Source organism: Candidatus Bathyarchaeota archaeon (assembly GCA_026014745.1).
GTDB lineage: Archaea > Thermoproteota > Bathyarchaeia > Bathyarchaeales > Bathycorpusculaceae > Bathycorpusculum.
This window is the reverse complement of the sequence record JAOZHS010000001.1, coordinates 690,694-748,364: the sequence shown is the minus strand read 5'-3', so window position 1 is coordinate 748,364 and position 57,671 is coordinate 690,694. Positions and strand designations below refer to the sequence as shown.

64 protein-coding genes are annotated in these 57,671 nt (G+C 47.7%); 27 read left to right on the top strand and 37 right to left on the bottom strand.

Going from position 1 to position 57,671, the window contains the following annotated elements; all coding sequences use genetic code 11:
- Positions 1-95 precede the first annotated feature (95 nt).
- Entirely contained in the window at positions 96-380 is a 285-nt protein-coding gene (locus tag NWE92_04070) for a hypothetical protein (protein ID MCW4028805.1), read from the top strand.
- Positions 381-491: 111 nt separating this feature from the next.
- Here the strand turns inward: NWE92_04070 and NWE92_04065 are convergent, their stop codons facing one another.
- The 4 genes from NWE92_04065 to NWE92_04050 all read right to left on the bottom strand — a co-directional run bounded on the left by NWE92_04065 (position 492) and on the right by NWE92_04050 (position 3,413).
- Positions 492-626: a hypothetical protein gene (locus NWE92_04065; protein MCW4028804.1), complete on the bottom strand. Its 135-nt coding sequence runs from the start codon at positions 624-626 to the stop codon at positions 492-494.
- Between the two features lie 144 nt (positions 627-770).
- Entirely contained in the window at positions 771-1,358 is a 588-nt protein-coding gene (locus NWE92_04060; protein ID MCW4028803.1) for a molybdopterin-dependent oxidoreductase, read from the bottom strand.
- Positions 1,359-1,408: 50 nt separating this feature from the next.
- The gene (dinB, locus tag NWE92_04055; GenBank protein MCW4028802.1) at positions 1,409-2,512 is read right to left on the bottom strand and encodes a DNA polymerase IV; all 1,104 of its coding nucleotides are present in this window, start codon (positions 2,510-2,512) and stop codon (positions 1,409-1,411) included.
- Position 2,513: 1 nt separating this feature from the next.
- Positions 2,514-3,413 (bottom strand): radical SAM protein, encoded by a 900-nt coding sequence (locus NWE92_04050; GenBank protein MCW4028801.1) that lies wholly within the window; start codon positions 3,411-3,413, stop codon positions 2,514-2,516.
- A gap of 147 nt (positions 3,414-3,560) precedes the next feature.
- Between NWE92_04050 and NWE92_04045 the strand changes: the two genes are divergently transcribed.
- Entirely contained in the window at positions 3,561-4,601 is a 1,041-nt protein-coding gene (locus NWE92_04045; protein ID MCW4028800.1) for a hypothetical protein, read from the top strand.
- Between the two features lie 76 nt (positions 4,602-4,677).
- Entirely contained in the window at positions 4,678-5,133 is a 456-nt protein-coding gene (locus NWE92_04040; GenBank protein MCW4028799.1) for a methylglyoxal synthase, read from the top strand.
- A 72-nt stretch (positions 5,134-5,205) separates the two neighbouring features.
- Here the strand turns inward: NWE92_04040 and NWE92_04035 are convergent, their stop codons facing one another.
- Positions 5,206-6,174, bottom strand: a complete 969-nt coding sequence (locus tag NWE92_04035) for an Lrp/AsnC family transcriptional regulator (protein MCW4028798.1) — start codon at positions 6,172-6,174, stop codon at positions 5,206-5,208.
- A 193-nt stretch (positions 6,175-6,367) separates the two neighbouring features.
- A complete protein-coding gene (locus NWE92_04030) occupies positions 6,368-9,202 on the bottom strand; it encodes a PQQ-binding-like beta-propeller repeat protein (GenBank protein MCW4028797.1) in 2,835 nt (944 codons plus the stop codon).
- A gap of 275 nt (positions 9,203-9,477) precedes the next feature.
- On the opposite strand from NWE92_04030, the gene NWE92_04025 reads away from it, so the two are divergent.
- A complete protein-coding gene (locus tag NWE92_04025) occupies positions 9,478-10,302 on the top strand; it encodes a hypothetical protein (protein ID MCW4028796.1) in 825 nt (274 codons plus the stop codon).
- 81 nt (positions 10,303-10,383) lie between these two features.
- The gene (locus NWE92_04020; GenBank protein MCW4028795.1) at positions 10,384-11,010 is read left to right on the top strand and encodes a class I SAM-dependent methyltransferase; all 627 of its coding nucleotides are present in this window, start codon (positions 10,384-10,386) and stop codon (positions 11,008-11,010) included.
- Between the two features lie 38 nt (positions 11,011-11,048).
- Here NWE92_04020 and NWE92_04015 read toward each other — a convergent pair whose 3' ends face one another.
- From NWE92_04015 to NWE92_03990, 6 genes are all read right to left on the bottom strand, one after another.
- On the bottom strand, positions 11,049-11,906 hold the full coding sequence (locus NWE92_04015) for a 50S ribosomal protein L10 (GenBank protein MCW4028794.1): 858 nt from the start codon (positions 11,904-11,906) through the stop codon (positions 11,049-11,051).
- Positions 11,907-11,920: 14 nt separating this feature from the next.
- On the bottom strand, positions 11,921-12,571 hold the full coding sequence (locus tag NWE92_04010; GenBank protein ID MCW4028793.1) for a 50S ribosomal protein L1: 651 nt from the start codon (positions 12,569-12,571) through the stop codon (positions 11,921-11,923).
- 58 nt (positions 12,572-12,629) lie between these two features.
- A complete protein-coding gene (locus tag NWE92_04005; GenBank protein MCW4028792.1) occupies positions 12,630-13,118 on the bottom strand; it encodes a 50S ribosomal protein L11 in 489 nt (162 codons plus the stop codon).
- 11 nt (positions 13,119-13,129) lie between these two features.
- A complete protein-coding gene (locus NWE92_04000; GenBank protein MCW4028791.1) occupies positions 13,130-13,603 on the bottom strand; it encodes a transcription elongation factor Spt5 in 474 nt (157 codons plus the stop codon).
- A 15-nt stretch (positions 13,604-13,618) separates the two neighbouring features.
- On the bottom strand, positions 13,619-13,804 hold the full coding sequence (locus NWE92_03995; protein MCW4028790.1) for a protein translocase SEC61 complex subunit gamma: 186 nt from the start codon (positions 13,802-13,804) through the stop codon (positions 13,619-13,621).
- Between the two features lie 111 nt (positions 13,805-13,915).
- Positions 13,916-14,740 (bottom strand): hypothetical protein, encoded by an 825-nt coding sequence (locus tag NWE92_03990; GenBank protein MCW4028789.1) that lies wholly within the window; start codon positions 14,738-14,740, stop codon positions 13,916-13,918.
- Between the two features lie 97 nt (positions 14,741-14,837).
- Between NWE92_03990 and NWE92_03985 the strand changes: the two genes are divergently transcribed.
- Entirely contained in the window at positions 14,838-15,746 is a 909-nt protein-coding gene (locus NWE92_03985; GenBank protein MCW4028788.1) for an ornithine carbamoyltransferase, read from the top strand.
- Positions 15,747-16,100: 354 nt separating this feature from the next.
- On the opposite strand, the gene NWE92_03980 is transcribed toward NWE92_03985, so the two are convergent.
- The 4 genes from NWE92_03980 to NWE92_03965 all read right to left on the bottom strand — a co-directional run bounded on the left by NWE92_03980 (position 16,101) and on the right by NWE92_03965 (position 19,763).
- Entirely contained in the window at positions 16,101-17,444 is a 1,344-nt protein-coding gene (locus NWE92_03980) for an SLC13 family permease (GenBank protein ID MCW4028787.1), read from the bottom strand.
- Positions 17,445-17,524: 80 nt separating this feature from the next.
- On the bottom strand, positions 17,525-17,869 hold the full coding sequence (locus NWE92_03975; protein ID MCW4028786.1) for a cupin domain-containing protein: 345 nt from the start codon (positions 17,867-17,869) through the stop codon (positions 17,525-17,527).
- A 71-nt stretch (positions 17,870-17,940) separates the two neighbouring features.
- Complete coding sequence (gene ilvC / locus NWE92_03970; GenBank protein ID MCW4028785.1) at positions 17,941-19,005, bottom strand: ketol-acid reductoisomerase; 1,065 nt, start codon at positions 19,003-19,005, stop codon at positions 17,941-17,943.
- 194 nt (positions 19,006-19,199) lie between these two features.
- Positions 19,200-19,763, bottom strand: a complete 564-nt coding sequence (locus tag NWE92_03965) for a hypothetical protein (protein ID MCW4028784.1) — start codon at positions 19,761-19,763, stop codon at positions 19,200-19,202.
- A 219-nt stretch (positions 19,764-19,982) separates the two neighbouring features.
- On the opposite strand from NWE92_03965, the gene NWE92_03960 reads away from it, so the two are divergent.
- Entirely contained in the window at positions 19,983-21,059 is a 1,077-nt protein-coding gene (locus NWE92_03960; protein ID MCW4028783.1) for a hypothetical protein, read from the top strand.
- 10 nt (positions 21,060-21,069) lie between these two features.
- On the opposite strand, the gene NWE92_03955 is transcribed toward NWE92_03960, so the two are convergent.
- Complete coding sequence (locus NWE92_03955; GenBank protein ID MCW4028782.1) at positions 21,070-21,960, bottom strand: hypothetical protein; 891 nt, start codon at positions 21,958-21,960, stop codon at positions 21,070-21,072.
- Positions 21,961-22,146: 186 nt separating this feature from the next.
- Between NWE92_03955 and NWE92_03950 the strand changes: the two genes are divergently transcribed.
- On the top strand, positions 22,147-22,998 hold the full coding sequence (locus tag NWE92_03950; protein MCW4028781.1) for a hypothetical protein: 852 nt from the start codon (positions 22,147-22,149) through the stop codon (positions 22,996-22,998).
- 85 nt (positions 22,999-23,083) lie between these two features.
- Positions 23,084-23,572, top strand: a complete 489-nt coding sequence (locus tag NWE92_03945) for a DUF3795 domain-containing protein (protein ID MCW4028780.1) — start codon at positions 23,084-23,086, stop codon at positions 23,570-23,572.
- Between the two features lie 181 nt (positions 23,573-23,753).
- Here the strand turns inward: NWE92_03945 and NWE92_03940 are convergent, their stop codons facing one another.
- A complete protein-coding gene (locus tag NWE92_03940; GenBank protein MCW4028779.1) occupies positions 23,754-24,794 on the bottom strand; it encodes a HesA/MoeB/ThiF family protein in 1,041 nt (346 codons plus the stop codon).
- Positions 24,787-26,496 carry an ATP-dependent DNA ligase gene (locus NWE92_03935; GenBank protein MCW4028778.1) on the bottom strand — a complete coding sequence of 570 codons (1,710 nt, stop codon included), beginning with the start codon at positions 26,494-26,496 and terminating at the stop codon, positions 24,787-24,789. Before NWE92_03935 ends, NWE92_03940 begins: the two co-directional genes overlap by 8 nt.
- Positions 26,497-26,671: 175 nt before the next feature.
- Here NWE92_03935 and NWE92_03930 point away from each other — a divergent pair, with 175 nt between their 5' ends.
- The gene (locus NWE92_03930) at positions 26,672-27,448 is read left to right on the top strand and encodes a hypothetical protein (protein ID MCW4028777.1); all 777 of its coding nucleotides are present in this window, start codon (positions 26,672-26,674) and stop codon (positions 27,446-27,448) included.
- A gap of 26 nt (positions 27,449-27,474) precedes the next feature.
- Here NWE92_03930 and NWE92_03925 read toward each other — a convergent pair whose 3' ends face one another.
- On the bottom strand, positions 27,475-27,876 hold the full coding sequence (locus tag NWE92_03925; GenBank protein ID MCW4028776.1) for a hypothetical protein: 402 nt from the start codon (positions 27,874-27,876) through the stop codon (positions 27,475-27,477).
- Positions 27,877-28,059: 183 nt separating this feature from the next.
- Between NWE92_03925 and NWE92_03920 the strand changes: the two genes are divergently transcribed.
- From NWE92_03920 to NWE92_03895, 6 genes are all read left to right on the top strand, one after another.
- Complete coding sequence (locus NWE92_03920) at positions 28,060-28,596, top strand: ECF transporter S component (GenBank protein MCW4028775.1); 537 nt, start codon at positions 28,060-28,062, stop codon at positions 28,594-28,596.
- Positions 28,597-28,631: 35 nt separating this feature from the next.
- Entirely contained in the window at positions 28,632-29,639 is a 1,008-nt protein-coding gene (locus NWE92_03915; GenBank protein ID MCW4028774.1) for an AIR synthase family protein, read from the top strand.
- 5 nt (positions 29,640-29,644) lie between these two features.
- The gene (locus NWE92_03910; protein MCW4028773.1) at positions 29,645-30,307 is read left to right on the top strand and encodes a class I SAM-dependent methyltransferase; all 663 of its coding nucleotides are present in this window, start codon (positions 29,645-29,647) and stop codon (positions 30,305-30,307) included.
- Between the two features lie 85 nt (positions 30,308-30,392).
- The gene (locus tag NWE92_03905; protein MCW4028772.1) at positions 30,393-31,127 is read left to right on the top strand and encodes a glycosyltransferase family 2 protein; all 735 of its coding nucleotides are present in this window, start codon (positions 30,393-30,395) and stop codon (positions 31,125-31,127) included.
- Positions 31,128-31,182: 55 nt separating this feature from the next.
- Positions 31,183-31,950 carry a glycosyltransferase family 2 protein gene (locus tag NWE92_03900; GenBank protein ID MCW4028771.1) on the top strand — a complete coding sequence of 256 codons (768 nt, stop codon included), beginning with the start codon at positions 31,183-31,185 and terminating at the stop codon, positions 31,948-31,950.
- Between the two features lie 172 nt (positions 31,951-32,122).
- Positions 32,123-33,172, top strand: coding sequence for a radical SAM protein (locus tag NWE92_03895; protein MCW4028770.1), 1,050 nt, complete (start codon positions 32,123-32,125; stop codon positions 33,170-33,172).
- Here the strand turns inward: NWE92_03895 and NWE92_03890 are convergent.
- The 13 genes from NWE92_03890 to NWE92_03830 all read right to left on the bottom strand — a co-directional run bounded on the left by NWE92_03890 (position 33,165) and on the right by NWE92_03830 (position 44,443).
- Positions 33,165-33,425: a hypothetical protein gene (locus NWE92_03890; GenBank protein MCW4028769.1), complete on the bottom strand. Its 261-nt coding sequence runs from the start codon at positions 33,423-33,425 to the stop codon at positions 33,165-33,167. The genes NWE92_03895 and NWE92_03890 overlap by 8 nt on opposite strands.
- A gap of 30 nt (positions 33,426-33,455) precedes the next feature.
- Complete coding sequence (locus tag NWE92_03885) at positions 33,456-34,730, bottom strand: glycosyltransferase family 2 protein (GenBank protein ID MCW4028768.1); 1,275 nt, start codon at positions 34,728-34,730, stop codon at positions 33,456-33,458.
- Between the two features lie 10 nt (positions 34,731-34,740).
- A complete protein-coding gene (locus NWE92_03880) occupies positions 34,741-35,115 on the bottom strand; it encodes a hypothetical protein (GenBank protein MCW4028767.1) in 375 nt (124 codons plus the stop codon).
- A 113-nt stretch (positions 35,116-35,228) separates the two neighbouring features.
- A complete protein-coding gene (locus NWE92_03875; protein MCW4028766.1) occupies positions 35,229-35,834 on the bottom strand; it encodes a cytidylate kinase family protein in 606 nt (201 codons plus the stop codon).
- A 15-nt stretch (positions 35,835-35,849) separates the two neighbouring features.
- Positions 35,850-36,776: an EMC3/TMCO1 family protein gene (locus NWE92_03870; protein ID MCW4028765.1), complete on the bottom strand. Its 927-nt coding sequence runs from the start codon at positions 36,774-36,776 to the stop codon at positions 35,850-35,852.
- 186 nt (positions 36,777-36,962) lie between these two features.
- On the bottom strand, positions 36,963-38,378 hold the full coding sequence (secY, locus tag NWE92_03865) for a preprotein translocase subunit SecY (GenBank protein MCW4028764.1): 1,416 nt from the start codon (positions 38,376-38,378) through the stop codon (positions 36,963-36,965).
- Between the two features lie 8 nt (positions 38,379-38,386).
- Entirely contained in the window at positions 38,387-38,797 is a 411-nt protein-coding gene (locus tag NWE92_03860; GenBank protein MCW4028763.1) for a 50S ribosomal protein L15, read from the bottom strand.
- Entirely contained in the window at positions 38,787-39,233 is a 447-nt protein-coding gene (locus NWE92_03855) for an Hsp20/alpha crystallin family protein (GenBank protein MCW4028762.1), read from the bottom strand. Before NWE92_03855 ends, NWE92_03860 begins: the two co-directional genes overlap by 11 nt.
- Positions 39,234-39,518: 285 nt before the next feature.
- On the bottom strand, positions 39,519-39,929 hold the full coding sequence (locus NWE92_03850; GenBank protein ID MCW4028761.1) for a toprim domain-containing protein: 411 nt from the start codon (positions 39,927-39,929) through the stop codon (positions 39,519-39,521).
- A 4-nt stretch (positions 39,930-39,933) separates the two neighbouring features.
- A complete protein-coding gene (locus NWE92_03845; protein ID MCW4028760.1) occupies positions 39,934-41,022 on the bottom strand; it encodes a tyrosine--tRNA ligase in 1,089 nt (362 codons plus the stop codon).
- A gap of 43 nt (positions 41,023-41,065) precedes the next feature.
- Positions 41,066-42,499 (bottom strand): hypothetical protein, encoded by a 1,434-nt coding sequence (locus NWE92_03840; protein ID MCW4028759.1) that lies wholly within the window; start codon positions 42,497-42,499, stop codon positions 41,066-41,068.
- A gap of 370 nt (positions 42,500-42,869) precedes the next feature.
- Complete coding sequence (locus NWE92_03835; protein ID MCW4028758.1) at positions 42,870-43,859, bottom strand: hypothetical protein; 990 nt, start codon at positions 43,857-43,859, stop codon at positions 42,870-42,872.
- A 299-nt stretch (positions 43,860-44,158) separates the two neighbouring features.
- Complete coding sequence (locus tag NWE92_03830; protein ID MCW4028757.1) at positions 44,159-44,443, bottom strand: 4Fe-4S dicluster domain-containing protein; 285 nt, start codon at positions 44,441-44,443, stop codon at positions 44,159-44,161.
- Positions 44,444-44,600: 157 nt separating this feature from the next.
- Here NWE92_03830 and NWE92_03825 point away from each other — a divergent pair, with 157 nt between their 5' ends.
- The 8 genes from NWE92_03825 to NWE92_03790 all read left to right on the top strand — a co-directional run bounded on the left by NWE92_03825 (position 44,601) and on the right by NWE92_03790 (position 51,447).
- Positions 44,601-44,957 carry a nitrous oxide-stimulated promoter family protein gene (locus NWE92_03825; GenBank protein ID MCW4028756.1) on the top strand — a complete coding sequence of 119 codons (357 nt, stop codon included), beginning with the start codon at positions 44,601-44,603 and terminating at the stop codon, positions 44,955-44,957.
- A gap of 86 nt (positions 44,958-45,043) precedes the next feature.
- Complete coding sequence (locus tag NWE92_03820) at positions 45,044-45,205, top strand: 30S ribosomal protein S30e (protein MCW4028755.1); 162 nt, start codon at positions 45,044-45,046, stop codon at positions 45,203-45,205.
- Positions 45,206-45,290: 85 nt separating this feature from the next.
- On the top strand, positions 45,291-46,883 hold the full coding sequence (locus NWE92_03815; protein ID MCW4028754.1) for a tRNA uridine(34) 5-carboxymethylaminomethyl modification radical SAM/GNAT enzyme Elp3: 1,593 nt from the start codon (positions 45,291-45,293) through the stop codon (positions 46,881-46,883).
- A 1-nt stretch (position 46,884) separates the two neighbouring features.
- A complete protein-coding gene (gene gatD, locus NWE92_03810) occupies positions 46,885-48,228 on the top strand; it encodes a Glu-tRNA(Gln) amidotransferase subunit GatD (GenBank protein MCW4028753.1) in 1,344 nt (447 codons plus the stop codon).
- Positions 48,225-50,123 (top strand): Glu-tRNA(Gln) amidotransferase subunit GatE, encoded by a 1,899-nt coding sequence (gene gatE / locus NWE92_03805; protein ID MCW4028752.1) that lies wholly within the window; start codon positions 48,225-48,227, stop codon positions 50,121-50,123. The genes gatD and gatE overlap by 4 nt, the downstream gene beginning before the upstream one ends.
- Before the next feature lie 14 nt (positions 50,124-50,137).
- Positions 50,138-50,665, top strand: coding sequence for a hypothetical protein (locus NWE92_03800; protein MCW4028751.1), 528 nt, complete (start codon positions 50,138-50,140; stop codon positions 50,663-50,665).
- Positions 50,666-50,744: 79 nt separating this feature from the next.
- Positions 50,745-50,990, top strand: a complete 246-nt coding sequence (locus NWE92_03795; GenBank protein ID MCW4028750.1) for a hypothetical protein — start codon at positions 50,745-50,747, stop codon at positions 50,988-50,990.
- A 211-nt stretch (positions 50,991-51,201) separates the two neighbouring features.
- Positions 51,202-51,447 (top strand): ribonucleoprotein, encoded by a 246-nt coding sequence (locus NWE92_03790; GenBank protein MCW4028749.1) that lies wholly within the window; start codon positions 51,202-51,204, stop codon positions 51,445-51,447.
- On the opposite strand, the gene NWE92_03785 is transcribed toward NWE92_03790, so the two are convergent.
- The gene (locus NWE92_03785) at positions 51,444-52,343 is read right to left on the bottom strand and encodes a serine/threonine protein kinase (GenBank protein MCW4028748.1); all 900 of its coding nucleotides are present in this window, start codon (positions 52,341-52,343) and stop codon (positions 51,444-51,446) included. The two genes, NWE92_03790 and NWE92_03785, sit on opposite strands and share 4 nt — an antisense overlap.
- Before the next feature lie 161 nt (positions 52,344-52,504).
- Between NWE92_03785 and NWE92_03780 the strand changes: the two genes are divergently transcribed.
- Both NWE92_03780 and pyrI read left to right on the top strand, forming a co-directional pair.
- On the top strand, positions 52,505-53,236 hold the full coding sequence (locus tag NWE92_03780) for an RDD family protein (GenBank protein MCW4028747.1): 732 nt from the start codon (positions 52,505-52,507) through the stop codon (positions 53,234-53,236).
- A gap of 58 nt (positions 53,237-53,294) precedes the next feature.
- Positions 53,295-53,759, top strand: a complete 465-nt coding sequence (pyrI, locus tag NWE92_03775; protein ID MCW4028746.1) for an aspartate carbamoyltransferase regulatory subunit — start codon at positions 53,295-53,297, stop codon at positions 53,757-53,759.
- Here pyrI and NWE92_03770 read toward each other — a convergent pair.
- The 3 genes from NWE92_03770 to NWE92_03760 form a co-directional block, all read right to left on the bottom strand.
- Positions 53,756-54,184 carry a YkgJ family cysteine cluster protein gene (locus NWE92_03770; protein ID MCW4028745.1) on the bottom strand — a complete coding sequence of 143 codons (429 nt, stop codon included), beginning with the start codon at positions 54,182-54,184 and terminating at the stop codon, positions 53,756-53,758. The two genes, pyrI and NWE92_03770, sit on opposite strands and share 4 nt — an antisense overlap.
- 62 nt (positions 54,185-54,246) lie before the next feature.
- Complete coding sequence (locus NWE92_03765; GenBank protein MCW4028744.1) at positions 54,247-54,561, bottom strand: hypothetical protein; 315 nt, start codon at positions 54,559-54,561, stop codon at positions 54,247-54,249.
- 72 nt (positions 54,562-54,633) lie between these two features.
- On the bottom strand, positions 54,634-56,529 hold the full coding sequence (locus NWE92_03760; protein ID MCW4028743.1) for a PAS domain-containing sensor histidine kinase: 1,896 nt from the start codon (positions 56,527-56,529) through the stop codon (positions 54,634-54,636).
- A 196-nt stretch (positions 56,530-56,725) separates the two neighbouring features.
- Between NWE92_03760 and NWE92_03755 the strand changes: the two genes are divergently transcribed.
- The gene (locus NWE92_03755) at positions 56,726-57,655 is read left to right on the top strand and encodes a hypothetical protein (GenBank protein MCW4028742.1); all 930 of its coding nucleotides are present in this window, start codon (positions 56,726-56,728) and stop codon (positions 57,653-57,655) included.
- Positions 57,656-57,671: the final 16 nt, after the last annotated feature.

Sequence of the window (57,671 nt, the reverse complement as noted above, 5' to 3'; positions counted from 1 at the left end):
TGGTTCCATGCAGAAACCTATAGGGGGTAGACCATTGGCTTTTAGAAAAAAATAGACATATATGATTGCGATGGTTAGTGCTAGTAGGGATTTTTTTGGTTGAAATTTCTAAATTGTTTTGGAAGCGAACATTCACCTCGGACGGGATTTATCTGGGTGAAATAGACAGCGCCGACTTAGACATCAAAACGTGGCAGATTACGAGTTTATTTGTGAAATTGACCGATGAAGCCAGCACGCTGATGGGGTTTAAGCACCCCTACTTGGGCAGAGTTGTGGTGTGCTTGCCAGTTGCGGATGTAAAAAGCATCGAGACAAACGAAGCCACCCTAAACCACACCATGGCAGAACTTACGAACCTAAGGCAATGCAAGGAATAGCACTCGAATTCAACATGTTTTTGACTTCAAAAAACGTCAATACAGACCTACCCCCCCCTTAGGGGTTTGCCAGCCCCCTATTTCAGGGGCAGCGGTTCTGTTTTGAGCAGTTTAGATTCGGGTTAGGTAGATGGGCTGCTCAGCGTCTTTATGTTTTTTTGCAGACACATTGTCGGTTGCCGCTATGACTATGGAAGGAGTTGTGGATTCATAGTCTGGTTGTGCTGCAGGTTTTTTAGGAGACATATTATTCAACCTCTCAAGAGCCAAGACAGTATTAATTTAAGCTTATAAACGTTATCCAGCTTTTAAAATTGACCCAAAGAAACTATATACTTATCATAAACAACAAAACCCCAACCTCAAAGAACAAAACACAACAACACCCTCTTAACGGCGATAACGGTCGTTGCGCCACACATCCGCACTATCACTATAACCCCGCCGCTCCCAAAACCCCAACTCCTTATCCCGAGTAAACCGCAGCCCCGTCACCCAAAGGGCACTTTTGTAGGCATATTTGCTCGGAACCACCAGCCGCACTGGCGCACCCAACCCCTCCTCCAACGGCGACCCGTTGAGCTTATGCGCCAACAAAACGTCATCACCAGCCAGTTCTTCAAGAAACAGCGAAGTCGTATAGTTATCAGCACAAAAAAAGGTAACAGCACGGGCAACAGGATTAGGCTTGACGAATGCTTCGAGGTCACGGAGGCGCACGCCTTCCCAGCGGCAATCCAGCACGCTCCAGCCTTCCACGCAATGAAAATCACTCACCGAAACGGTTTGGGGCAACTTGAGAAAATCATTCCAAGTCAACTTGACGGGGTTTTCGACTTCGCCCTCCACCGTCAACGTGTAGGTTTCTAGCGGTAGTCGGGGGTTAGTGGAGGTTATGCCGGGATGCTCATAGCCCCAGCTCAGGATGTGGTCGGTGACGGTTTGGTCAGGAGGTAGCTTTCTTTGTTTAGAAACCAAAATATTCCCAATAAATGTAGGCAGGTGTACGGAATAAAGTTTGTTTATCGTTACCCTGAAAAGAAAAAGCTGGTAAGCTGCTTCTGCCGGGGCTCTTCTTTGCTAAAACCCGTCACGCGCACGCCAACTCTGCGAACTTCAAGCGGCGATTCAGCGAGGTACTTCTCGAAGAGCGCTCGGACGTTGCGTTGGATGGTTTCTTTGTCTTTGGCGGGCTGCTCCAAAGTTACACTGCGGCTTTTGCTGCTCAAATCCACGTTGACAACGTAGATGGAGACGGTTTTGAAGCTGTAGCCCTTCTCTGCAACTTCGCGGTACACGGGTTCGGTTAATTCGTCAGTTTTCTGCAAAATAAACTCCAAATCATGCGTATCCTGCTTAAGCGTGCCAATCTTGCTAATGGATTCCGCTTCACCCTGCTCCACCACAGGTTCATTGTCGACGGCGTTGGCAGCGTTATGGAAGTAGACGCCTAAAGCTTTGCCGAAAACCTCCACAAGACGAATAACATCATATTTGGCGAGGTCAGCTATAGTTTTGATTCCCATTTGCTCCATGCGCACGGTCGTCTTTTTGCCTACTCCTAAGAGGCGGTCTGCGGGGAGCGGAGCGAGAAACGCTTTTGCCTCGGTTGGGCGGATGATTGTTAAGCCGTTGGGTTTTTGGCTGTCGCAAGCGATTTTGGCGACAAGCTTGTTTGGTCCCACGCCGATGGTGAAAGAGATGCCGACCTGCACCCGTACAGCTGCCTTGATTTTCTCCGCGTATGCACGGGCTTTTTCGAAGCTGCCCTCAACCTGCTCAGTCACATCAAGATAAGCTTCGTCGATGCTAACCTGCTCAAGGCTCGTGGCGTAGCCGCGGAAGATGTTCATGATGCGGTTGCTGATGTCCTCGTAGTATTCGTGGTCAACGTGAAAGAAAACAGCGTCAGTGCCCTCCAGCTTTTGTTTCGCTTGGAAAAGCGGCAGCCCAGATTTGACGCCGTATTTGCGGGCGATGTAGTTGCTGGTGGAGACTGCGCCGCTTTCTTCGGTGCGGCCAGAGTAGACGCCGACAACGATAGGTTTGTCTTTGATTTGGGGGTTGCGGAGTTCCTCGCATTGTGCAAAGAAATAGTCGAAATCCGCCAGAAAAATAATCCGCGGCTGCATGTCAGGGGCTCCTCTTAGGCATAAGCCATGACCCATCACAAGCCGCCGTACTCAACCCATGCAGCCCCTCGCGGCATACCCCAAACTTCATGCCCGCCGCAACCACCTCATCCCGCACGGTTTTGAGCAGCTTATACCGATACTCGCTGGGCAATAATGCGCTGCCGCCGACTTTTTCGCCATCCACAAAGTAGAGGGGCTTGAGTTGCTCCATCACCTTGGGCAGGGCATCGGCGAGGCGGGTCCAGTTGTCGGGTTTAGCCTTGTAAGTGGAACAGGTGACGTGTTTGACGCCGAGGTCGGCGAGGATTTTGATTAGCCGCTGCGGATGGTCATTAACATGGGGAATTATGGGGTCGATGCGGACTGATACGGGTACGCCTGCTTTGAGGAGTTCCGCGGCGGCTTTGAGGCGCTCTGAGGGGGGAGGCGCGTCGGGTTCAATTATGCCTGCGAGCATGTTGCTGTCGGTGGTTATGGTTAGAGCCACAGTTGCGGGAAGGCGACAAAGGAGGTCAGCGTCGCGGGCAACGAGGTTGCTTTTAGTTATGATTTGTATTTTGCAGTTGCATCCCGCCAGCACTTCGAGGCAACGTCGCGTTTGGCATGCTGAGGCTTCGAGGCGCGGGTAGGGGTCGGATGAGTTGGATAGGGACAGGGTTTCGCCGTTGAGTTTGGCTGCTTCTCGCCGTAAGAGGGGGATGAGGTCTTTTTTGGGGTGGATGTCTTTGAAGTTTTGGATGTAGCTTGAGGCGTAGCAGTAGAGGCAGTGGTGGTCGCATCCTGTGTAGGGGTTAAAGGTTAGCTTAGGGGGGCAGGTGCAGAGGCCAGAACGCCACGGGTCAAAGCTTGAAATCAACGGCACCGAAACTTCACTGCGTATAGGTATGCGGTTGGGCAAACAAAAACTATTCGCAATACCTGCTAATGTCTTAGTCAAGGTTTCTTGACGAAAAATCATTTAAAACTAACTATGGAAGGGAGGTTATGGAAAAAGGGGGTTAAAACGCCAATTAACATACGGGGTCTGATTAATAGGCGAGTAGTATTGGCGACTGTGATGATTATTCTCATCGGGTTAGGTCTCGCTCATTTTGCAACAACTCAAATAGCTACGGTTACCCATAAACAGCGACAAATAATTAATCCACGCATGGAAAATCACCCCTTTGAGGTAGAACTCGAAAATGACACATCAAGGGAGAACACTTTGCTACTCGCAGACATCGTGGGGTTTAACTACCAGAAATACATGGGGCTCATTGAAGAGAAACCAAACGGTGTTTTTTACACGTTAGGCTATAGCGGAGACCCGAAACCGTCGCCACATTGGTCTCCAAATGCGTTGCCGCTATCAGAATACAGAATCCACGTAGGCTATTCAAATAACGACAACATGATTAGCTTCTACATCTCCAGCACAAATGGGTCATTGCTATTCACCCAATCTGACATGTCAACTCTCGACCAAGCTAAAGCCTTTTTAGAAAAGTATCAAGACGCATACCACGCAGTTTATACACAGAACATGCGAAATGCATTAAACAATATCTCAGCCCCGAGTAACGTCACCCAAAAAAAAGGTGACCTCCAGATGGAAATATTCTGCGAAACCACCAATGACACCGATATAAGTCACAAAAACGAGCTGCATCTCTACGAAACCTTTCGTTGGAGCCGAACAGTTAACGGCATACCAAATCCCTATGACACCTTCTCGTTAACTTATAAAGATGGTAAATTCAAGAGTTTCGTTGATCACTGGAACCATTATCCGATTGATAACGCAACCATAAAGGTAGACCAAGTTGAAGCCATAAAAATGGCGGAGACAAAGGTCACCCACATGGATTGGTCAGTGCCTGAAGGCTCAAACGTAAAGGTAGTTGATATGAAGGCAAGCTTGAGTTTTGACTACAAGCTATTCAATACGCAACACCAAAACGGTTGCCTTTATCCAATTTGGACGGTGACTTTAACGCTTAATCACCTCTACCCAAGTGGCGCAGCAGGCAAGGTAACAGTTATGATACGAGCGGATACTGGGGAGATTGAAGGTGTTGGAGTACCGATGAACCTACCGCCTTAAATGTAGATAAAGACACCTTTTCAACCAAAAAAAACTTTAATCAACTCTTCAACGTCCTTAAATGCAGTGAACAAACATGGATAGTTCGGCAACTTTAAAGTGCAGAAAAAAAATCGCCCTCATCGCCCACGATAACAAAAAAGCGGACATGCTGGAATGGGCAAAGTACAACCTTGCCACTCTGCGTCAACACGAACTCTACGCCACCGGAAGCACAGGCAAGATGCTCCAAAAAGAACTCGGCTTAAACATAACCAGCCTTGAATCAGGACCACTTGGAGGCGACCTACAAATCGGCGCCCGCATAGCAGACGGCGACATAGACTGCCTCATATTCTTCTGGGATCCCCTAGAACCCCAACCCCACGACCCTGACGTTAAAGCGCTCCTCCGAGTGGCAGTCGTATGGAATATCCCCGTAGCATGCAACCTTTCCTCAGCGGACTTTCTGATTTCATCCCCACTCATGTGCAAAGACTACCCAAGAAAACTCCCCGACTACCAAACCTACCGTCTAAGAAACCTCACCTAACAGGCGTTCCCTCAAAAGGATTTCGCAGGCATCGGTCAGTTAGGGATTGCCGTTCTTGTGAATCACGAGGAACTAGAAGGTGGATATGCATTGCTTACGCAGAGGCCAAGCAGGGAAAACAGAACGAATTGAGGAATCGATCCGTTTTATGTAGGGGATTTTCACGATTTGCTCATCAATGAATATGAGGTCGTTACAGTCCCTAACTAGAGCTGCAACCATTAGATCGAAATTCCCGCTTATCTTAATAAGGTAAGAGACGCCGGGGATTTTACATAACATCTCGGCAGCTTCTTTGGTTTTGCTTTGGTCAGTGAGAGCCAAATATATGTTAATAATAGCTTGATAACCCAGTTTTTTCGTGTCGATTTGAATGGAGACTTTGAGGTAATTATTTTTCCGTAGCCGCTCATACCGCCGCACTACGGTGTCAGTTGAAACGCCAATCTGCTCGGCGATGTTACTCAAAGGCAAACGCCCATTAAGGGTTAACTTTTCGATAATCTCCAAATCGACCTTATCTATGTTTAGGGGAGGCTTTTTTTCGACTTCAGCAATGTCAATGCCGTCAGCGCTTTCTGGGGGTAATTCGCCAAGCAGAATATTTTCAGGGATGTTCCGCACGCTGGTCCAGATACTCGTTTTAATTTCGTTAACGGGACTTTGTTTGCTTATGAGTGTTTTTACACGCTCTAAATCGCTAAGACTCATCAGGTGACATATTGCACCGATGTTATAGGACGAGTTACAACATCTAAAACTTGTGATCTCAGGCATTTTTTTAAGGCGTTCAAAAACGTTTTCCACATATTGCGATTCAACACTAAGCATAATCAAGGCTTGCTCACCATACCCAAGCTTGGGATGGTTCAACTGAACGGTAGCGCCCGTTATGATTTCAGCGGCAACCATGTTTGTGTAATGTTTCCAAATGATGTCTTTTGAGGTACCAAGCTTCGCTGCCAACGCTGTGAAACTTTGCCGTCCATCCTTGAGGAGTTCCTTTAGGATTTTTATGTCAATTTCTTCAAGGTCTTTCATGATACCCAAATCAGCTAGCTATGACATTAGAAGACAGCGTATTTCATTATTATTATTTGTTATTAATACTGATATAAACACCAAAAAATTAACGAAAAAAGGACAAAAACCAAGGAAAATGGAACCAAACCCGCGGGGGCACATTTAAAATTGAACAAAAAAATAAAAGGGGAAAGGAAGGTTTGAGTGTGTTTTATGGGCGTTTTCTGAGCAACACCAGAACCAGAAGAGCTATGACGATTATCATTAGAACAAATAGCCCAACGGTTGCAGGGACGAAGTACGTGTCTGCGAGAGATAGCGGAGCGTCGGTTGGTGCAGGGGTGGGTGCTTGTTGTTCTGCAACATAAGTGGCGGTTTCTGCAGATGACCTGCCATAAGATGCCGAGCCAGAGAACGAAGCGATTATGGTGTATTTACCGGGAACATCGGGGGTAGTCCATGCATATGAAAAGGCGCCGCTTGTATCGCTAGTTGCGTCACCGATGTGGATGAAGTTGCCGTTAGGATCAATTGCATCTAAGGAAACTGGAACACCGGTTGCGTTTGTGGGCTTTACTTGCTGCTGGTAGAGATATTCCATCCATACTTCTTGGCTTTCGTCAGATACAGCCGCAACACCGTTTACGAGACCATATTTGCTAGCATGTGCGATTGCACCTGGAGATTGATCAGTGACTGTGCCCTGTATTATTTCAATTTCGCCCGCGGGGGTAGCTGTCATGGGTGCTTGTACGGTGGTAGCGCTGGGTCCCATACCGATGCAGTAAATCAAATTGTCGTATTGGCTGTTGGAAATTAAGTAGCCGTCTGCGACCGCTTGAACCACACCAGTTGAGTATTGTTCAAGTTTCCAAATCAATGTCCCGTCAGTTAAGTTAACGCAGCGAAGATAGGATTCTCTAAATAGCGGCTGAGTTGGCGAGTGCTCAGTTGATGCCAAAAAGACCTTTCCGTCACAGACGAAGAGCAAGCTGAGCGGCATATTGTTTCCATATGAGCTTTCATAGTGGTAAGTTGTTGGGGCACTGTACTTCCATAGTTGGGTGCCGGTTGTTGCATTGTAGGCATAGATTTCGCCGTTTAGGTTGTAGGCGTTTGCTGCAATGTAGATTCCCTCATAGACCCCGCCTGTTATGCCTGAACCAGTGCCAAAGGTGTAGTAACCCATTGGATCGAGTGTTTCAGTTGGTCCCCACAATGGGTTTCCAGTTGTTAGGCTGTAGGCCCATTTCTGTGTTGTTTGTTGACAGGTTAGGATGAATATTTTAGAGTTGTAATCTACGGGTCCTATGCTCCAAGTGTAGTTTTTGCCAGGTAGTGGAACTGTGAAGTTCTTGTTGTAATCCATTGTTACGGTGAAGCCAAGGTTGTTGTTTAGGGTGCCAGGTACGTTGGGGAAGGGACTATAGGCTGTTGCGTGTTCGTTTATGGTAGCGAGCCATATTGCAATGCTATCATCGTTAGCGGCTCCGCCGATGCTGCCCATTGTTCCAAAGGTGGTGGTTATTGCTGAGCCAAAGATTTGTTTTGGCACACGGTCATCGTCTCGCAGGATAGTCATTGATCCTTTGAGGCCCTTTGGTATGGTTACGTTCATTGTGTATCCGGAGTGGGGGACTTTTAAGGCGTCTTTGATGGATTGTTCGAAGCCTGTGCCCCATGTAGTGCTGGCATTCATCCATTGGGTGTCATTAACAGCGTCAATTACTGCTCCCACTGGTGGGTGCCAAACTTGTTGGGCGGTTCCTGTTGGTCCACCAGGGTAAATGGCTTGGGTCGAATTCCAACAAAGTAGGTTACCGGTATTGGCGTTATAGCTGTAGCGTAGTAGGCTTCCGTCTTGGTCAGTTGAGGATGTACCGGAGGGCACATTTTTCAGCGTCAATATTAAGTTGCCAGTTGTCGGGTCAAGCATATACCAGGTAGTGCCGGATTGTATCCACAAGTATGAGGCTACTCCGTCTCCGTTAACTGTTTGAGAGTGATACATTTGACCCTGAGTCAATGATAGGTATGTTTGTGCATAAGAGCCACCAACTTCACCGCCGGGTTGACTTATTGTGTAGGGGTTGTTGAGACCGTTGTCGGTGCCGTTCTTGTACCATATCTGTTTTCCAGTGTAGAGGTCCATTGCGTAGTAGCCATATCTGTTGCTTTGTGCAGTTGCGGGTGAGTTGTAGTAGATAACTCCGTTCATGACTATGGGTTGTGACCACGCATCTATGTAGTCGTTGATATTGTATTGAATACCAGGCCATTGAGAGTCAGCGATGCCGCCGGGATAACCCGCGACATCAGGTGAAGAGGCTTCCATAGGTGCTGTCCATAGTACGTGTGCACTGTTTGGGGCTATACCCCCTTGATAGTTGTTAATGAGCCAAGTGCCTTTTAGCCAGTTGCTTGCAAGAGAAGACCATTGTCTATTCTGGGCATTTATAGGGAGCGTCCAGTAATCTGTTGGAAGCGGAGCTTCGGGCCAATCTGCGTTAGGTTCTTGATTTACGACGAGTGTTGTGGGTTCGCTTGTGGCGCCTAGGAAAATGTCACCGATGCCTGCAATTGCGTTTGCTTGCGTTCGGGTAATGACGCTTTCACTTGGTTCAACTACGCCGCCAGGCCAGCTGAATACGATGGTGTAATTTCCGACTTGGTCGGGAACATACACTTTAAAGTCACTGGCGAGAGCACTTGAACACGTCCAGGGTCCGATGATTTCTGTTTTTCCGTCGGGTTTAGTGATGTTTAGTTGCCAGCCTTCCCAGACTTGACCGTTTGTACCACCAGATGTAGGTGAATACCTGTCAAGCCAACAAACAATGGTAGTGTACTGGCCAACACCAACGATACCGGGCGCACAAGTGACATAGGCGGTTGTTGGAAAAGTCCACGGGGGATCATGCGCAATAACGGCAGGTAAAGCAATCATAGTAGCAGTGATGGTTAGCATCAGAAAGAGCACGAGTGCAGTAGTTTTAGATTTATTTCTTGAGAATTTTTCAGTTTTATTCTCTGTTAATTTCGTCATTTTGTTCTTTCCTTATAGTCGGTACGCAAACATCGTTTGAAGAATTTTTAAAAACTCCCTGTAAGTTAACCGACTACCAACTGAATGGTTAGAACAAAAATAACCAGTTAAACTTTAAGCAAAGTCGTTCAATATTGCAATATTTTGCTAAATCCATGAAAGAAACGGAAAAATCTTTGTCTTTTTCGCTTTTTTAACTAATTATTTTTTTGTAAAATGAGATTTTATAAAAGCTTAAAAGCAAACCTCAATCATAAGGCGATAGAAGGGAAAACTTGCACCTACAACAGGAAGAAACAGTCGAAACGCTCGTAAATTTAGGTCTTACTGTTTTGGAAGCAAAAGTCTACATAGCCCTAGTTAAATCGGGTTCTTCAACAGGGAGGGCAACGGCTAACCTTGCCAAAGTGGCCCCCCAGGATGTATACCGGGTCCTAACGGAGCTTCATAACGATGGACTTGTAGAAAAGAAATTAGCTAAACCAAACAAGTATAGAGCCATACCTCTAGAAAAAGGCATTTCACTGCTATTTCAGAGAAGAAACGAACAGACAGCACAGCTAAAGAAATCAGCGTTTAAAATTTTCAGCTCCTTCCAAGCAATCGATGAACTTGAAGAGCAAACAGACATCGGCGACTTTGTTTTGCTTCCAAAGGGAGCATCGATTGGAAACAGAATCAGAAGAAACTGGATGACTGCCAAAGCAAATGTGGATTTGATGAATAATTTCGCGGAAGGCAGCGAATTAAATAAAGAAAACCTCGATTACGAGGTTGTAGCCCTCGACAAAGGAGTAAAAGTCCGAGAAATACTGGGCAAAACCCGCAAGAAATATCGAATCAGCAAGACCGCTTCCATCTTAGCAAGTAAACCTACCTATCAAGTAAAATATCTCCACAGCCCCCCACTGGCTAAGTTGATGATAAAAGACAGAAAAGAAGTCTTGCTTTCAACATCCGCCACAGCAACCCCATTTGAGTACCCCTCACTATGGTCAAACAATCGAATTGTAGTTCAACTAATCCAAGAATGGTATGATAACATATGGGCTAAAGCTGTGAGCGGAACACAGCAAACAGATTCAGAAACCGAAAAATAAAAAAGAGTACTTTATGGTTCAGGTGCCTCTTTGCCAAAACATTCACAAGGCATAAAAAGTCGAGGCTAAATTATGTGCGATATGAAAGTCGGCGATAGATTCGACAAGTTAGCAGATCACTATGACCAAGTAATCATGAAAAGAATACCCCAATACGGCAAATTCACAGACGTATTCTTCAGCCTATTGCCCTACTCAGATGATGACCAGATAGAGGTTTTGGATCTCGGCATAGGCACCGGAAACATCGCCCAGCGACTTTTAGAAAAATACCCCCAAGCTAAGCTAGTCGGGGTTGATGTTTCTCTCAAAATGCTCCAGCAATCAAGCCTAAAATTAGCTTCAGTTAAAAACAGAATAAAGTTGACGCAGGGGGATTTGGGTGCTTTACCCTCGATAGGTTGCTTTGACCTTGTTTACTCAGTTCTTGCAATACACCATCTTTCAGATGAAGACAAGCAGGGGCTTTTTAAAAAAATCTACACCCAACTTAAACCAAGCGGCATTTTCATCCTCATTGATGTTATGAAGGGCACTGATGATCGTTTAACAAAGATTTACTTGAATGCCACATTCTCCTTTGATGATTCGGACAAGCCTTCTTCGCTTATGGAGCAGCTTGAGTGGCTAAAAAGAGCCGGTTTTGAGAAAATAGATGTCCCATGGAAGGACTACAAGCTTGCCTGCCTAATAGCAATTAAGGCATAGAACAAATAAAATAAAAAATAAAATTAAGAAAGGTTGGTTTAAGCCGCTTTGGGCTTGGCTTTCTCTTGTAGGCTTGTTGCTTCGGCGTTGGCTTTGCGGATGATGTCTGCGATGGTTTCTTTGGTGGGTATGGCTGCGCTGACTGAGAGTGCAACTGCTTTTTGGTGTGCGCTTTGCAGTAAGGGTTTGATGGTTTCTTTGCATGCATAGCCGATGCTCATTGCAAGTGCGAAGGCTTCTTGGTTGCTGGCTTCGACGCTATTCTTGGTAGCGGCAACATCGATCTTGAGTTGGTCGCCGGTAATCATTAATCCGTTGTCGAAGACTGCACGCATGGATATGCCGAGTTCTACGGATTTTATGCCGAGTTTCGCCAGTACACCTGCGAGACGGTCGTTGATGACTTCACCTTGACGGACAACTAGGGTGTCTTTGCTAACCCAGACGCTGCCGTTTTCGATTTTTGTAGGCAAACCGACTGCGTTAAGTTGACTGATGACGGGTCCTGGAGGTTGACCTGTGTTGCTGGAAGGAACAATCACGTCGAGGGCGGCTACGTCGCCTGCTTTGGCGGTGGTTTTTACTTTGCCGCGTTCAAGAAGCAATGCTAGTTTGAAGGGGTTGAGGTCGGTAAAGAGGAAGACGTTTGATCCTTCCAAGTATTCCTCAAGCTTCTTGAGTTCAGCTTGGTTCATTTCTTCAATGGCGATTTTGATGAGTGTGTTTTTGAGGACGCGCAGGTAAACTTGACCTTTCATGGTTTTTTTGAGTTCTTGAAGTTGGGAAGCGCGAACCTTCTTTAGACTGGCGATGCCGACGGATTTGTATTCTTTGAATATGTCTTTGATTGCTGCTACTTCGCCTGATTTTTCTTCTAATACTTGTTGGGACGGCATGATGTTTCTCTCATTTATGGTTTAATTTTAACGGGCTCACCCATGGAGGTCTTGATGAAAGCGTACTTGACGTTTTTGAGTCCACGTTTAAGTTTAGTATCGAGAACCCGAAGAACAGCCATAGTGTTTTCGGTTAAGTCTTCGTCTTTCATCTGTTGGGAGCCAACGGGAACTTGGATGATGGGTTGGTTACGCATGCGAACAACCACGGTTTTGCGGTGTTTTGCAAGCAAAGGAGTGATGTCCGCGTTAGGTGGAACAGGAATAGGCATTTTTCCCCTAGGACCCAGAACTGGACCTAAAATTCTACCGACCAGCGGCATCAAAGGTGCCTCAGCGATGAATACATCGTAGTCGGTGGCCACTTTGCGTAGTTCCTTCTTTTTACCCGTTAAGGATTCTAAGTCTGCGCGTTCAATAACGCGGTCTGCTTGGGCGTTCTTTGCTTTTAAGGCAAATTCGCCAGAGGCAATAACGCAGATGCTGTTTGGTTTGCCAGTGTCATGAGGTAACTCAACGACCTCTTGGATTTTACCTTCTGGCGCCTTCATGTCGATTTCGACGATGTCGAGTATCAGATCTACAGTCTGGTTGAATTTCTTCTCGCCAGCTTTCGTTTTTGCCTGTTTTATTGCTTCGGATATGGTTTTGTTGTCTAGGGGCATTTTTAAGCCTCGTGCCAATAGGGATTTAGAAACCCATTATAAAAATATTCGCTTAGCATTAGTCGCTACCGAATACATTATCATAGGTGCCAGAGTCAATTTCCTTCTGGACTTCTCGGGGGTCTTTGCCTTCAACAGTGACGCCGATGCTAACGCAGGTGCCAAGCAATTCTTTGGCAGCGCTTTTGGTATCAGGCGCCAACAGTTGGGGAGCTTTAATCTTGGCTATCTTTACAATCTGCTCCATGGTTAAGTCGCCGGCTTTAACCGAGTTAGGGGTACCGGAGCCTTTCTCGATTTTTAATTCAGCAACTATAAGTGCAGATGCAGTTGGGGTGCCAACGGTAATTTCGAAGGTTTTGTCTTCAGGGTCAACTGCCACTTTAACTGGAACTTTCATTCCTGCATAGTCTTTGGTGACTTCGTTGATTTTGTTGACAACAGCCACGACGTTAACGGCTAAAGGACCAAGAGCTGGACCTATAGGTGGACCTGCATTGGCTTGACCGCCGCTGACAATGAATTCTACAACTTTTTTTTCTACCATAGGTTTTCACTTTATGCTTTTGCTTTTTCTACGAGTTTTACATAGTCTGAATGTACTGTGATTGGCAAAGTAAACGTTGCTTCCAGCAACTCAAGGGTAACTTCGCCCTTAGATTTGTCGAGTCGAGTGATTTTTGCACGCATACCTTTGAAGGGTCCACCAGTGATTTCGACAACGTCGTCTTCGTTGAGGTCTTCCATGACGGGTTTGCGTACGATGTAGCGTTCAATTTCGTTGAAGCTGATGAGACCAGGGATTCTGCTGCGGACATGTCGAACGCCTGCGATGGCTTCTTCGACAAGGTGGGGGCCGTCTGCTTCTATGAATACGTAGCCTTTGAGGGTGTCTGGGACAAGAAGAGCCTTAATTGGAATATGGGTCATTTCAACTTTGGAACCAATTAACCGTGCCACGTTGCGTTCTTGACCAGTGGTTGTTTTGATAGCGAAAATTTTGACTTGACTGAGCTCTTCTTTTTTATCCATACCCCTTATAGCTCCTTAAGTGGCAGCTCCTGCATTTCCTGTTATGGCCCAGGCTAAGATTTTAATTACAAAACCGATTAAACCGACTACTCCGATGCCTAAGGCGCTAATTTTTATAGAGAGCCAAAGCTCTTCGCGATCAGGTTTTACGGCTAGCTTTAACGTGCGTGCTGCCTGTGTTAGCCAAGATTTTATTCCCATATTTACCGCACACTCAACATTTCATTATTCTATAATAAACGTTACTGTAACTTTTAGGTTTAAACACTCTTCGCCTACGCTTTTAAAGGTTCCCACCCCAAACCATGGCGCCTACACTTTATTGTAGGGCAACCCAGCCGCCTCCAACGCCGCCAGAAGGTCTGGTTTGTCCTCGCTTTTGATGCCTTTCCAATCCAACAAAGCCAACGGCACACGCTCCAACGTCCGCTCCATGCACTGCCGCACGATTGCCTCATCTGTCAACGAAACCGCATATTTGGGAATCATGTGTCCAAAAACGGCTTGCCCCATCAACGCCATCAAAGTAAATTTCTGATTGTAATGTGTCCCACCAATCCCCATCACTGCTGATGCGCGAGGTTTTTCAAAACCAGCAATCGCCGCCATCGCAGCGTGGGCAACCGCTTTCGCCGCCACCTCATCGCGCCATTGAGCCTCACTGCTACCCAACTCCACAAACATGGTGGGGACACTTAGACTGGGGCCATGATGGGTGACTTCGTAACTGACTTCGTGGTTTAGGCGGAAGTGTTCTTTGCATTGAAAGAGAACTTTGAGGGCGGTTTGCATCGCGTAGGCAGGCGCGACGGAAACGGTTTTGGGTAATCCGCCGAGTTCTGCGTCGCCAAAGTTTCCGGGAGTATGGACAGTTAGAGTGGGTGTGCCGCTTTGGCTACTATGTCGAGAGATGAAAACGACGAGTTCAGAGTTTGGGAACTGTTCGGGGAGATACTGCGCACGGACTGATTCTTCCGCCAAAGTTATGAGGGTTACGTCTTTGCCGTTAAACTCCGCGGCGTAGGTGGGGTTTTGTTGGAAGGTTTGGGAGGTTTCTATGAAGGGGTATTGGGTGAGGATTTGTTGTTTGATTGTTTGGCTTGCAATATCCTTGTTAGAAGAGACCAGCAATATCATGTTCGGTTTCCTTATTGTGGTTAAGCATTGAGGTGAAAAAAGTTTTTGCATAAAGCTTATTATGGCATGGCTGATTCAACCGTACTGAGGACGCAAAATGCATCTACTAAACTTCAAAGAACAAAGCGGCAAAGACCTCAACGCCATAGTAGACTTAGCCATAGACACCAAACTCAACCCCAAAAAGTATGCCAAAACCCAAAAGGGCAAAACCGCCGCTTTAGTTTTCCAAAAGACCTCCACACGCACCCGCGTCTCTTTTGAAGTCGCCATGACCCAACTCGGCGGCCACGGACTATACATGGATTGGCGAAGCAGCAACTTCACGCTTGCCGACATAGGCGACGAAATCGGCTACTTATCCCGCAACGTGGACTGCATCATGGCGCGGCTCCTCTACAACAGTGACCTGCGCAAAATGGCGGCTGCGTCCCGTGTGCCCGTCATCAACGGCTGCGATGACATGTATCATCCTAGTCAGGCACTGGCAGATTTAATAACCATCAAAGAGAAACATGGCAAACTCAAAGGCACCAAGTTGGTCTATATCGGCGTTCACAACAACGTGACTAACTCGCTTATTGAAGCCTGCACCAAAACAGGCGTAAAACTCACCACAGTAACCCCAATCACTAATGCAGCTGCAAAAGACGAGGAGTTACTTGCGGAAGCCAAGAAATCTGGGCTCTGGCAATCCACCCTTGACGTCAAAGATGCAGTTGCGGACGCGGATTTCGTTTATACTGACACATGGATTGATATGGAGTTCTTCACGGACCCCAAATTCGCCGACGAGAAGGAACGCCGCCTCAAACTGATGATGCCCTACCAAATCAACGCAGAACTGCTCGAGGGCACCGACGCATACGTTATGCATGACATGCCCATCCATCGAGGTTACGAAATCAGCCCAGAGGCTATCGCCAGCCCCAAATCGGTGATTTATGAGCAGGCTGAAAACCGTCTTTACTCCGCCAAAGCCATAATGCTTACACTCATGAAGTAGGCGGATGGCTTTTTTCAGAGTTAGCGCTAGAATTAATTGCCCCGTTTTTTCGAAAGCTTCATAAGCAATTCGATATAATACGGAATCGTATGATATTGCAAAAAGAATCTTTAGGCACAAGCTTAGAAGAACTCTTTTGGCAATGCTGCGCAAAGGAAACAGAATCAGTAGTTGAATCTGACAAGGACAAAATGAAGACAGAATAGGCAATGAAAAAGGCTTATCCTTCTTTTTTTGTCCTCCAAGCTGTCAGGCTCAACCAAGTCAACAAATGAATCGATTCCAACCGAAAAAGTCACAGAAGTTGGCTACTTTTTTAAGTTTAGATAGGGGAGGGGGTAGGTCTCTTAGATATCAGAATAACGTGAACCCCAAAGTCAACTCCGCCCAAAGCACCAGCGACGCCACAGCAACCTCCACGATGGAGACGACGGCGCCCACTTTTAGGTACTGTTTGAGGCTAATGTTGACGCCCCGCCGCCGCATCGTTTCTAGCCACATTAAAATCGCCAGCGAGCCCAACGGGAAAAAGTGCGGTCCCAAATTGTTTCCAATAACATTGCTGAAAACTAGCCCAGTTAGCTGTGTGCCTGAGGCGCCGAGATGTTGGATACTTAGCATCCCAAGAATCGTCATGGGCCAATTATTTAGGAAGCTGGCGCCAACGGTGACCACCATGCTGGGTCCAAAAATCCCCAACACTGCTGGAAGCTGGCTGCTGGCTTGAAGCGCCGAGGCTACAATGTTGGTGACGCCTACCGTTTCTAGCCCTTGCACGACAAGGAATATGCAGAGCATAAAGAGCAAAATATCCCAGTTAATCTCACGCGCCAATCCAAAGAGCCCCTTCTTTTGGCCATTCACGCCTCCGTGGCGCTTCAACGAAACCCAATAAACTGCCCCCAAAAAGGCGGCTCCGCTACAAATCACCAAAGAAACAGGCAACCTCCAAAGTGAAGTCAAAACGTAACCCACATCTACCGCCACCAGCACTCCAAAACAGACTCGCAGCAGAGCGGGCGAAATTAACTGTTTGTCTTGAGTTAATTGGTCGGCTGCGGCGGGGTTGTAGGCTTTAGGGATGCCCTTGCGGAAGAAGAGGTAGACGATGAGGATGCTGGTTGAGATGGTTGCGACTGCGATGGGAGCCATAAATTTGAGGTGATCCAAAAAGGTGTACCCGAAGAAGTCGGCGCTAAGGATGTTTATGGGGTTACTGGTTATGAGCGGCATTGCGGCGGTGTCGGCGATTAAGCCTGCGCTGAAGAGGTAGGCGAGTTTGCCTTTGGCGTCGATGTTTAGGCAGCTTACGATTTCAAGCACAATGGGGATTAAGATGAGGACGGCGCTGTCGTTGGCGAATAGGATGCTGACGACGGCTGTGAGTAGCGTTACGTAGAAGTAAAGCTTAAGCCCGCTGCCGCCTGCCAATTGCACTACGCGAAGCGCCGCCCATTTAAAGAAGCCCAACGCATCCAAAACCACCGACAACGCCACAATACCCAAAAACGCCAGCGCAGCATCCCAAATCGTCAAAAACGACTGCGCCGCCTGTCCAAGTGTGACTGTTCCAAGTAAAAGCGAGGCTGCTGCTCCAATGCCCGCCGCGTACCCTAACCGCAATCCATGTGGACGCCGAATCATCAAAAACAGCGTCCCCCCAAACACGGCTAACGCAGCAACTGGTAGGTAATCCAAACTGAGCCTCGCATAGCATAGATGGCGAGTAATTCAACTATAAAAGGTAATTTGCCCCAGTTTTTCGCTGTTTAGCAGGTTTAGGGCGGTATGTCTTTGATGTGTTGTTCGTATTGGGGTTCCCAAGCGGGGGAAGTCACGCAGACCTGCTTAAGTTTGCCCCTGTAGTAGAAGCGGGTGTTGGGCGGCACAATCACAACATCTCCAGCCTGCACCTCGTATGGTTTGTCTTCTATGAACCAAGTACCCGCGCCCTCGATGATATAGAAGATGAAGTTGCTTTTGGTGTGCAGAAACTCTTCAGCGTGCCCCGTTTCGGTTTCCTGATAAACAACCGCCGCTGGGCATTGGTCTTTGCTGTTGTAGATGCGCATCTTTACGCCGTACTTCTCGATGTTTAAGGCGTCTTGTTTTCGATAAATCAACGTGCCTTCTCTCCTCTGAGGCTATTGTTGTTTTAAAATAAAAATTAAAGCGGCAAAAGCCGCGTAGACGTTTATTCTTTCTTTGGTTTGCTTGGACGAAGTGAACGCACAGTTTCGCCTGCACGCCACATTTCGCTGTTACCGAGTTCTTTGAGTTCGTCAGCGAGTTTCTGGCGATAGTCAGGTGCTTTGCTCTTTTCTAGGACGATGCGGGTTTCTTCGCCTGCAGCGACTAGGTCGTAGAGGCTATCAAACACTGGTTGGGTAGCGCTGCGGAATCGTTCCTTCCATCGAAGGGCACCGATGCGTGCGGTTTCACTGCAGTTGCAGTACATCCAGTCCATGCCGTTCTCGTCAACTAGGCGGATGAGGCTTTGGGTGAGTTCTTCGACGGTTTCGTTGAAGGCTTCACTTGGGCTGTGACCGCGTGAACGCAAAGTGTTGTATTGTGCTTCTAGGATGCCTTCTAAGGCGCCCATCAAGGTGCCGCGTTCGCCTGTTAGGTCACTGAATGTTTCTTTCTCGAAGGTTGTGGGGAAAAGGTATCCTCCACCGATGGCTATGCCCAATGCTTTAGCACGTTCTTCGGCTTTGCCAGTTGCATTCTGGAAGACAGCGAAGCTGCAGTTGATACCTGAACCGTCAACGAAGTTACGGCGGACACTGGTGCCGCTGCCTTTGGGTGCAACCAAAATGACATCTATGTCTTGGGGTGGAATCACGCCTGTTTGTTCTTTGTAGACTATGCTAAATCCGTGGCTGAAGTAGAGGGCGTCGCCTTTTTTGAGTGTTGCTTTAACTTTGGGCCATACCGCTTTTTGTCCTGCATCGGTTAGCAGAAACATTTTGATAGTTCCTTTTTTGGCTGCTTCTTCGAGCGGGAAGAGGTTTTCGCCTGGAACCCATCCGTCTGCTACTGCTTTGTCCCATTCTTTTTTGAATACGCCTTCTTTTTCTTGTCCAATGATTACTTTTATTCCTTGATCACGCATGTTGAGTGATTGGGCGGCTCCTTGTATTCCGTAGCCTAAGGAGACGACGACTTCATCTTTTAGGATTTTTTGGGCTTGCGCCAAGGTGAACTCTTTACGAGTGATGACGTCTTCTTTAACGCCACCGAAATCCATTTTTACCATATTATGTTACCTCAAACCGAACTGTGTGGCTGAAGCAGTAATTAAGAATTATGTTGGAATATTTGTTGATGACAAATGTACCTCATCCATACACAAAGCACAGCGCGCCCAAACCAAAACACCTTGCCCATTTTTTTCTTGGTTTACGATTCAGCATAAACTGGTTGTTCACATCATGAATCCATTTTGGAGACCTACCTGCCCAAGGCTGCTTTGAAGTTTTTATTCACAGCAGTTACAGCAGCAAAGCTAATTGGAAGCGTTATTAGCGTCTGAATAGTGTTGAATACCGCGAGCCAAGGCAAAAGAAATACCACAATACCCACCTCGGGTAGCCCCAACAGTCTAAGTACCACATACATCAGAGGCGTTGTTAACAATAAGCGCAAAATTATAGAAAAAATCACAGCAAGTTCAGCTTTACGACGCGAAAAAACCATTTTCTCATGCGCACCTCTTTGCGCAGATAGGTTCGACGCTAAATAGATCCCCAACATCATGGCAGACCATGAGACGATAGAACCTAATGGCAAAAAAGGGTTTGACGGTCCAGGCCACACAAAGAAGAGAAATAGACAATTTAGCGCTGCTGCAAAAAGACCCTCTTTGAAGCCAAAAAGAAGGTAGACGACCATAATCGGTACTTCGGAAAGGGCAAAAAACAAAGCGGGCAAAGCTGGAAAAGGAAATGCAAGGGGCGTTAATGCCATTGCCAAAGCTGCGAGAATTATGACTAAAACAAGGGATTTAGCCTTCATACTCTCGAAAAAGCAACTATATTGGTTTCATTATTTAAGTTTTGATAATTTCCACGCAGCACCGCACCTAAGTTTTAGCCCGCAGGTTTCAGTAGCGCAATAGAGGAAATGTCAGACCAAAAAACTTTGCTTAGGCACCAAAAAATAAACTTGAGTTGAAACGCTTGTTCCAAAATATTCCTTAACTACCCGCCCACTATACCTGTATAGTGATAAAAGATGGCTAACCACAAAACTGCAGCGCGCGCACTGCTTATTCTGCTAATATCCTCATCGATACCGGCATTTCTAATCTTAAACGGTCAAGGTCAAGTAAACGTAGCCGTCGAAGAAAAAATGGTCCAATTAGCCGAGCAAACATCAAACCAAATCCAAAACCTAATCACCAAGGTTTACGCAGACGAAGAAGCACAAGAAAAAATCGAAAACGCCAGCCTAACCCAACAGTTTGAAGCCAACGTAACAATATATCAAAATGAAGGATTAAGCAAGCTCTCGGCGGCTCAAGAGGCTTTAGCGAACTCAAATTATGATTCAGCAGCGGATTCTGCCCGTGAAGCTTTGAGCGTTTTTAGAGAAGTCTACCGTTCACTGCAGCAAATTTTGGAGACAGCAGGCGTCCAAGACAATTCAGCATTAAATAATCAAGAATTATTGGATGCTATAAACCGAGAACTTCTAAGAGTAGAAACCCTTCAAAACCTCCTACCCGCGAACGCAACGCAAGAACGCCTCACCCTTGAAACCTCAAAAGACAAGCTGCTTGAAGCACAAACGGCTCTTCAGGAAGGAAAATACAGTCAAGCGCAAACGCTCTATCTTGAAGCAAAACAAGACATAACCCAAATCTACCAGTACCTAAAAACCCAAGCTGAAGAATCCAACATGTGGCGTCTAAGCAGATACTGTGAAAGCCTACAGCAAAGAATCCAAGAAAGATTCCAATATGGAAGCCAAAACGGCGTCAACTTCGATGCAACCCTTCAATCGCTGGGTTATCAAAGCGAGAGCCAATTCATGCAAGCACTCCAAAACATAATCCAGAATGCCCAATCCCAGTCAGACATCAAAAAAGCCATAGAAGAATGCACAACTGTTGGCCAGATGGTGCAGCAGATGGAACAAGCCCTCAACCAAGAAATTAACCATCAACAAGGACCAACACCCTCCAACGGAAACAGCGGAACAAGCGGTCCAGATAATGGCGCAGGAAACACAGGGGGCAACAGCACAAACAGCGGCAACAACAATCCAGGTAACACTGGCGGCGGCAACGCAGGCAAAGGCGGCAACTAAACCGTATATCTTACTTTTTTAAGGAAACTTGATTTTCAAGCCCAATCTTTTTTACTTCAACTATCTCAAGTTTTTCAAGCCGCTTAATTAATCGCCAAAGACTTGTTCGGGGCATTTCTGGGAAGCGTTCGCGTATCTCGGCTTCAAAGGCTTTGCCGTCTTTTTCCGCTAAGAACTCAATCACCGCGCGGTCTTCCTTCATCAAAGTTGGATTTGCGTTCAAAGTTTTCTTGACGTTAGGTTTGCTTTTTCTCTTGAGCAAAAAAACGCCAACTACGAGGACTACGGCGACTACAGCGATTACGGCGGCGACCAGATATTCTGTGGGGATGGCTGCGTTTTGAGATTGGTCTGTATTGTATAGGTCTTCATATCCGGCGGCTAACTGTAGAATGTAGCTTATTTCCCATTGTCCAGAACCTAACGTTAATGATAGCTGACCGCTTGTGGTGTCGATGGATGTTGGTGTTCCGTTTAGGTAGATGATGGATGAATTTATGGGGAAACTTACGCCCACACTGTAGGGACTATCGAGTAGAAGCGTCCAGACCTCGTTTTCTTTGCTTGTGAGAGTGTTAACGTCATATTCAACATTAACGTGGGTGGCGCCCAGAGAGTAAATTTCCAAGGTCTTATCCTTTAGCTCGTAGTCCACCGCCAATTCGTCACCGTCAAGAACAACCAAGTTTTCGACCTTGCTAGAAAGCAGAGTCACAGACGCTTGGGGCAAAAACTCGTCTATTGTCAATGCTTGCTCGATGTGCACTAAGCCGTCGCGGTAAACCCTAAGTTCAGTTGAGGTTATGCTTACGGTGGATTGAACCGAGGCTAAATAGAACAGTAACAAGGCTAAGGATAGAACAATAACTATCGCCGCTAGCCCCCAGCCGTGCTTTCTCATTATAACTCAAAATAATTTTGGTAAAACAGAAAATAAGTTTTGTGTAGTAAAGGGTCATATGGTTCGCTTGAATTTGTTGTCTGAGTTGCTTTTTTTAGAAGACCTCTCCGTTTCGGCGCTGGAATGCTTGTTTCACAGTGTCCCTTAAGTCGCGCATCGTAATATACACCATGCAAGGGACAAACCTTGAAAAACAAAAAAATCAACCTAAAGAACCTCAGCGCAATGTTACTCATTCTCCTACTCGCGGGATTCATAGCCCCGCTCTCCACGACGGTGGCGGGTAACGGAAACGGATCAAGCCAAGGCGAACAAACAGCAGCCAACAGCACCGCATCGCCGAATGCTGGCTCAGATTCAAACCAAAATGGAACCTCGGCGGCGTCGGACCCTAACACATCTGACAACGCAAAGCAATACAACAAAACCGATGTTACACCCAAAAATCAGATGGAGCAAGTTAGAGCTCAAGAACAAACAAGATTTCAGTTCAGAAACATGACCATAGTCATGAATTGCACCCAAAACTGTAACGTTACCTTCACTGCTGACGAAGAGGTTACCCCAAAAGTGTTCGGGTTAACAGTTGACCCTAACCAGACAATGACGCTTGCCATGAACCTGACTAAGTCTCCCCTTAACGGTGCAATGGTCAATGAAAGATGCTTAAACTTTTACTTAGGTATAGAACCCAACGCTGCTTTGGAGCTTCAAGCCCAGATACGACTGAGAATAAACCAAACGGAACTCAGCCAAAGTCTAAACAGAGAAGTTAACGCTTCAAGATTAACTTGGATGTTCTGGAACCAGACCCGCGCGCAGTGGGAAACAGTTCAAAGCTACATGGACGAAAACGGGGACCTTGTGTGCAACACAAACCATTTCTCCACATGGACTGTAGCCGAAGTTGACCCAGAGGGAGATGCAACCGCGTCAACCAATCAAAGCGTTGTCCCAATAGAATACATCGCGATTGGAGCAGTCGTTGCGATAGCAGTTATTGCGCTGGGATTTGTTGCCTATAAAAAACGCAAATAGGCAAAAATCACCTTTTTTTGATTTAGACCTGTTGCCAGCTAACAGTGCACAATAATCATAAGCCGATTCTACAGATTGTCAAAGTATGGATAACAAATTCAGCCCCGAACTCATAGCGCCCTGCGGCATGAACTGCGGCGTCTGCAAAGCCTACTTAGCTTACTCGCGGGGGGTACCCACCCAGAAGGGCAAAGTGTCCCATTGCTCGGGCTGCCGAGTCAGAGACAAAAACTGCGCCTTCATCAAGCGGGACTTCCCCAAAAAAGTCGGCAAACAACTCAACTCCTGCCTCGAATGCAGTGAGATGCCCTGCCAAAGACTAAGTCACCTTGACCAGCATTACCAAGCACGTTATGGCATGAGCATGGTATCTAACCTCAAAGAAATAAAAGAGAAGGGCATGGATGGTTTCCTCGAAAGCCAAGCTGAAAAGTACCGTTGCCCAACCTGTGGCGATGTGGTTTCGGTTCATGATGGAAAATGCTATGCTTGCAACTATCAAGGAGAGAAGCCTGTAAAGAAGGTTGGTAAGGCTCAGTGGGATAGTGCGCGTTGGGTTCCCGATAAGAAATAGAACAGGTACGGGGTTTTCTACTGGCTTTCAACAAGCTAATGCGCTTGTTTTGCGCCAATACGGACCTACCCCCCTAGGTTTCTGCATAGAACCACTAATAGGATCCAAATAGGCTACAAATAGGTCCGTTGAAAACAAAAGAAAGCAGCAGAGCAAAAATAGCAATCACCGACAGGTCAAACTAAGAATAACCGAGTTTTTGGAGAATTTCTCGGTAAACTTGTAGGGCGGTTTTTTCGTCGGTTACGCCTTTGAGCAGCATGCGACCGCCATTAAAGAGGCTCACATCACACCCTTGGTAGCTAAACATCAAAGCCAACTGAGACTTTAACCGCACTGTGAACAGGTCGCTTATTTTTGGGTAGACTTCGTCGAGGCTGAGTTTTAGGGGCGTTGGGGGGTTGATGTTGGCGGTGTCTTTGCCGCATAGCCACACTAACCGCTCGCCACCAACAGCGGGGGAAAGAGTGTTGTGGCAAGTGGGGCAATGCTTGTTTTTGGAGATATCAATGGCTGTGAAGTCCATGTCGCTAAAGTCGCAGACTAACAGTTTGCCTTTTAGGGTTGTGCCGATGCCCGCGAGGAGCTTTAGGGTCTCCATAGCCAACATCGAACCTATTATGCCTGGTGTGGCGCCTATTACGCCTCGGCTGCTACAATTGGGCAAGTCATTATCAGATAGGTTAGGCAGGAGGCATTCGAGGCAGCCAGTATCAGGCGGAGCAAACACAGAAAGGTTGCCCTCTAAACCGACAGCGGCACCAAACACGTAGGGCACCCCAAGTTTTACGCAGGCACGATTGACAAGGTAGCGGGTAGCCATGTTATCTAAACCATCCACCACGCAATCAACACCCTCCAAGAGTCCTTCTACGTTGCTGGCGTTAACATTCTCTGCGCGGGCTTCAACTTGGATTAGGGGGTTTTGTTTGGCGAGGTGCTTGGCCGCGGCTTCCGCTTTGGGGCAGTGAAGGTCGTTGGGGGTGTAGAGGATTTGGCGATGCAGATTTTGGGCTTCGACGGTGTCTTGGTCGATTAACCGCAGATAACCCACCCCAGCTAAGGCAAGATACAGAGAAGATACGCTGCCGAGTCCGCCGACACCGACCACCGCAACCCGCGACGCGGCGAGTTTTTGTTGCCCCGCCACGCCGAGTTCATTTAGCAGGATCTGCCGACTGTAAAATGTTTCAGCAAACCGCTTCTGTTCCGCTTTATCCACTGTGACCAACCTCTTGAGTGTATTTGCCTTTATTGCGGAACTGCCTATCATATATTTCCCTAACCTGCCCCAACGTGCTCGCTTCCTCAGGGGCTTTATCGTCGCGGATGCGGGTGATGCGGGCGAAGCGGAGTGCCATGCCGCTGGGGTATTTGGGGCTCTGCTGAATCTCGTTGTAAGCCACTTCAACCACAATTTGGGGCAACACAGTAACGCTGTGACCTTCCGTGGCGACTGCGGATCGTTTTAGCCGCGCTGTGAGGTCGGTTATTTCTGAGTCAGTTAACCCCTTAAACGTCTTGCCCACCTCCCAAAATTTGCCAGTCTGAGCATCACGGGCGGCGAGGTAGTAGTCTGATAGCCAGCCTTTGCGGCGACCATACCCAAACTCAGCAGCCGTAATAACAAGGTCAAGCGGCTCAAGCACAGGCTTGATTTTGAGCCAACGCTTCCCCCGCCGCCCCGGAGTATAAGACCCGCCGAGTTTTTTTGCCATCAACCCCTCATGACCCAAATTTAGGGCTTCTTGAAGAAACCCTTCAGCATGAGAGGGTTGGTCGGTGACGATTTGCACACTCAACGGGATGGCGCCTGCTGTTTGGGTGAGGATTTGACGTCGTTTGAGGTAGGTTTTGGCGATTTGGCTTTCCCCGTTTAGGTAGAGTATGTCAAATAGGTAGAGTGTGAGAGGGATGCGGGTTTGCATGTCGGTTACGTTGCGGGTGCGTTTGAAGCGGCGCATGAGGTGCTGGAAGGGGATAGGGTACCCCGCTTTGTCTAATGCGACGACTTCGCCTTCCACAATCGCGGATTGTGCGTGGAGGTTTTGTTTTACGGTTTCAACCACTTCGGGCAAGCTCTCGGTCACATCAGTTAAGCGACGGCTAAACACGCACACGTCCCCTTTCTGCTTGTGAATTTGTACGCGCGCGCCATCGTACTTGTACTCAAACGCCGCTGCACCACCCTGCTCAGTTAAGGCTTCAGTCACTGACTCTGCAGTCTGCGCCAGCATCAACTGCACAGGACGAAAAACACAAAACCCAACCGACTCCAACCCAACCACACCCCGCGTTTTTATGGTAGCCGCAACCTCGCCAATGTCGCCAAGCACCATCGCAGCATGCTGAACCCTCGCCAGAGGCGCCTCAAACGCTTCAGCCACCGCCTGCTCAAGCAATCCCTCATGCAGCCCCGTCCGCATTTCACCCGTAAAAATCTTCACCAAATACTTCGCCTCAACAGGAGTAGCTTGGCTTAGAAGCGCTGTGAGTTGGCGCTCTTTTTTAGTGCGGGAACCCGCGCCACCCGTTTGGGCAAGGGCTTCGAAGGCGCGGTGGACTTCGGTGATTGTTAAGGTTGTTTGGGTGAGTTGGGTCTGTTTTCGGGGTTTACCTTGTTCGAGTACGGCTTTGGTTGCGGAACCGATGTCGCCTGTACGTGCCATTGCTTCGCGGAAGCTTGTCCAGTCGAAGTCACAGACGCTTTCGAGAATGTGGCTAAGGGTTGTCCAGCTGATGTCGAGGGTTTTTTGGCTGTAGCGGGGGAAGGGGCGTCCGATGAGCATGTTTGTGGCTGCTTGGATTTCGTCTGCGTCGACGGTTTGGAGGTAGTTTGCGGTGTAGGCTATGATTTCGAGTCGTTTTTTGGTGGCTTCGATTTTTTCTATCAGTTCACTGAGGGATTTAAAAGAGGTGGGCATAGCTGGGTCCGAGAAGGTGTCTAAAATGATATTGATCCGGTGGATATTTAGCGATTATTGTTTACAACGGTGGGTCAGGCAGTTTCACTTTAACTGACCCCTCCCCCCGCGCGTTATGTTGGTTCGGCGGTGCTTTAAATAGGCAAAACAGCCGAATGACGGTCAGTGAAGTAACATGCAACAACTAATCTTCCAAACCTCAACGGCACAAACAACCCAAAGTACTCCAGCAACAAAGTTAGCTTTCAACCTTCCAGACATAGATGGACTTTTCCCAGGATTCAAAGCAGGCGACTTCGCCGCAATCTATGGAACCCAAACTGTTACTTCGCTCGTGTCCCAACTCTGCATCCGAGCACAATTACCAAAACAGCAGGGCGGCTTAGATAACAAAGTCGTCTTCATCGACGCAGCAAGCAGCTCCGCCTTATCCAGCATCCTAGAAGCAGCTGGGCAACAACGAATAGAAGCAAAAGCCGCGTTGAGCAACATCAAGATTGCACGTGCATACACGGCCTATCGGTTAACTTCACTGATAATGGAGGAGTTAGAGGAAGCCGTAGAAGCGTCCGATGCAAAACTAGTCGTTATCTCTGACATCGTAAATCCCTTCTTAAATGATAACGTTGATGACCAAGAAGCAAAAGCGGTTTACAGCCAAATCATGGGTTACCTCGCAGCCTTTGCACGACGCCAAAAAGTCATCGTAATCGCAACTTATCTGCCTCATGATAGCAACCGAAGAGACAGCATCCTACAAGAGATAACCAGTGCAAAAGCAAACACCGTTCTTAGATTCACAAAAACACCCTACACCAGCGAGGTGGAACTTGAGAAGCATCCCAGCTACATGTTAGGCGTCGCTGAATTCACTCCAGAAGTTAAAACCTTAGTTGACTTCGGCGTGGGTATTGTAGAAGAGCCAGTTACATTAAGCTACAGAATGCTCTAAAAAAGATAAAACCCTAAAAAGAGGGTTTAGGAGAAGACGGAGAAGGATGATTCTTCTTCGGGTTCTTGATTTTTCTTGTTAAGTTCAGCGATTTTTTTGTCGAGTTCTTCGACTTCTTTGTTGTTGCCCAACGCTTTTTGGCTGTCGCGTGCTTGTTCGAGGCCGCTGATGGCGTAGCGGTCAAAGCCCTTGCTTAACGCGACTTCAGCGGATTTGGAGAAGTATTCTGCGGCTTTCTCGTATTCCTTTAGGCGGAAGCTGCATTCTCCTGCTTTGTAACTCATTTCTGCGGAGCCAAAGTAGTTTTGTCCTTTATAGTATAAGTCGGCTACTTTGAGAAAGAGGTCGCGGGCTTCGGCGTTTTTGCCGTTTTCCATCAAAGCGTTCGCGTCTTTGTGGAGTTTAATGGGGTCTTCTTTTAGACTCATAAATTTCACTTACAGTAGTTGTGTTGGGAAAACTTACATTTAGAATTTTCCCCACCGACAAGGACTTAAAGGTTTCTTGGCGTCAATTTCTGTTCTAGAGTCGCGGGGATAGGAGGTAAATAAAGAAGTTTTTATAAGGGATTGGGTAGAGTACACCCGCTTGAACTATAACGCTGTGAAGCCATGACCGAATCCAACCAATCCAGTAGAAATAGGATAACAGTAATCCAAATCGTCCTCTCAGGTGTTATGGCAGCCCTCGTCACCATAGCGACCCTCCTACTGCAGTTCCCAAACCCCGCAACACGAGGCTACACAAACGTCGGCGACATCATGATTTTCGTAAGCGCCCTCACCTTCGGACCCATAGTAGGCGGCTTCGCGGGCGGAGTGGGCTCGGCTTTAGCAGACATAATCAGCGGATACGGCATCTTTGCTCCATTCACCCTCATAATTAAAGGCGCAGAGGGAGCCATCGCAGGGGTAATCTCTAATCGAAGACAGATCTGGCGAGATATACTTGCAGTCACCGTGGCGGGAGCAGAAATGATTCTGGGCTATTTACTGGTAGAATATTTTGTGTTAGGGCTGGGTGTAGCCGCGTTTGCAGAGATTCCTGGCAACGCCTCACAAGTGATTGTTGGCGCAGCAATCGGAGTCCCCATCGCGTTAGTGTTGCGAAAGAGCCTCCCCAAATCGTGGAGAATGCAAGCAAAATAATTAACTTAAAAGCATCCGCTAACAGAGGAATAGGTATGAAGTTGCCGCCTGGAAAAATTCCAATAGACATTCTAAAAGAGGTCGTCTTCAAAAACCTCGGCGCCGCCCGCAGCGAAGTCACGCTAGGCCCAACCGCGGGCGTGGACGGAGCTGTCCTTGATGTTGGAAGCAAAAACGCCATCGTCTCCATGGACCCCATTACGGGTGCAGTGGAACGCATCGGCTGGGAAGCCATCAACGTAAACGCCAACGACATCGCCACCTTCGGCGTGGAACCCGCTTTTTTCTTCTCCTGCATAATGCTGCCCGAGGGCGTTGACAGCAGTATTATCGAAACCATCAGTACCCAGATGCATCTTGCCGCCAAAGAGTTAGGCATAGCCATCGTGGGCGGACACTGCGAAACCACTCCAGGCATAGCTAACCCCATCGTGGTCGGCTGCATAATGGGCTTAACCGAGAAAGGACAATACGTTACCGCCGCGGGGGCAAAATCTGGCGATAAACTGATTTTAACTAAGAGCGCAGGAATTGAAGGCACTGCCATTCTTGCAAGCGACCGCACCAGCCAACTCTCCAAAGTCTTCCCGCCCGAAATGCTCGAAACGGCGAAGGGCTACTTTAGCCAAATCAGCGTTGTCAAAGACGCCCTAACCGCATACCGCGCAGGCGGCGTCCACGCAATGCATGACCCCACAGAGGGCGGCATCCTAAACGGCATCAACGAACTCGCCGACGCCGCAAACCTTGGCGCAAGAGTATGGGAAGAAAAAATCGCGGTAGAACCCGAAACCGCAAAGATTTGTCGTTTTTACGAAATTGACCCGCTCCAGCTCATTAGTTCAGGCGCGTTGCTGATTGCTGCAGCACCTGACGCCGCCAACTGCATTGTGGAGCGGCTTTGTGGGGAGCGGATTTACGCGGAGGTTATCGGCGAATTTACGCCTAACCCCAACAAGCGGATTCTTGTGCATAAGGACGATTCAGCGGAGATTCTGCCGCGACCAGCTTCTGACCACCTCTGGAAAGCCCTTTCGCGGTGACCCATGTGACGTTTGAGCAGGACTACTTTAACAACCGCAATTACCAACGCAAAGCGGCGCTGGTTAGACGGCATGTTTTGGCGGTTCTGCAGTGGGCATCCAAAGCCTCAGGCACAAACCTTTTGGATGGGCACGGGAAGCGGGCGCTTGACGTCGGCTGCGCTTTCGGCTACACTTCGGGGGTGTTGGCTGAGTTAGGGTATGAGACGTACGGTACAGATATTTCGGCGTGGGGAACTAAACAAGCCAAACAGCAAACATGCGGCGAATTCTTGGTCTGCGACGCCCAAAACAACCTCCCCTTCTCGGCGGACACGTTTGATTTGGTGACCTGTTTTGATGTTTTAGAGCATCTGCCCAATCCAGAGAAAGCACTACAGGGAATGTTTGACGCTGTCAAAACCACCGTGATCTGCACGACGCCTAACCGCAAAGTGGAAAAACCCATCCGCACCTTAACAAGAGACTATGACCCAACCCACATAAACGTCAAAACACCAGCACAATGGCGCAACATCTTAACGACAAGTTTGCCGAGGGCGGTTTTCGTAGTGGATGCGTTTTTTGATTTTGCGTTGGGGGGCGCAGTTTTTTGGTCTTTTAGGATGCCGACGTATGGGTTGACGGTTCGGCTATTAGTAAACAAGCAGCCAAACACAGTTTCCTAGGCGAGTTTCTCCGTAACATAAGCGTTGATTTATAAGCTCTATTTGCATCCACCTAGAGATTAAAAGTTAACAGAGACACAAGCGAATGGTCAAAACGGCAGATGCTGTGGACGTTGTGCTGATTACGAAAAATAGTGAGCGTAAGCTATTCGACTGTCTCACATCGGTTTACCAAAACGTCCCCGTTGCCCGCCTCATCGTCGTGGATGGCTACAGCAAAGACCGCACCCTAACCATACTTGAAGAGTTTAACCAAAAATACGGCAATGTTGTGGTGCTTTTTGATAAGGGCACGCGGGGGTCGGCGCGGCAAAAAGGCATCCAAGCCGTCCAAACCGAGTGGTTTGTGTTTGTTGACAGCGACGTGGTGCTCTGCCGAGATTGGTTCAAAAAAGCCCAAGCATACATCAAGCCAAAGGTGGGCGCTGTCTGGGGCATCGAAGTATGGTCAACTATAAAGAACCCCAAAACCCTAAAACTCTTCTTAACCACTACCCACAAAATCTTTGAGGTCCGCGGCGGAACACACGACACTATGATACGCACCGCCACTGTCCAAGACATCAAAATCCCTGATAATCTGCATGTTTTTGAGGACGCATTCATAAAAGAACACATTGAAAACAAAGGTTACCAAGTTGTAGCGTGCTATAACCCGTTTTGTATTCATTATCGTCCAAAGGTTGTTTGGACTTTGGAGGGGAGCTTGGGGTTGATGGTGGAGTCTTTTAGGTTTGGGTCTCCCCGCCTCATTAGTCGCCTGCTGTTGGCGTATGGGTTCTATACGGTTTACTCAGTTTATCAAATGCTGCTAAGTTAAAACGGTACAGATACAGGGTTTAGTTTTTAAGCAGACCCGCCACTTATACGAAGTGATGCTTGCCCCCACATCCCCACAACAGATTGACGTAGTGCTGTTAACCAAAAACAGCGCACACCTACTCAACAACTGCTTAGCCTCAGTATACCGAAACGTCCCAATCAAAAACCTAATCGTCATCGACGGCTACTCCACCGACCGCACAATAGAAATTCTGGAACGCTTCAACCGCAAATACGGCAACGTGCAACTCCATCAAATGAATGGGTCACGAGCTAAAGCCCGCACCGAAGGCATCCGCCGAGTCTCCACAGAATGGTTCATGTTTGTAGACAGCGACGTGCTGCTGAGCCACGACTGGTTTAGGCAGGCACAACAAAACATGACAAAGGATGTTGGCGCAGTCTGGGGGCTAAACGTGGATATTTTGCCCAACGTAAAAAGCAAATGGGCTTTGACATTGCAAACGATTGTGGCGCGTCAATGCTTCCATCTGCGAGGCGGAATGCACGACACCCTAATTCTGCATAAAGCTGTCGAGGACATCGTGATTCCAGAGCACCTACATACCTTCGAAGATGCCTTTATCGTTGAGCACATTTTGAAGCGGGGGTACCATGTCGCGGTGGGCAAGGGAATTTATTGTCTACACTGTAAGCCGCCCAGCAACTGGAACCTCAAAAACGGTCTCGAACAAGCCATAGGCGACCTCCAATGCGGCCTCGTTTACTCCCACCTCTACCGATACGCGCTCTTCTACCCGGTTTTCATGCTGTACTGGGCGCTTCAGTTACCGCTAAACGGATTCCGAGACGGCCACTAAAAAAGACCAGTCGCTGTTGACGCAGAACCCAGCCCGTAGCATGCTAACAACACAGTGCTTAACGCAGCTTTTGATTTCTGGTATTGAGCGTCCAATTGGCAAAGTGCCAGGGGGACAAATAATGGTTTTTATAGTGCAAGCATGAATACAGCTAATATCAACTAAGCGACTAGTGACATCGGATTTGACAGTTGGACTCAAAAAGGCAGCATCAGTAGCGTCTCGTTCACTTTCTCCAGGCAAACCGCATCACGCACAGTGGCTTGTCACTAGAAAATGCAACTATCGATGCCGCGGCTGCAACGTATGGAAAGAACAAGACCAAAACGAACTCTCCACCGAAGAAATCAAAAAAGGCCTCGACATTCTAAAAGGAATGGGCATCGTGGACTTGGTTCTCAGCGGCGGCGACCCCCTACTCCGTGAAGATATCGGCGAAATAATCGAATACGCCAACGAACGGTTCGTGACCACAGTTTATGATAACGGCAGCATGGCAGTCAAAAAGATTGATTGCCTCCGAAACGTTGACTTCGTCGCCATATCCATCGACAGCTTAGACGGGACAAGAAACGACTTCATCAAAGATGTCCCAGGCTCATGGAAAAACTCGATGCACGCCGTAGAAAAGTTACATGCTGAAGGCATCAAAGTTGCTGTTACACCGACCATTAGCCAACAGAACATCTACGAAATCGTAGACATAACCAATCACTTCACAGGTAAAGGCATCCCTGTTTGGTACTGCCTCTATTCATATGACACCTCGGTAGATTCCAAACAGCTATTCCGTATCGGTAAACCAAACGACGACTTCGTCATATCTGATAGGAAAGCCATGGTTAAACTCTGTAACCAGCTAATTGAGATGAAAAAGAATAACAAGTTAATCCTCATGACTGACAAACTGCTCGAAGCCATGCGTGGACTCTACGAAGACGACGAGAAACGCATCTGGAAATGCCAAGCGCTCAACAACTTTTTGGTAGTTGACCACCTAGGCAGAATTGCAGGTTGCCACAGCCACAATTTCGCGGGCTCTGTTTTTGATTTATCCCAAAAATGGAACAGCCCCGAATTCAAAGACCTACGAGCAACATACCATGACTGCACCCAATGCAACTACCTCTGCTACGTCGCGTACTCGCTCTATGGCGGACCACGAGGACTCCTCTCGCTTGCAGGTCAACAGTGGAGAAACGCCAAGCTACTCCTCAAATGAAGCCACCCTCCAAGTTCGGGAAACCAAACAGGTTCAAAACCCTCACAGATAAGACGCCACAGTGGCTGTCGTCTTCCATGTTTTGGAGGGGCAAGTTAAGGTTGCCTAGGATGCTTCGTGTAAAATAGTTCCCAATTAATCGGGGACCTACATCGCGCGGTTTTTTAAGTTCAACAAACGCTGGAGTGAACATCACCAAAAGAGCCAAGGCTGTCGCAGCCGACAAAGCCAAAGAAACTTCAACAAAAGTCAACAACATATCACCATGTCCTTGAGGGTTTTTTCAAATATCACTGACTCCTTTTCCTTTATGGTCTGTTTTTTCCCAATCACCCTTTGACTTGCGTCGGACCTTGTCGGATAGCAGGTCAAGGAAGGCTTTGGTGCAGATTAGGGTGTTATAGAAGAAGGAGAAAATCATAAAGGGCGTTAACCATTGGATACGTTTTCGTTCATCCAAATAGGCGCCGATGCCAACTTCAAAGAAGGGAGCAAAATTGCCTACAAAACTGTAGAGCGCTATGGGCACAACAAACCACAACAACCCAGTAACTTGGGAACCGTTAAGAATTAGTAAACCGCCAATCAAAAAGGACAAAACTGTCAGCAGCGGCAGGAAGTAGATGTGTAAGATTAGTATGCCGTCGATTTTTTCTTTTAACTTCATTTTTTTGCTTGACAAAACTTTGAAGGCATGTTTGAAGCAGACTTGCATGTGACCCTTTGCCCACCGATGCCGTTGCCGCCAATACGCACTCCAACTATCCACGGCTTCCTCATAACATTCCGCGTCCGCCACGTAACGAATTTTGTAGCCCTCTCGATACAGATGGAAAGTCAAATCGGTATCCTCAGTAAGCATGGACTCATCAAATCCGCCAAAGCCTTCAAGGGCGCTACGTCTAAACCCCCCTACCGTTCCACCGAACTGCGGCACCAACCCTAAAACGTCGCGCGCTTCCTCATCAACTCGATAACCGCCGATGCGTTCCAACGTTACTAAACGGGTTACGAGGTTTTGTGGCTCATTTAAGACGACGGGGCGCCCCTGCACTGCACCTACTTTTGGGTCTGAAAATTTCTCTACGAGGCGGCTTACTAAGTCGGGGTGGGGAAGGTAGTCGGCGTCGAAACAGAGCACGATTTCTCCGCTTGATTGTTTTAGGCCAGCGTTCATGGCTGCGGCTTTTCCTTTTGCGCTGTCTTTGCCATTTCTATGTAGCACCCGAATGAAGGAGTATTTTTTGGCGTATTGGTCAGCGATGATGCCTGTGTCGTCGGTTGAGCCGTCATTTATTAGAAGAATGTCGAGTTTTTCTTTAGGATAAATTAATTGCGCCATGTTCTGAAGCAGCTTGCTGACCACTTTTTCCTCGTTGTGTGCGGGAATAAGCACTGTGACAGTGGGTTGAAACGAGAGTGTCGATTTATTGGCTGATGATTTGCTGTTTTTTGCCCTGCGCAGTACCGTGATTGTGAAGAGGTAGTGACGAATTAGGTAGAGGCTGATTATTGAAGCTGAGAAAACAAAGAAGCCGGTTAAGATTTGGATAATCATTTTGTTGCCTCTAGTTGGGGGTTACTTGATATTTTGGTAGATAACTCAGGGTTAGGGAACAAAAGGGCACTATCCACATGAGGGTAAGGAGGGGATAGATGAGGGTGAATAAGGCGTCAAAGGTTATTCCAAAGTAACTGTAACCCGTTAACTGTATGTAGTGGAAGAACAGGTTCCACAAAAACCCCAAACCGTTACCTATAGTTAACAGTCCTGCCTTCTGTATGGGGCTGCCGTTAAGTAGGAAAAACAGCGAAATAAAAAAGGCGTTAAAAAGCAGCATTGAAGCGGTTGAAGTTATATTGATATAGCGATATGAAGCAAAGTTGCAGATGATGATTAAAGCTGCAAATATGCTCAGAGCTAATCCGCAGATAATTTTCATTGATCCCCCTTCCCCATCGTAACGTTTGATTGATTAAAAGAAGCTAAATTGGAGGTATTTTAATGCCTCAGTAATAATAAAATAGAAGTAAATTCTATAACAATTCTACATTTCTAAACGGTTTGACTCGAAAAAAGCACGTTATCAATCACGCGACACAGAGTCTCAAAAACGTCATTTGCCGTCAAATTATCAGTATCTAAAACCAAATCAAACGGCTCAAAATCCTCATCCAAAACAAAGCCATAGAGGTTCTTGTAGATAGTTTTTGTGTGGGCTTCTTTTTCTTTCAGCACCTTAAAGGCTTCCTCAACAGTCATCTTGTCTCGTTGAGCCACCCGCGCTGCACGTTTCTCCAATGAAGCCAGCAACCAAATTTTAAAACTGCCACCTTTAAGCAGCCAAGGCATAGTCCAACTATCAAGAAGAACGTTACCTTGTGAGGCGTATTCTAAGAGTTTATCGTCCACTGCCTTGTCAAATTTGGGGTTGTTGACTCTTTCGCCGAGAAACTTTAAGCCTTCAGGGCTCTCCCACCAGCCTTCAACGGAAGCGTTGTAGCCTTCGGCTTGAGCTAAAGCCTTGAGTGCGTCACCACCTGAATAGTAGGCTAAGTTATATTTTTGGGCAAGCCGCTTGGAGAGAGTGCTTTTGCCAGTTCCCGCCATGCCCGATATGCAGATTACTGTTTTTTTGCAGGGGAGATTTTGCTTTTCCACTATATTCACCCTGCATTATCGCTGCTCGATAGGCATCACGCCGATGAGACGTTGTGCAAGTAACCCTAAGAACAATGAGCATATTGGATACCAGTAGAAGACTGGAACTGGACCAAATCCGGGGATGTACGCCATTGAGGTACTGCCGAAGGTTGGTGTCAACACCAAGAACCAGACGAAGAGGTATAGGAAGGAAATACCGAATTGCACCATTTGAGGTTTAAGCATTTTCTGTTGCATCGCGTTGATTTGGGATTGGCGTTTCTTGAGTTTCTCCATTTGTTTCTTGTCGTTGGCTCTTGCTGCCGCCATGGTTTCAGTGCGGTATTCAGCCATTTCTTTTTGCATAACACGGTACTGTTCCCAACCGACAAAGTAACCAATCAATAACCGGTTAATTACGGTGTTCAACGCAGCAATGCCTGCAGCTATGAATAAAACGATTATCGCCGCCGTCATGGAGGTGATTTCAAGGTTAGAGGTTATGTTTGTGGTATATTCGGGCGAGTTAAGACCAGCTGAACTGGTGGTTTGATTGCCGCCTAAAGTCCAAGAGTAGCTTCCAGCCACTTGAGGGTTTAAGGCTTCAAAAGTAAATACGAGTTGTTGCCCTGGAGGTAACCCATCGCCTGAACCAACCATTAAGATGGCGTCATTTTGGATGGTTATATTCCAGTTTTGCGACGCAGGTTGTTGAGTGATGACTACATTTTTTACGTTAGTGTACCCGGCTGGTATGGAGAGTTTTGCGTCGCCAAGATTAGCTTGCCCATTGTTGCTGATGGTAACAGTGTATGTGGTAGCTTCTGAAACTCCTGCGCTTTGACCAATTATGGATGCTTGGAAACTTAGCGCGCCCTGCCCAGTTACTGGTCCAATGGCTAAGGCAACTGCTGAAAGCATCACCATCGCGAATACCAATAGAGCAACAATTTTCTTCAAACTTCATTCGTCCTCATTAATTATTTAGCAGCCATCACTGTTTCACGTTGTGCGTAGCGTATCTTGTTTGCTCACGTTAATAACCGTTACCACTTCCCCGCGGGCATAGTCGAGAAGAACAATACAGAAAAACAAGCAAAAACGGGAAAAAAGAAAGAAAAAGCTGCGTTTGCAGCGTCAGGTAGGCTATTCGCCTAGGATTCTTCTGAATGCGGGGAACATTTCTGCGGCGCGCTCCCTCATCAGCAACTCGTAGTATTGATACACGATGCCGACGGAAAGCAAGATGCCTGTTCCTGAACCGTATACGCCTAGGAAGTCGGAGAATCCAGCTATGACACCGACGAGTATACCGCCAAGCACTGTAACGACGGGGATGTAGCGTTTGAGTATGGCTTCGATGGGTCGTCCGCTGCGTCTGTAGCCTGGGATTTGCATGCCGCTGTCCATGAGTTGTTGGGCGACTTTCTTGGGTCCTAAACCGCCGACTTCCAGCCAGATGAGCGAGAATATGGCGCAGAAGATCACTATGACGACGAGGTAGATGACAGCGCGTAGTGGGTCTAGGGCGACGCCTTGAATGTTGCGCGGGGCAGTGACGAAGTATGCTAGTCCGCCTACGGGCGAGACGTTATTGCTAGTAGCGTTGTAACTGAAGTCACCAAATATCTGGAAGAACAGATTCGTGCCGGGTTCCGGTCTGCCGAATTGGCTCCAGAGCAGTTGCGCAAAGAAGTAAACGTTTGCGAACAGCGCGGAAGCGAAGATGACTGGCAGGTTGCTGACGTACATGAGTTTGATTGGGTATCTGCTGCGGAAGCCTTTGTAGCCTGCATAGCTCATGGGTAGCTCAATTCTAACGCCCTGTAGGTAGATTACTACTAGGAAGACTGCGATGGTTGCGATTAGGCCGATTAGTGAGGGGTAATATCCGGATATGTCACCGAACACCCAGTCCATAAGGGAACGTTGACCATCAAGGTAGCTTTGTAATCCGCCGACGAATAGGCCTGTGGGTGGCGAGAAGGTTGACCAGAGGATTGTTTGGGCGACACCTGCCATGATGAAGAGGCTGATTCCACTGCCTAGGCCCCAGCCTTTCTGGACAAGTTCATCCATTAACATAACAACTATGCCTGCGGCTATCAACTGCAAGAATATTATCAGCGATACGGGTCCAGAAATGCTTCCATACATGCCGCTAAGGATGTAGGCACCTGCTTGGACACCGGTTAAGACGATTGTGAAGACTTTGCTTGCTGAGGTAAAGAGACCTCTGTCTTCAGGTTTTGACATATCACATTGAATGATGCCGGAGCCTGCGAGTAACTGGAGAATTAAACCCGCCGTGACGATAGGCCCAATGCCTAGCTCCATGAGGGTGCCCTGGTTAGAGGCAAAGATGACACGTAGGGCCCCAAAGTTATCTTGGGCAGACTGCTCAATCCCATAGAGTGGGATTTCAGTCATAACCAAGAAAACAACTAGGACAAGAGCAGTCCAGAAGATTTTTTCGTTAAAGCTTACTTTGCGTTCAGGCTTTTTAATTTCAGGTAAAACTCGGCCTATTGGTTTGAAGAGGCTGAGGAATCTTCCGGCCATGTAACAGGTTACTCTCCGTTAGCTTGCGAACTCTTAATTTCTCCACCTACAGCTTTAACCTTTTCAGCTGCAGATTTAGAGAAAGCCTCAACTTCTATGGTTAAGGGTTTGGTGAGTTTACCTGTGCCTAAAAGCTTGGTGTAACCGAGTTCGGTTAGGTTGATGCTTTTGCCTTGTGCCATTTGGTCAAGTTTGCTCAGGTTGATTACTTTTACTGTACGATGGAGACTTTGAGGTGACGTGAAACCATGTTTCCCGAAGTAATTGGGTTCACTGGTTACAATTTTGCTCCATAAGTGTTTGTGGCGTCCGACTTTTCGGTTACCCTTACTGCCGCTGTCTCGGTGTTGACCGATTCTTCCGTAACCTATTGTACGTGTGCCTCTGAATTTCCTAATTTTTCTAAGTTTATGTGGCATTTTGGTCCGCTTCTTTCCCTATTGTTTCAGCTTTTCTAAGTCTAATCTCAAGCACGCCGTTCTTGTATTTGGTGTGCATTGCGTTTGGAATCACTACTTTCGGCAAATTTAAACTTTTATAGTATCGACGTTCCTTCGATTTTGCCGACAGCGTAAGTTTCTGATCTTTCACATGTATTTTGAGTGTTTCCCTATTAAACCCTGCTATTTCTGCGACAACAGTTATATAATTATTTTCTTGAAAAATATCGATCAGTGGTTTTTGGTCCTCTTTAGCTTTGGCGTAGCTTTTTGAGGGACGAAAACTTGCATGAAGGGGAACCGATTTAGACCGATCCCTAGTCTGGGAAACTTGAGTTTTTCGAGGTTTAGGTGAACTGCTACTAATATCTAACCATTTTCGATTCTTAATGGAACGTTTCCATCTTGCACTCATTTAATTTTCCCCCTCCGAATAACTAACGAAGTTCTCCACAGACATTATAAAACATATCGCACAGAAAGGAAACTAAAACACCTAAAAACCAGAAGCAACTGCCCCCCGCACATGTGCAACTTTGGCGGACAACTGGCAGCCTAAAAACAGTCAAACCCACTTAATCATCATCGAATGGCAGGGCAACCCAACATTTATTGCCATTTACCCCGCCTATTTGACTAAAAAAGTTCAAAGACCCCAAAAGCAACATGCACCTGAATGTTTTCACGCCTCTTTGGGAGGTCACGCAATTTTTTGTTGCAACGTACATAGATAGGCAGGTAAACTTTCGATGCACTGCACCTCACGCCCCACCAACGCATGCAATTCATGCCAAAACCTCACGTTAACCTTAATTTTTTGCCGTTCCAGTTCCTGCTGTAGCCGTTTGCTGCCTTCTTTGCCGCGACGGTCAAAATCCAACAGCAAAACAACCTCAGCCACGCCAAGCGCCTCTAACTCGGCGGCGGCTTCAAGAAAGGATTTACCGCCTGTCTTCACCGTCAGAACCGCGCCATTTATGCCTAATTCGTGGAGGGCTTCGGCGTCTTTTTTGCCTTCCACCACAATCAAGGTACTCTTTGCTGATACCTCTGCGAGTTTGGCAAGGAGTAGCTGGATTTTTTCTGCGCGGTCTTTTAGGTGGCTTGACACGGCGTTAACGGGTGATTTTGGCTTTGCGAACAGTTTCTAGGCAGTCGTTGGCTTCACTGTTGTTGGCGAAGTAGCGGCGGACGGGTTCAAGGATGGTTGCGAGTTCTGCTGCGACTCCGTTTTTGAGGTCCATAGGATGCAGTTTACCCTCCGCATAGCAGGTTTCGAGTTCTTGGAAACTGTGGAATTGCGCGTTGCCGCCGAATTTGGCTGGGCGCTCGATGGTAAAGCTGTCTTTTTCGCGGAAGATTATGTATTTACATATGTCCAGTATAGGGTTGAATTTGATGATGCGCTCAGGACAAAACGCGCGACTCATTTTTTGTTTGATCTCTTCGGGAGTATCGTAGATAAATATGCATGTTTGAGGTTTACTCTTAGACATCTTCGCTGACGCAACAGCTTCACGTTCCTGCCCCTCTGGAATAGGCCAAATGGCAGGTTTCTCTAGCCCCTGAAGGAGGTGGTGGTGGACGCAGGAGGGTTTCCAGTATCCGAGTCTTTCGCCAATTTCGCGCCCGACCATGTTGGCTTTGCGTTGGTCCATGCCTAACTGGCAGATTTTGACTTTAAGCTGGAATATGTCGGCAACTTGCATGGGGGTATAGAGAAAGTCCGATACATAGTGGGCTTCGCCTTCTTTGCGGCCGGCGATTTCGAGGGTTCGGGTGGTTCGGGCGATAGTCATGTTTTTTGCTATGTTCATGGTTTTTGCCCAGAAAGTAAGGTCATTGTATAATTCGTCTGAGTAGATGAATTCTACTTTGTCCGCAGGGACGCCCAGTGCAATCCAACTATGACGGAAGAGGTCAGCGGCTTTGCGTATAAGCGTGAGGTCGCCGCCGAGTTTATTGTTGAGGTAAGCGTGCCAGGTTGCAAGGAACACCTTAAAATGTACGCCTGCTTCCACGAAATCCTTCATTTTGTAACCGCACATAACGCCAGTGCCCAAATGGACTAGCCCTGAGGGTTCAAAACCGTTGTAGGCGATGGGGTGCTCGTCAGTTTCTAGTAGTGCCCGTATGTCTTCTGGTGTGACTACTTCTTCGGTGGGCGGTCTACAGATAAGCTCTATTTTGCGTTCTAAATCCAAACCTTGTCAGCTCGATTCTGATAGCCTAATAAGAACTACGAATTTAAGAATTTACTTCCCCGCAGAGAGGTACATGACGGATCTTTTTTGAAGCCAACGCAACAGCCGCAACAGCTACAGCCAGCAAAGCAAGATAGCAGGGGGTAATTTCGGGCACCGTCGGAGATGACGTTGGGGACGCCGTGAGGGGCGCGGTTTTGGATAGGAAAATCCATTGTTTGTAGGTGGTGGAATCGTACTTCCAAGTATAGTAACCCTCTAAACGGGTGCCCACCAACCCAAACCCGCCATCTGAGGTGGGAAATAGTGCGCGGGTCAGGTCAAGGGTTTCGCCGTAGGTTTGTCGCCATTCAACGTTGTTGTTTGCATCCAGCTTGGCTAAGGTTGTGTTAATTGAAGAAAAAGTGGGAAGAAAAGAAAGCGGCTGCGTTTGGACCATCAGGTAACCGCCATCGGCTGTTGGGGCGCCTAAGTTGAAGGGGCTTGTGTCTGGGTAGGTTTTGTTGGCAATCACGTTGTCGTCGGCGTTTACGAATAGAATGGAGCCTACCGATTGGTTTTCCACTCGAGCAAACCCAACCCAGAGATACGCGTCGTCGTGTCCTTTAAAGAAGGTGCTAAAGTAGGAGCGGCTGTCAGTTAAGTGGTTGACGTAGGTCAGGTCGCCTTCAGAGTTTAGTTTAAAAAGGTAGTAGCCGCCCAAGCTCCCCGCCAACAAGTAACCGTCGGGGGTTTGTTCAGCGTAGTAGATTTGGGCATACGTGTCATTTTGCCCAAATCGGTAGATTTTTTGCCATTGCTCTTTACCTGAAGCATCCACTTTAACTACCCAGCCGAATTCGCCTGAGTTTAGGGTGCCAGCCAACAAATAACCGCCATCACTGGTGGCAATTACTTGGGATAATGCAGCGTTGATGGGTATAATGAAGCTGTAGTTTCCGCCGTTACCGGGGTTGTAGGTTTTGTGCCACAAAACGTTGCCGTCTGCATCGGTTTTTAGGAGAAAGAAAACCGTGAGTTTGCCGTTTGTTATGATGACGCCGCCCTGTCCAAAATTATATACCCAAGTTTCGGTTCCTGCAACAACATAGCCGCCGTCGACTGTTTGGAATACGGCGTTTGCGCCAGACGAGTCAACTGCGGGATTTTGTGACCCCGAAAGGACATAGCGTCCGTTGGAGTCTATGATTAATTGGGGGTTGCCGCCAGTTTGGGTGACGTAGTTTTTTTGCCACTCTAACTTGCCAGCTGAGTCGGTTTTTATGAGGGTGGCGGAATGGTTGGTGTAGGGTTCAATGGAGGCAACAAAGTCGGCGCGGGTTCCCACGATGGCGTATCCTTGGTCGCTGGTTTGGATTGCCATAACTCCGTTGAGGTAACCGTAAGTGTTTTCCCACTGCAACACAGGAGGCGTAGCTGAGGCGTATTTTAGGGGTGCAACAAACGTTGCGACTGAAATGAGTAAAAACAAGCTCAAGACGACTTTGCGGCGCATAAAGGGGAGACTGTTTGTGTTCTTATATAGCTTACTTGAATCCAAAAGGAGGTTAATCCAAACGTTTAGGAAAAAAGCAGATCAATTTTTTGCGGGCGGTTTGTCTCCCAACGTAACCTAACACTTAACCGCATAGCTGAGCGCTGCTTTTAGCTTGGCTAAGTTCTCTCGGCGTGGGAATTTGTGCCCGACCTCACCTGTTCCATAATTGGGTGGAACTCGATCGTCATAGGTGCAAGATTTGTGTTTCTTGGGTTCCTCTGTTGAGTCCGTCGTTATGGGTGCTCAATTTCGGCAAGGCATATAAAAAAGAACAAAAGCAGAATTTATCTACTTCCCCCAGCCAAGCGCGTTAATTTGTTCCAGCGTCCTGAATAGGAAAAATCTTTTTGGCCAGCCTCAAAGCCAAACTGGGAGTAGGATGATACTGCAGATGCCGAGGACCTAAATCCACGTATTGGTCAAACTCTTCTCGCGTCATTTCAATATTTTTTAGAAAACCGTTAAGGACCGTTTCGGGGCAAACCTCGTTGGGTTCTTCTTGGAGTTTGCGCAGAGCGTCTTCACGAGTCATAAACCCAGCCATAACATACCGTGCATAAGTGAGCCGTTTAATGTCTAGGGAGGGGAAGCGGCGGTTGTGGATGTATTTTTGGATTGCATGAATCGTACAGTCCATATGCTCCGAATCGTCAGGAGCGGTCCAGCCTAGTTCGCTACGTATAGTATCTTGCATAACGTTGTAGTCCCAATCCACATAGCTTGCAAGGTTAAAGTACGCATATGAAGACAGGCGCTTCTGTCCAGAGAGCAGAAACATCAAATAACCCAGTTTGCGCTCAAAACTTGCGCCCCGCTCGCAGAGTCTTTTGCATTCATGAGCAATGGGTTCACCTTCGAGCACCCGCTTTACGTGGGCTGGGTCGCCGCCTTGGAACATTTCGCGGGCAAGCGGCAACTCCGTGCGCATGGAGCTACCCTTGATTATGAGCGGAACCCGATACATTTCAGCGACGCGAAAAGTGGACATCTGAATTGCACGCATACAAACAGAACAGAACCAACCAGTTTTCTTGATGAATAGCGCGAAGAGTTTGTTGGTCAATTGGGGGTCTAAGCGGTAATATATGTGCTCAACGCCTAAGGTTCGGCAGGATTTTTCGATGTTATGTTTTGCATGTTCAGAAAGGTAACCTATGTCTAACGTGTATGCCAAACATTTTAAACCGAGTTTTTGTCGAGCTATGTATAGCACGTAGCTGCTGTCTTTGCCGCCTGAGAGGGGAATTAGAGCGTCGAATTCTTTATGCTTATTTTTTGCGGCTTGACAAATCTGACCCAAAACCTTCTGTTTCTGTTCTTTCTCTACGTTCCAGTTGCCCCACCACTTGTTATATTCATTACAAACTGAGCAAACCCCTTGGTTGTCAAAACTTATCCTTGGGAAAGAACTGGACAAAACACAATGAGCACAAATCTGCATAGAACCCATAAACCCTCAACAACCCGAGACTTAGAAGTAGTCTTAAGCTCACATTGTTGCTAAGAAAGCTCTAAGTTGAATATGTAAAAAGCGACTTTTATACCTGACGAAACAATGCTAACCAAACGGTAGCCACAGCGCAGATGATGTTTGTTGCGCTATTGCGTGCCCCTTTTGAGTTTCTTGATTAGTGCTTCGGTTTTTTCTTCGTCAGGATGCGAGATAGCGCCGACAGGGCAGATGTCTTCGCAGCCGCGGCAAAACACCACGCAACGGTTAGGGATAACTTCGGTTTGTTTTTTGCCCTTAACTTCTACGGTTTTAAAGGCGTGCATATGACAGAAATCTACGCATTTTCCGCAGCTAACACATTTTTGACTGTCAATTTTTGGGTCCCAAGGAATTTGATCTCGAGGTATACCTTCGTATGAATCTTCGCTCACTGCATCCACCATCAAGAGTAGGCTAAATAATTATGAAAAAGCAATGAGCGTTGTTTGAAATAAAGGGTTCGCCAATAAGAAACAAAATTCTCCAAAAACCCGTAAATTTTAGGGCAAACCCTTATGTGAACACAACCCCATCTTAAAGCGAAGAAGCATGAAGCCTCAACCGCCTAACCCAACCCACAAACGAATGAAACGGGAAAAGAAAACCATCGGTTACATGACCCAAATCTACTGCAAAGGCCACCACGGCACCCAAGGCGAACTATGCCCCGAATGTCAAGAATTCCAAGCCTACGCGTTTATGCGACTAGACAAGTGCCCGTTTCAGGAGAAGAAAACTACTTGCGGCAAATGCATCATCCACTGCTACCGTCCCGACATGAAACAAAAAGTCAAAGCCGTCATGCGTTACTCGGGTCCCCGATTGCTAATTTATCACCCCACCTTGGCGTTGCATCATGCTTGGGATGCGCATCGAAAGCCGCCTCACCTCGACAAATCCGCTTAGCCTCGGTGTTTTATTGGAGACTGCTTAGGCGGGCTAGGTAAGGTTTAAGTGTAACATTCATGCTTTATGTGGCAAGGTGAAAAAATATGCCAACTCACGGATCACTCTCCAAAGCTGGAAAAGTAAGGTCTCAAACCCCTAAAATCCAAGCTCAAGAGAAGACTTCTCCAAGCCCCAAAAACCGCAGCCGACGCAACTACGAAAAACGCGTCCTGTTGCAGCGGAAAGTAGGGCAAAACTGGATGTAAGCACCACTCTTTTTCTTGTAATCTTTTTGTTTAGTCAGCTTAGTTTATTTATTTGTAAACTCAACCTATCTTCGGTACGCCAAGTTTGACTAACAACGTTGCTCTGCGAGAAATCATCGCCACTCTACTTTCTATGTCATCGCCCACGCGAGACGATGTTAACCGCCTCAAAATCAAAACCGCCGCAAAATACCGCCTCCCCGCCGTCCCCGCCAACGCAGACATAATCGCCAACCTAACCCCAAACGAAGCAAAACAACTACTGCCACTTCTGCGAAGAAAAACCACACGTACCATCAGCGGCGTCACCGTCGTCGCCACCATGACCAAACCCTACCCGTGCCCGCAGCCTGAACCCTGCGCGTATTGCCCCGGCGGACCCACAACTGGCAGCCCACAGAGCTACACAGGATACGAACCAGCCGCGCTCCGAGGTACACAGAACAACTTTGACCCCTATGAGCAGGTACAAAACCGCATCCGTCAACTCACCGCGATTGGACATAAAGTGGACAAAGTCGAATTAATCGTGATGGGCGGAACCTTCCCCGCCACTCCAAAGGAATACCAAACTTGGTTTATCCAACGCCTCCTAGACGCCATAACAGGCAAAACCTCAGCCAACATAGAGGAAGCGAAAGCCAACGCTGAAGTCAGCTCCACCCGCAATGTCGGCATCACCGTAGAAACCCGTCCGGACTGGGCCAAGCAACCCCACATCGACGCCATGCTGGACATGGGAGTTACCAGACTTGAACTGGGAGTGCAGAACCCCGATGATGACATTTACCGTTTGGTGGGACGAATACACACAGTCGCAGACGTGGTGGAGGCAACGCGTATCGCCAAAGACGCAGGGTTAAAAATTGTGTACCACATGATGCCCGGCATGCCCGGCTCCAACCCGCAGAAAGATTTGGCGGCGTTTAAGCGAATCTTCACCGATCCCGCGTTTAAACCTGATATGATAAAAATTTATCCCTGCCTCGCCATCGCAGGCACCAAAGCACATGAATGGTACCAACAGGGCACCTACACGCCTTACACGACCGAAGAAGCCACTAATATCATCGCCGAAATCAAAAAAAGCATCCCCCCATGGGTACGCGTTATGCGTGTGCAACGCGACATTCCGGCACGCCTGATTTTGGCAGGAGTAAAACGCAGCGATATACGGGAGTTGGCGCAGAAAAAACTCAAAGAACAGGGGGGACAGTGCCGGTGCATTCGTTGCCGCGAAGTGGGGCATCGTATGGCAGTTGAAAAGGTCCACCCGGATCTGGAAAAAGTCAAAATTTTAACGCAACGCTATGAGGCATCAGGGGGCACGGAACTGTTTATTTCTGCCGAAGACCCCGAAAATGACGTTCTCTTGGGCTATTTGCGCATGAGGGCACCATCCCCCAAGGCGCACAGACCCGAAATCACCGAGGTCCCCTCAGCCATCGTACGGGAACTTCACGTTTACGGGCAACTTGTACCTGTAGGCAAACATTCGAAGACCGCGTGGCAGCACAAAGGATATGGCGCTGAGCTCTTGGCTGAGGCAGAACGGTTAGCGAAGGCGGAGTTTGGCTTCAAAAAGCTTTTAGTCATCAGCGCACTAGGAACAAGGAGATATTACATGCGTTTCGGGTACGAACGCGACGGAGTTTACGTTTCAAAGAGGCTAAAATAAGTTGAGTGAACTGCAAGATTCTGGTTATCGGGGCGAGGCACTACGCCTACTACAAGCCGCCGACTGCAACGTTGGCGACATCCTAAAAATCATCAGCAAAGGCAAAACCTACGAAGGCATCCTCATCCCACGCAGCGGAGAAGGCACCGCGATTATCATCAAAATGAAAAGCGGCTACAACATCGGCATCCAACCTGCCCCCGACGTAAAAGTTGAGAAAGTCGGGTTAGGCTCCAAACCCACCTTTGCTGCGCCGCCGCTGCCTAAACAGAACCCCAGCCTGCCCCATGTGGTTATAATGAGCACGGGCGGAACCATCGCGAGCCGCGTTGACTACCGTACAGGCGCCGTCCGCTCCGCCATGTCCGCAAGCGACCTCTACGGCGTCGTCCCAGAACTCGCCGACGTAGCCTTAGTCGACACCGAAATCGTTTATAGTATTTACAGCGAGAACCTGACGCCTAAAAACTGGACTGAACTCGCCCAAACAGTTGCCAAACGCATTGAGGCAGGCGTTGACGGCGTGGTGGTTGCACATGGCACTGACACCATGGCATACACTTCTGCGGCGCTCAGTTTTGCGCTTCAAAACCTCCCTGTCCCTGTCATATTGGTCGGCGCCCAGCGTTCCTCAGACCGCCCTAGCAGCGACGCAGCCACCAACCTCATCGGCGCCGTTAAAGCCGCGGGTGAAGGACCCTTTGCCGAAGTCGGCTTAGCCATGCATCAAACCACCTCCGACACCGCAATCATCGTGCATCGAGGCGTAAAAGTACGCAAATGCCACACCAGCCGCCGAGACACCTTCAAATCCATCAACGGCTTCCCCATCGCCAAAGTCCAAAACCTCCAAGTCACCATGGAAACCGACCGATACCAACGCCGCGAGCCCAACAAAAAACTGGTCCTCAAACCCGACTTCTGCGACAAAGTTGCCCTCATCAAATTCCATCCAGGACTGGACCCAGCCGTCATCGACTTCTACGTTGACCGCGGCATGAAAGGCATCTTACTTGAGGGTTCAGGGTTGGGGCATGTGAGTAAATTTTGCTTTGACGCCATCAAACGTGCCACCAGCAAAGGCGTCGTTGTCGCGTTGGCGTCTCAGTGTATTTGGGGACGGGTTGACATGGACGTTTACGACACTGGCCGCGACTTACAATCATTTGGCGTGGTGCCGCTCGATGACATGTTCCCTGAAACTGGATTAGTGAAACTTATGTGGTCTTTGGGTCAAACAAGCGACCCCAAAGAAGCCATCAAACTGCTCAAAACTAACGTTGCAGGCGAATATATGCCCCGCACATTGCCACAGGACAAAATTGTTGAAGGAGCCCAACCATGACCATCGACTATGTCAAAGTCGGCTTAAAAGTCGGCTTAGAAATCCACCAGCAACTGAACGTAAACAGCAAACTCTTCTGCAGTTGCCCCCCTGAACTCTTCAAAGAAGAACCCGAAATCACCTTTCTCCGACGCCTTCGACCGACTCAGAGCGAGTTGGGACAGGTGGATCCTGCAGCATACTTTGAGTTCCAAAAAGGCGTGCGCATTCTCTATGAAGCTAACCACAAAAGCTCTTGCCTAGTCGAAATGGATGAAGAACCACCCCACCCAATCAACATAGACGCCGTCAAAGTTGTCCTCACCGCCTCTTTGATGATGAATATGCAACCCGTCGACGAAGTGCACGTCATGCGCAAAACCGTCATCGACGGCAGCAACACCACTGGCTTCCAGCGCACATGCACCCTTGCTCTTGACGGCTGGATTAAAGTCGGCGAAAAAACCATTCCCATGCAGGCAGCCTTCCTTGAGGAGGATGCAGCCCGCAAAACTGGGACTCAGGATGAGGGCAAAACCATCCGTTACCGCATCGACCGATTAGGCATTCCACTTATCGAAGTCGCCACCGCACCCGTCATCTACTCGCCTCAAGAAGCGCAAGAAGTCGCGTTTGCCATCGGCAGAATACTCCGCGACACAGGCAAGGTCATGCGTGGCTTGGGTACGATTCGCCAAGACCTCAACGTCTCTATACCCAACGGAACCCTTATCGAAATTAAAGGCGTACAGGAACTTGAATTAATCTCAACAGTCGTCGATTACGAGGTTCAACGTCAACTAAACCTGGTTGCAATCAAAGAAGAACTCGCAAAAAGAGGCATCACCCCCACCTCACTAAAAGCAGAGTTCGTTGACGTCACAAAACTATTCCAAGCAACCAAAAGCAAAGTCATCCGCAAAGCTGTGGACAAAAAGCAAAAAGTCCTCGCCGTCAAACTCTCAGGCTTCAACGGCTTAACGGGACGCGAACTTATGCCAGGCTTCCGTTTAGGCAGCGAACTATCGGATTACGCCAAATTCTGGGGCAGAGTCGGCGGCATATTCCACACCGACGAAGTACTAGCAAATTATGGCATCACCCCCGAAGAGGTAAAAGCCTTGCGGGAATTAGTTGGCGCCAGCGAAGGCGACGCAGTGGTTTTCGTAGCTGATACAGCTGAAAACACTCACGACGCCTTGAAAGCTGTGGTTGACCGGGCACAAGTTGCCTGTACAGGTGTCCCGCAGGAGACGCGTACCGCCAAAGACGACGGTACAACACGCTATATGCGTCCCCGACCGGGAGCAGCCCGCATGTACCCCGAAACTGACATCCCCTCGCAGGCCATCACGGAAGAACTCGTGCAACAAATCAAAGCCAACCTACCCGAACCAGCAGACAAAAAACTAACCCGCCTCATCAAAGAATACAGCCTCAACGAAAAACTCGCCAAGCAACTCATCGACTCCGAATACATCACCATCTTTGAAGAAACAGCCAAAGCCAGCGGTACACCCGCCTCAACCATTGCTGCGTTTCTAACCGAAACCGTGAAGGCACTCAAACGCGACGGCGTTCCAACTGAAAACGTCACCGACGAACAAATCAGCGCAATCTTTGCAGCAGTCGGTGCAGGAGAACTCGCCAAAGAAGCCACCGCAGACGTATTCAGTTGGCTATCAAAGAACGAAGGCAAAACCGTAGCAGATGCCACCGCAGCTTTAGGTCTTAAGATGTTCACTGAAGCGGATTTGGCGCCCATAATTGACCGGATCGTCGCATCCAATAAAGCCCAAATCGAAAAACTGGGCAAGGGCGCGTTTGGCATGCTGATGGGCGCTGCAATGAAGGAAGTTCGCGGTAAAGCCAACCCTGAACTCGTCAGCAAACTCCTCAAAGAGCGGCTCAACTAACCTACCTTTATTTTTTGCCGCAAATCCTAAAAGCTATCAGCGCCAGCTATACCCATAAAGAGGCAACCACTATGAAACGCATCGAAGCCCGCATCAAAACCCCCTTTGGCGAAGTAGTCATCGAAGGTCAAACCCCCCAAGAAATACTTGACATGCTGCAAAGTGTCCCCGAAGACTTTGTGGAAAAACTAGGCGATTTCGTTTCTAACCGCTTGACCCCCTCAGGCGCTCAACTCAAAGGCATCGTCGAACCAACCACCGAGGGGCCCGTGATTGTAACCCGCGAAAAACTCACCCATTACGAGGATGTCGGATTGATTTTGTACGCATCGGATGACAAGAAAAACACGGCAGCGCAAGTGCAGAAGTTACTGGAATCCAGCGGCATAAAGAGCATGGTGCCTGCGCGCCTCAACGAAATGACCAAACGCGGCCAAGTTTTCAAGCCTGACCCAAGCAAACCCGAGTTTAAACTTACCATTCAGGGCGAGAAGTGGGTAGAAGAGGATGTGCTCTCTAAAATTCGAGGCAAAATGAGCTAAACCGCTTAGCTTCCGTTGGCGAGGTAATGCAAAAAACCTTATTACCAACGCGCAGTCTTGGTTCTTTGAAGGTTTTCTTATGGACAATAGTGTCCTTTTTCCAATTGTTTTGTCGGTTTTGGGCGACATAGGTCTCTCTTTAATTGCGCTGATAGTTCTGGTCATTATCGGGATAATCATAATTGTTTTCATCAGGCTGTTCTTGGTTTTGATTCCAGCCGCAATAGTTGCCATCATCGTGTACTTCCTTACTGGCGGCGACCTTTTCTGGACGGGCGTAGCGTTTCTGGTAGTAGCCGCATTATCACTAATCGCTAAGCTGTAAGTAAAGCGCAAATTCAACGCTTTTCCCTGAAACAACCCAATTTAGACAGGTGATTTGAACAAAAGCAATTTTTAGCCCCATTTTTCTCAAATAAACCTATTTTTAAAGAGATGAAAACCTTTTTTGTTAAATTAACCTTACTGGTTTTTCATAAGGCTTTTATATCTGGTAGGGGGTTCATGGATATTACAAGATTCGGCAGGAATCACCAATGATGATGGAACCAAGTAAAAAACCACTAAACGTTCTCATTAAACAGTTGCACGGTAACATCGAAGTTGTCCTAAAAAATGGCTATGAGTACAAGGGCAAAATGATAAAATGCGATGGCCACATGAACCTTCTCCTTGAAGGCGCCACAGAATGTAAAGAAGATCAACTAATGACAAACTATGGCAACGTGCTCCTTCGCGGCAACAACATACTCTATATCGTGCTTGACGCCAACAAGCACTAAACGGGTAAGCGTCTAGCTTCTCCAGTCACATATGCATAGGCATTCTGGATAGTTAATTCTATGCCGAATTTTCGGCTAAAATAATTCAAGACGTTCTTGAGGTCACGCTCTAACAACTCAGCCGCGTTTACATGGTCAGTTTTAACGGCCTGCGGCCAATCAATAATTAGAATATGCCCATCCGGTTGCAAAATAATATTGTATTCACTGAGGTCGCCATGTATTATGTTGGCTTTTCGGTAGGCTTTTTTGACGTTACGCAAAATCTCGCGCAACACATTCTTTGGGTCACCGATGTCTATGTACTGAACCAGCTGACCCCCTTCAATCATGCCCATAGCGATAACGTGACGGTTTTGGCTAATAGGCTCCGGCACCGCTACGCCCATATCATAAACGAGTTTGAGGGCTTGGTATTCACGTTCAGCGGCAAGGTGGGATTGAAACAGCCAAGTGCTGTGTTCGCGAGTGTAGCCTCGTTTGCGGCGGGTCTGGCGAAAACTGATTCTGCCAAGGCGGTGGAATTTGACGGCTATGCGCCTGCCTGTGGGGCTGAGAGCGTCGTAGACGTCGGCTTCTTTGCCCACGCCGAGGGTTTGTCCAAAGGAACGGATGATGTCGGCTTTGACTAGGGCGTTTATGGCTAGGCAGTCGTAGCCTGCGTAGTTGAGAGTGTGGCCGTTGTAGGTTTCTTGGGTGCGCATAGTTAGGCCGAGTTTGTTGAGTTTGCCCAGTGTATAATCGATGCGGTCCATGGGGACTTTGGCGTATTTTTGGATTTGTTCTTTGGGGACGTATTCGTGTTTTGCCATGGCTGCTTCGATTATGTTTAGGATTCGGAAGTCTTCGCTTTCGAGTTGGCGGTATACTTGTACGGCTGCGTCGGCGCTTGACATGTGGGTTTTTAGTAGGTTATTTGGTCTATTAAGAATTGGGTTCTTGACGGGTTTTTTGCGTTTTTTGGGTTGGACTTATATGGGAGAACCGTGTTTATGATGGGCTATACAAAATCTATTCATCTAAAAGATATCATAATTAGTGAACCACGGTTATAGACATGGCAGTAGATCAAGGCAACGTCTCCAAAGTCCTCTCCGTCCTATCCCACCCACTACGCAGGGAAATCCTACTCAACCTCAGCAACAACACCGAATCCTCCTTCACCGACCTACTCAACCTACTCAAAGTCGACACCGGAAAACTCAGCTTCCACCTTCGCTCCCTCGCCCCCTTCATAGAACAAACCCCAACCGGCAAATACCGCCTCAGTCGAGCAGGCGAAAGCGCCGTCCGCGTCATCCACGACGTAGAAGGCTGGGCAGAAGCCGCAGACGTCCAAGGCAAAGCCAGCACTCTACCCGTAGCATCCATAAAAAGCCGCATCACCGCATTCTTCATAGACTTCACCTTCATCCTAGCGATAACCGTAGCCATCACCGTCCTGCCCGAAATCATGTCCATCTCCGTCTCAGAATTCCTTGACAACAGCGCCAGTACCATCCTCTTGATAACCATCGGGCTCCAATGGGTCTACTCCACGCTACTGGAGGGCTTCAACGGGCAAAGCATAGGCAAACGCATCATGGGCCTAAAAGTGGTGCGCACAGACGGCAAAAAAATGTCCTACGACCACGCAGCCGTGCGGAACTTTGGCAAAGTCCTCCCGCTTCTTCCGTTTGATTTGTTGGTTGGGTGGCGCATAAGGAACTGCACGTTCATGCGATACTTTGACAAGTTTGCGGGAACAACCGTCATCACTTTAAGGTCGCCGCCTCGAGCACATCCTTAACTATTTTTTTAGTAATATTTTTCTGTAGCATAAGCACTAGGCTTCTTGAGGCACAGGCATGAGTGAAAAGGAACTTCGAGTATCAAAAATCAAAGACGGAACAGTCATCGACCATATCCGCGGCGGCTACGCCCTAGATGTCGTCAAAATACTTGGCATAACAGGCAAAGAAAAGCGGGTAATGACCATCGCTATCAATGTCCCCAGCCACCGATTCGGCGTCAAAGACATAGTCAAAATCGAGGGCAAAGCACTCAGTCCCCAAGAAGTCAACCGCATCGCCTTAGTCGCGCCCCACGCATCCATCAACATAATCCACGACTATTGCGTCGTCGAAAAACTAGAGGTGAAACTGCCCCCATCAGTGGAAGGCATCGTAAAATGCGCTAACCCCTGCTGCATAAGCAACAGCCACGAACCCATACACACCAAATTCCACGTCAAACAACAAGAACCCATGGTGCTAAAGTGCCACTACTGCGGCGTCACGGTCGAACAAGCCGACGTGCTGTCCCAGATTTAGGGCAAACGCGCAGACGCCAACGCAAACAGCGCCTCAAAATCCTTCTTTGTCAGATGCCGACCTTTACCTACGGTGGGGCACTCTGGGGTTACCGCGAAAACATAACAATTCTGGTCCGCTGAGAAAGTTAACTGGAAAGGGTAAAAGTGACAAATTAGCGGTCTATGAGCGTATATGCGGCATCGGTTTTCTGCATCCAAAAAGAAACATCGACCATTCAGGGGTTTCTCCATCTCGTATACGTAGGGTTTTTTGTCGGTGACGGTTTTTGCAAAAGACGCAATGGGTAATCCTGTTTCCGCCGCGATTGTTTGGGCTTCAGATTCTAAGAGCAGAACGTGTCGGGTTTTTTGGGGGGTGTCGCCGCAGCAGAGTCCGCAGCCGTTGCATTCGAAATTTAAGTCAGGGGGATAGGTGAAATCCACAGTGGTCAACGTGCAACATTTAGAGACAGGGAAAAATAAAAGTTTAGCAGAAAAAACAGCAATTAGGGCTGTTGATTGCGATGTCCCTCGCCATATTGGTAGGGGCGCCCAAGATTCTTAGCCAACTTTTTGGCGAAGACCTCATCCATATTCATGTTCGGGCAAGCCAAACGGCTGGCATCAAGAATGTAAAAGATGACATCGATGAGTTCCTCCGCAATTTTTTCTTCTCCAAGACCCTTTTTCCATGCGTCGCTGGCTTCGCCGAGTTCGATGAAGGCGAAGAGGAGTTTTTTGGGGATGTCTTCGGGTTTGTTGTAGAAGCCTTTGGCGATGACGAGGGCTTCGATTTCTTTTTTCATCTCTTCAAGCTGCAAACGGTGTCTCTCCTGTGGGAGAGTATGGCTTGCTTATTTATAGTCTCAACGCTTGATGCCCACGCTTTGGGCTTAAGCGGTGGATGATGCGGAGCACTGCGGACAAAAACGATAACCGCCCGCAGGAATCTTCATGACAAAACGGACGCCGACGCCAAAGGCACCCTTTTCTTCCAAAAGCCACCCATACGTCGTCACAATCCTCTTAATCATGTAAAGCCCAAGTCCGGTGCCTTTGCCAAAGCCCTTCTCAAATAGATGCTGCCGTTCCTCATCGCTTATTCCCTGCCCGTTATCTTCATAAATCAATAACAAATCCTCGTGATCTTTTTGGCAGTAAAGATGAATCGCCGTGGCTTTTTCTCCATATTTTAGGGTGTTATCAATGAGATTATAAATTACCTGCCGGAGCAACGAATCTGCCAGCACTTCTAAGCCTTCACATTTAAAATCAATCTGCAGCCCCTTTGAATCAGAAAGCAACTCAACCGCTTCATTAAAGAAGGCGCCAACGCCCACAAAAGTCAACTGCTCAGAACCTACCAGTTCATACACTTTTTGGAACTCCAAAATATCTAGCAGCTGCTTTAGCACTTTCTGCATTTCAGCAAGCTTATCTAAAGCGTCAGGGTTGTCCAAGATTCTTTTCTTCATCAGATACATTAAGCCATTGAAGGCGGAGAGTTTGTTGCGTATGTCGTGGCGGGTTAAGCTGCCGACAACAAGGAGCTTATCGTTTAGGTCGTTGATTTTTTCTGACGAGTCCGCCAACGCATCCACATAATCTGCGAGTTTGTATTCTAATGCTTTCTGTTCGGTGATGTCGGTGTAGATGCTGATGAATCCGATGAACTCATCGTTCTCGACCATGACGGGATAGCGATTAACAATCAGGGGAGCAACGGAGCCGTCACGGAGTTGAGCTTGAATTTCGCCAGACCAAGTCTCTCCAGCACTCAGGTGAGAGTAGACTAAGTAAGGCTCTTCTGGATAAGATTCAGTGACCAATTCGTTGAGGCATTTCCCCACTGCATCAGATTCAGACCAACCGTAAAGCTTGGCAGCGCCGCGGTTCCAGTAACGTACCACAGTCTCTTTATCCACCGCGATAACTGCTTGCCCAACAGATTCCAGCAGCTGCGCCTGAAAAGCCAACTTATCCATAGTTTTCTTGGTTTCTGTGACATCAATAATTATTCCGCGTATGCCTACCAAGTGGCCCTCAGTAAAAACAGGAATGCTCTTGACGACTGCGGGAAATTCAGAGCCATCTTTCCGTAGCATCCAATACTCTTGGGTGCTTGAACTCCCCGTTTGTATTGAGGCTGCAAAGTTTGCTTTTGCACGTTCACGATCTCTTGGCGCTATAAACATTTCAAAAGAATGCTTAAGCGCGGTATATTCATCATGCGTAAACCCAGTTAATTCAAAAGCGATCCGATTAACATAGGTGAGTTTGCCAGAAAGGTCTGTTTCAAAGACTACCTCGGGCAGTGAATCCGCCAACGTCATGAACCGCTCCATACTACTCTTGAGCAGAGCTTCGTTGGCTTTTCGTTCAGTTATGTTTTCGAAGTGGCTTATGAAATAGGTTTTTTTAGGGCTATAAATCGAGATAAACAGCCATTTTTGTAGCGCCTCCAAGTAAATCTCAAATTTTTCGCCCCGCCCATTCAAAGCCACCCGAGCATGAATCTTTAGCAACTCAGGGTTAATAACGTGGATATTGGGGATTGACGCACTTATTCTGCGATTTTGAACCTGCTTTTTGGTTAAGCCTGTAAGACGCTCAAACGCCTTGTTAACTTGGAACAGAACAAAATCTACGGCTTCACCTTTACAGTTATAGAGGACTTTACCAAACACGAATCCATCAAGCATATTATCAAACAAGTTTCGGTATTTGTCAGGAAACGCGGTTTCGGAAGGCATTGACGCATCTATGGGCAAGTCTTCGTGCAGGCTCAAAGATAGTTCACAAAAACAGTTTGGTGACCAATGGGTTAAGAGCATTATGCATCCAGACTACATACCCAAAATAAGTAGATAGGCAACTTCACACTTCAGACACTGAACCAAATATCACCGACATATAACGCTTAGCCAAGAGGCTTAGCTGCAAAACCTAATAAGGTGACAGCCCGCTATCAGCTCAATAGGTAATATGAAACGGAAATTGTTACCTTACGGCGCTGTAGCCATTCTCGGGGTTATTTTGCTGTTTACTGAACCTGTGGGGGCTAATCCCAATTTTCAGCCCTCCATAACTGTAGATGCGCCCAATGATATAGCGATAGTTTTCTTTTTCGATTCCCCGCAAAAGAGAGACATTTCCCCGAATGGCACAATGGTGGTTTGCTTTTCAGTGCATCTAGTGGATACAAATAACTTATGTCGGGGGCTCGCAGTTACCGTCTATCAGGGGGATTGGATGCAAGCAGAGGAGTGGTGTCCTAATCCTAGTGGTCAATCCTACTTTTATGATAAAGACTTCACAGACGGGAAGCATTTCATGCAATACAACTTTACTATTGACAATATACCATATGGAACACACAAATTAACCTTTAAAGCCCACGCTGGCGGAGGCTACTTCGGCAGCAGCAACTATACTGATCGAACTTTCTCAGTGGACCAGGAGGCCACAATCACCTTCACTGTTTCTGCTAACCCGTCGGTTTTCTCCATAGTCCACAATGAAAACGTAAGCATAATTCCTTCTAAGCCTTCAATTAGACTTCTTACGCCTCAAAATATTAACTTGACTTGCTCAGATTTGTCTCTGAACTTTACTGTTGACCGATTAGTCACCAAGATGGCGTATGTATTGGACAATGGAAAAAGCAGCCCAGCAGATAGTAACCTAACGTTACACAACTTATCGAATGGCAACCATAATATCACCCTATCTGCCATAAACCAATTCGGACATACCGGAACGTCAGAAAGACTCTATTTTAACGTGCAAGCCTTAGAGACACCTTATTGCGCACTTGAAGCAAGTTTAGTTTTTGTTATTTTTGTTATAGGGCTTGTGATAGTCCTAACTTTAAGAAAAATACCTGTAAATTCTAAAAGAAAGGTCGTGCCTTGATGTTACTTCTTGTGGA

Excerpts from the sequence above, each read along its gene's own strand:
- NWE92_04065 (MCW4028804.1), bottom strand. The coding sequence starts at position 626 with ATGTCTCCTAAAAAACCTGCAGCACAACCAGACTATGAATCCACAACT.
- dinB (MCW4028802.1), bottom strand. The coding sequence starts at position 2,512 with ATGCAGCCGCGGATTATTTTTCTGGCGGATTTCGACTATTTCTTTGCA.
- NWE92_04040 (MCW4028799.1), top strand. The coding sequence starts at position 4,678 with ATGGATAGTTCGGCAACTTTAAAGTGCAGAAAAAAAATCGCCCTCATC.
- NWE92_04035 (MCW4028798.1), bottom strand. The coding sequence starts at position 6,174 with ATGAAAGACCTTGAAGAAATTGACATAAAAATCCTAAAGGAACTCCTC.
- NWE92_04030 (MCW4028797.1), bottom strand. The coding sequence starts at position 9,202 with ATGACGAAATTAACAGAGAATAAAACTGAAAAATTCTCAAGAAATAAA.
- NWE92_04020 (MCW4028795.1), top strand. The coding sequence starts at position 10,384 with ATGAAAGTCGGCGATAGATTCGACAAGTTAGCAGATCACTATGACCAA.
- NWE92_04015 (MCW4028794.1), bottom strand. The coding sequence starts at position 11,906 with ATGCCGTCCCAACAAGTATTAGAAGAAAAATCAGGCGAAGTAGCAGCA.
- NWE92_04010 (MCW4028793.1), bottom strand. The coding sequence starts at position 12,571 with ATGCCCCTAGACAACAAAACCATATCCGAAGCAATAAAACAGGCAAAA.
- NWE92_04005 (MCW4028792.1), bottom strand. The coding sequence starts at position 13,118 with ATGGTAGAAAAAAAAGTTGTAGAATTCATTGTCAGCGGCGGTCAAGCC.
- NWE92_04000 (MCW4028791.1), bottom strand. The coding sequence starts at position 13,603 with ATGGATAAAAAAGAAGAGCTCAGTCAAGTCAAAATTTTCGCTATCAAA.
- NWE92_03995 (MCW4028790.1), bottom strand. The coding sequence starts at position 13,804 with ATGGGAATAAAATCTTGGCTAACACAGGCAGCACGCACGTTAAAGCTA.
- NWE92_03990 (MCW4028789.1), bottom strand. The coding sequence starts at position 14,740 with ATGATATTGCTGGTCTCTTCTAACAAGGATATTGCAAGCCAAACAATC.
- NWE92_03985 (MCW4028788.1), top strand. The coding sequence starts at position 14,838 with ATGCATCTACTAAACTTCAAAGAACAAAGCGGCAAAGACCTCAACGCC.
- ilvC (MCW4028785.1), bottom strand. The coding sequence starts at position 19,005 with ATGGTAAAAATGGATTTCGGTGGCGTTAAAGAAGACGTCATCACTCGT.
- NWE92_03965 (MCW4028784.1), bottom strand. The coding sequence starts at position 19,763 with ATGAAGGCTAAATCCCTTGTTTTAGTCATAATTCTCGCAGCTTTGGCA.
- NWE92_03960 (MCW4028783.1), top strand. The coding sequence starts at position 19,983 with ATGGCTAACCACAAAACTGCAGCGCGCGCACTGCTTATTCTGCTAATA.
- NWE92_03955 (MCW4028782.1), bottom strand. The coding sequence starts at position 21,960 with ATGAGAAAGCACGGCTGGGGGCTAGCGGCGATAGTTATTGTTCTATCC.
- NWE92_03945 (MCW4028780.1), top strand. The coding sequence starts at position 23,084 with ATGGATAACAAATTCAGCCCCGAACTCATAGCGCCCTGCGGCATGAAC.
- NWE92_03935 (MCW4028778.1), bottom strand. The coding sequence starts at position 26,496 with ATGCCCACCTCTTTTAAATCCCTCAGTGAACTGATAGAAAAAATCGAA.
- NWE92_03930 (MCW4028777.1), top strand. The coding sequence starts at position 26,672 with ATGCAACAACTAATCTTCCAAACCTCAACGGCACAAACAACCCAAAGT.
- NWE92_03925 (MCW4028776.1), bottom strand. The coding sequence starts at position 27,876 with ATGAGTCTAAAAGAAGACCCCATTAAACTCCACAAAGACGCGAACGCT.
- NWE92_03920 (MCW4028775.1), top strand. The coding sequence starts at position 28,060 with ATGACCGAATCCAACCAATCCAGTAGAAATAGGATAACAGTAATCCAA.
- NWE92_03915 (MCW4028774.1), top strand. The coding sequence starts at position 28,632 with ATGAAGTTGCCGCCTGGAAAAATTCCAATAGACATTCTAAAAGAGGTC.
- NWE92_03905 (MCW4028772.1), top strand. The coding sequence starts at position 30,393 with ATGGTCAAAACGGCAGATGCTGTGGACGTTGTGCTGATTACGAAAAAT.
- NWE92_03900 (MCW4028771.1), top strand. The coding sequence starts at position 31,183 with ATGCTTGCCCCCACATCCCCACAACAGATTGACGTAGTGCTGTTAACC.
- NWE92_03885 (MCW4028768.1), bottom strand. The coding sequence starts at position 34,730 with ATGATTATCCAAATCTTAACCGGCTTCTTTGTTTTCTCAGCTTCAATA.
- NWE92_03880 (MCW4028767.1), bottom strand. The coding sequence starts at position 35,115 with ATGAAAATTATCTGCGGATTAGCTCTGAGCATATTTGCAGCTTTAATC.
- secY (MCW4028764.1), bottom strand. The coding sequence starts at position 38,378 with ATGGCCGGAAGATTCCTCAGCCTCTTCAAACCAATAGGCCGAGTTTTA.
- NWE92_03860 (MCW4028763.1), bottom strand. The coding sequence starts at position 38,797 with ATGCCACATAAACTTAGAAAAATTAGGAAATTCAGAGGCACACGTACA.
- NWE92_03855 (MCW4028762.1), bottom strand. The coding sequence starts at position 39,233 with ATGAGTGCAAGATGGAAACGTTCCATTAAGAATCGAAAATGGTTAGAT.
- NWE92_03825 (MCW4028756.1), top strand. The coding sequence starts at position 44,601 with ATGAAGCCTCAACCGCCTAACCCAACCCACAAACGAATGAAACGGGAA.
- NWE92_03820 (MCW4028755.1), top strand. The coding sequence starts at position 45,044 with ATGCCAACTCACGGATCACTCTCCAAAGCTGGAAAAGTAAGGTCTCAA.
- gatE (MCW4028752.1), top strand. The coding sequence starts at position 48,225 with ATGACCATCGACTATGTCAAAGTCGGCTTAAAAGTCGGCTTAGAAATC.
- NWE92_03795 (MCW4028750.1), top strand. The coding sequence starts at position 50,745 with ATGGACAATAGTGTCCTTTTTCCAATTGTTTTGTCGGTTTTGGGCGAC.
- NWE92_03790 (MCW4028749.1), top strand. The coding sequence starts at position 51,202 with ATGATGATGGAACCAAGTAAAAAACCACTAAACGTTCTCATTAAACAG.
- NWE92_03785 (MCW4028748.1), bottom strand. The coding sequence starts at position 52,343 with ATGTCAAGCGCCGACGCAGCCGTACAAGTATACCGCCAACTCGAAAGC.
- NWE92_03780 (MCW4028747.1), top strand. The coding sequence starts at position 52,505 with ATGGCAGTAGATCAAGGCAACGTCTCCAAAGTCCTCTCCGTCCTATCC.
- pyrI (MCW4028746.1), top strand. The coding sequence starts at position 53,295 with ATGAGTGAAAAGGAACTTCGAGTATCAAAAATCAAAGACGGAACAGTC.
- NWE92_03755 (MCW4028742.1), top strand. The coding sequence starts at position 56,726 with ATGAAACGGAAATTGTTACCTTACGGCGCTGTAGCCATTCTCGGGGTT.